This is a genomic window from Cupriavidus sp. TMH.W2 (genome assembly GCF_050847365.1).
Classification (GTDB): Bacteria; Pseudomonadota; Gammaproteobacteria; order Burkholderiales; family Burkholderiaceae; genus Cupriavidus.
Genome location: NZ_CP193792.1, coordinates 2,093,978 through 2,150,778, shown reverse-complemented (window position 1 = coordinate 2,150,778; position 56,801 = coordinate 2,093,978). Strand labels below are relative to the sequence as shown.

The following is a 56,801-nucleotide window of genomic DNA, read 5'->3' as shown; positions in this document are numbered from 1 at the left end:
GCCGACATGGTGCCGCTGTGGCGCGCCCCCGGCGGGCGCACCGCGCCGCAGACGGTGCAGTGGGCCGAGCAGTGCGGCTTCCGCCATGTCGGCTGGGCGCCGGCGGGGTTCCTTGGCGATGAGCTGTCGTCCGACCGCTACCCCAACGCGGCGCTGCTGGAGCGCGCGCTGGCCAGCCTGCGCGATGGCGATATCACCATGGCGCACCTGGGCATCTGGTCGCGCAAGGACCCGTGGGCGCCTGGCGTGCTGGAGCCCTTGCTCGCCGGCCTGGAACGCAAGGGATTCTGCTTTGCGACGCTGCGCGAGCACCCGGCCTACCGCGACTGGATCGCCAGGCCGCAGCCGGCCGCGCACAAGGAGGGCAGGCGGTAATGTGGGAGACGCTGAACGGCTGGATCGGCCAGGTCGAAGGCACGCTGTTCCAGGACGTGGTGCTGCCCGTGGTCTACCACCTCGGGTTTGGCGGCTATGCCGAAGACGCCTTCACCGGCACCGAGTGGCTGCTGGTGGGGCTGGTGCAGATCGCCGTGATGGTGCTGATCCTGGGGCCGCTGGAGAAGTGGCGCCCGGTCGAGCCGGTGGCCGACCGCGCCGCGGTCCGCACCGACATCCTCTACACCGTGATCCACCGGCTCGGGCTGTTCCGGCTGGCCATGTTCTTCCTGCTGGCGCCGCTGACCGACGCGCTGGAAGGCCACCTGCGGCTGTTGGGCTGGCACCGTGTCAATGTCGAGGACTGGTGGCCGGGCGTGACCTCCGTGCCGCTGGTCAGCTTCTTTGTCTACCTGCTGCTGTTCGACCTGCTCGACTACTGGTATCACCGCCTGTCGCACACCTTCCGCTGGTGGTGGCAGCTGCACGCGGTGCACCACAGCCAGCGCCAGATGACGCTGTGGAGCGACAACCGCAACCACCTGCTGGACGACATGCTGCGCGACCTGGTGTTTGCGCTGGTGGCGCTGGGGGTGGGCGTGGAGCCGTCGCAGTACGTGCTGCTGGTGGCGCTGTCGCAGCTGCTGCAGAGCCTGCAGCACGCCAACGTGCGGCTGCACTTCGGCGCCCTCGGCGAGCGGCTGCTGATCTCGCCGCGTTTTCACCGCACCCATCACGCCGTGGGCATCGGCCATGAGGCCAACGGCGCGCCGGCCAAACTGGGCGGCTGCAACTACGGCGTGATCTTCCCGTGGTGGGACATGCTGTTCGGCACCGCGGTCTTCACCGCGACTTACCACCCGACCGGCATCCGCGACCAGTTGCCGCCTCCGCTGGGCAAGGGCCGCGACTACGGCACGGGCTTCCTGTCCCACCAGTGGTACGGCATCAAGCGGCTGCTTCGGCTGCGCTGAACCCGGCATTCGAGGCAGTCCTCCACCCGCGGCGAGCGAGGGCGCGCCACGGCGGCAAGTGGCGTATGCTAGTGTTTCGGGTTGCCGCCGGCCCGTCCCATGGCTGACCTGGCCGGCTCCCCGCGACTTTCCTGTTTGCCTTCGACTGCATGAACGATATCTTCCGCTCGTTTGGCCGCGCGCTGGTCAGCCAGCTGCATCCCCGCATGCTGATGCTGACCGTGCTGCCTTTCGTCCTGGCCACGCTGCTATGGGGCGGCCTGCTCTGGTGGGGCTGGGACCCCATCATGGGCGCCATGCGCAGCTTCCTGGAAACCTCCGTCCTGACCAGCTGGATCTACAGCGCGCTGGACTGGTTCGGCCTGCAATCGATGCGTACCATCGTGGCGCCGCTGTTCGTGGCGGCGCTGGTGATCCCGCTGGTGATCGCCTCCATGCTGCTGTTCATCGGCTTGTTCTCGGTGCCGGCAGTGGTGCGCCACCTGGAGCGCAGCTACCCGGACCTGGCCAAGGCCCATGGGGGCAGCATCATGGGCAGCGTGTTCCAGTCGCTGGGCAGCACGCTGGTGTTCCTGGTGCTGGTGCTGGTGACGCTGCCGCTGTGGCTGATCCCGCCGTTCTTCGCGCTGATCCCGCCGGTGCTGTGGGGCTGGCTGACCTACCGCGTGATGACCTACGACGCCCTCGCCGACCACGCCAGCGCCGAGGAGCGCAAGACGCTGGTGCGGCGCCACCGCACGCCGTTGCTGGTGATCGGGGTGGCGGTGGGGCTGCTGGGCTCGGCACCGACGCTGCTGTGGGTGTCGTCGGCGGCGGTGATCTTCCTGTTCCCGTTCGTGCTGGCCGGCACGCTGTGGCTTTATGTGCTGATCTTTATCTTCTCGGCGCTGTGGTTCGGCCATTTCTGCCTGCGCGCGCTGGCGCAGCTGCGGGCTGAGCGCGCGGCGGCGCCGGCCCAGCCGCCTGCAGCCCCGTCGTCCGGTGGCGAAGTCATCGACCTGGCGCCGGCCGACGTGCGCCGCATCGAAAATTCCTGAAGCGAGGGCACTATGGGTTTTGGCCTGATCGTGATTGGCGACGAGATCCTGTCGGGACGGCGTGAGGACAAGCATCTGCGCCGCACCATCGAACTGCTGGGCGCGCGCGGCCTGGCGCTGGACTGGGCCGAGTACGTCGGCGACGACCGCGCCCGCATCACCGCCACGCTGCGCCGCACGCTGGCTGGCCCCGACGTGGTGTTCTGCACCGGCGGCATCGGCGCCACGCCGGATGACCATACCCGCCAGTGCGCGGCCGCGGCGCTGGGCGTGGCGCTGGTGCTGCATCCCGAGGCGCGCGAACTGATTGCGCTGCGCATTGCCGAGACCGCCGGCGGCGACCCGGTCAAGGGCGACCTGAACCTGCCGGAGAACCAGCACCGCTTCAAGATGGGCGAGTTCCCCGAAGGCGCGCGCATCATTCCCAACAGCTACAACCGCATCCCGGGCTTCTCGGTCGCCCACCATCACTTCATGCCGGGCTTCCCGGTGATGGCGTGGCCGATGATGGAGTGGGTGCTGGACCACGACTATGCGCACCTGTTCCACCAGGTGCAGCAGCAGGAGCGGGCCTTCTACGTGTTCGAGGCGCCGGAGTCCACGCTGACGCCGCTGATGGAGGAGGTCGAGGCGGCGCACCCCGGCGTCCGCGTGTTCAGCCTGCCGTCGGTCGGCGACGTGCAGCGCGGCGACCGCTTCGCGCGCCGCCATATCGACCTGGGCGTCAAGGGGCCGGCCGACCTGCTGGCGCCGGCCTATGCGATGCTGCTCGAAGGCGTGCAGGCGATGGGGTTCGAGACTGTGGAGCAGCCACCGCGCGCAGCGGCGCAAGCGTAAGCACCAGGGGTCGCAGGAAAGAAGAAGGGGCAGCCATGGCTGCCCCTTCCTTTATTCAGGCCCGACCGGGATCAGGCGCCGTGCCACGGCAGGCCGCGCACGCACCAGCCTTCCACGGTCTTGCGGTGGTGGTGGTCGTCGCGGTTGCCTTCGAAACCTTCCAGCACGTCCATGGCGAAGTGGTAGCCAGCTTCGGTAGCGATGCGCGCGGCATGCTTGGAGCGCGCCGCGCTGCGGCACAGGAACAGCACCGGCACGTCGGCCGGCACGCGTGCCTTCAGTTCTTCGACAAAGCGGGCGTTCTGCGCGCCACCCGGGTAGGACATCCATTCGACGTGGGCGAACTGCGCGTCGGGCACGTCGACGCCGCCCACCCAGTCCAGCTCGGCCTGCGTGCGTACGTCGACCAGCACGGCCGAAGGGTCGTTCTGCAGCAGCGCATAGGCTTCCTGCGGCGACAGCGCGCCGAAATACGGGAGCTGGTTCTGTTGCTGGCGCTGGCGGGCGGCCTGGAGGAGATCGTCTCGGGTGGTCATCTGCGTGACAAAATTGAGGAATGGAATGAGGGCAGCGAAGCCATAACCCAGTATTCTATAGCGCCGGTGTGGTTCGAAGCCGGATTGCCAGGCGCCGGCGCAAAGCGCTTGCCGTGGCTGCAAGCCGAATGGCTCGTTTTGGTGCGTATGCACTACTTGTGTGCTGATGCTTGCTAGATGCACCATTGTGGTGTTTTATAGGGGGCGATGCACCGGAATGTGTGTTATCGGCGCGCCACTCGGCCACGAAGCAGCCTGCGTGAAACCTGAGCGGGTTGCCGCCGCGGTGCGCGGTTCGACGGCGTTGCACATTTTTCGAGCCACTGGCAGCAGAGGGGCGTTTGCTTGGCACGCTTTCTGCTAACATTCCTCGTCCTTTCGTGGCTGGTCGGGACGGCGCGGCAAAGCATGCATTCATGCCGAGGCGCCGGTGACGACAGGCCCAAGAATTGGCTTTCTCAGACTTCCGCCGAATATCCAGGAGATTGGCATGGCCCACAGCGTTGCAGACGTGATGAAGCTGGTGAAGGAAAACGACGTCAAGTTCGTCGATTTCCGTTTCACCGATACCAAAGGCAAGGAGCAACACGTGTCCGTGCCCGTGTCGCACTTCGATGAAGACAAGTTCGAAAGCGGCCACGCCTTCGACGGTTCGTCGATCGCCGGCTGGAAGGGTATCGAAGCTTCGGACATGCTGCTGATGCCGGATCCGAATACCGCCAACGTCGATCCGTTCTACGAAGAACCCACGCTGGTGCTGACTTGCGACGTAGTCGAGCCGTCGGACGGCAAGGGCTATGACCGCGACCCGCGCTCGATCGCCAAGCGCGCCGAAGCCTACCTGAAGAGCACCGGCCTGGGCGACACCGCCTTCTTCGGCCCGGAACCCGAGTTCTTCATCTTCGACGGCGTGACCTGGAATGTCGACATGCAGGGCTGCTTCGTGAAGATCCATTCCGAAGAAGCCCCGTGGTCGTCGGGCAAGGAATTCGAGCACGGCAACAGCGGCCACCGCCCGGGCAAGAAGGGCGGCTACTTCCCGGTTGCCCCGATCGACACCTTCCAGGACATGCGTTCGGAAATGTGCCTGATCCTGGAATCGCTGGGCATCCCCGTTGAAGTCCACCACCACGAAGTGGCTGGCCAGGGCCAGAACGAAATCGGCACCAAGTTCAGCACGCTGGTGCAGCGCGCCGACTGGACCCAGCTGCAGAAGTACGTGATCCAGAACGTCGCCCACACCTATGGCAAGACCGCCACGTTCATGCCGAAGCCGGTCGTTGGCGACAACGGTTCGGGCATGCACGTGCACCAGTCCGTGTGGAAGGACGGCCAGAACCTGTTCGCAGGCAACGGCTACGCCGGCCTGTCGGAATTCGCGCTGTACTACATCGGCGGCATCATCAAGCACGCCCGCGCCCTGAACGCCATCACCAACCCGGGCACGAACTCGTACAAGCGCCTGGTGCCGGGCTTCGAGGCTCCGGTGAAGCTGGCTTACTCGGCCCGCAACCGTTCGGCTTCGATCCGTATCCCGTACGTGGCCAACCCGAAGGGCCGCCGCATCGAGACCCGCTTCCCGGATCCGCTGATGAACCCGTACCTGGGCTTCTCGGCACTGCTGATGGCCGGCCTGGACGGCGTGATGAACAAGATCCACCCGGGCGAAGCCGCCGACAAGAACCTGTATGACCTGCCGCCGGAAGAGGATGCAAAGATCCCGACCGTCTGCTCGAGCCTGGACCAGTCGCTGGAGTACCTGGACAACGACCGCGAGTTCCTGACCCGTGGCGGCGTGTTCTCGAATTCGATGATCGATGCCTATATCGAACTGAAGATGGAAGAAGTCACGCGTTTCCGCATGACCACGCACCCGGTCGAGTTCGAAATGTACTACTCGCTGTAAGCGGCCTTTGCCCGGCCATGACGCAGGTTGTGACCGGGCAACAGTTGCACCAGAAAGGGGCGGCTTCGGCTGCCCCTTTCTGCTTTGCTCGCTAGAATGGGGAATCGTGGTCCAACCCTGTTCAAACCTTACGCCATGTCCATGGACGCTTCTTCACGCACGGCTCGCCGGATCCTGCCCTTGTTCCTTTCTCTGCACCAAATTCGATTCGGATTCCCTGTTCTGGTGAGTGCCGTGGCGCTGACGCTGGGCACATGGGCCGGGCAGTCGCGCGCGCAGTCCTCGGATGTCTATCTCTGCGCCGGGCCCAATGGCGTGCCGGAGTACCGCAACGGCAACGCCGGCAAGGGCTGCAAGAAGCTGAACCTGCCTGAGGTGGTGACGGTGCCGGGCGGGCGCATCGCCGCGCCTGCCAAGAGTGCCGGGGGCGCCGCGGGCACTGCGGGCAGCACCAGCTTTCCGCGCGTGGACAGCGCGACCCAGCGCAGCCGGGACGGCGAGCGCCGCACCGTGCTGACGCAGGAGCTGGAGGCCGAAGAAGCCAAGCTGCAGGCGCTTCGTGCCGAGTACAACAACGGCCAGCCGGAGCGCCAGGGCAATGAGCGCAACTATCAGAAATACCTCGATCGCACCGCGGCGCTGCGCGACGATATCGCCCGCAGCGAGGCCAACGCGGCCTCATTGCGGCGCGAGCTTGGCAATTTGAAGGACTAGCCTTATGCGTCGGCTGATTCGCGGAGTGTCGCGCAAGGTCAGCGGTGCCGATGGCGCCCGCGGCGAATCGCCCGCGGCCGAAGGCAGCGCCCAGGTGCTGACCATGGGCGCGGTAGCGTTTCATGCCGGCCTGGACGTGGTGGCCAACCCGGTGCTGCTGGTGTGCCAGCCGGGACAGCGCGTGGTCTATGCGAATCCGGCCGCCGAGGCCACCTTCGGCGTGTCGCGCAAGGGCATGGTGGAACTGACGCTGCCGGACCTGTTCGGGCGTTCCGATGAGTTGCACGGCATGCTCGACACCGTGGTCACGCGGCAGTTCGACGTGCGCCGGCAGGACCTGATCCTGCACCCGCCGCTGCAGGAGCCGCTCCATGTGCACGTAGTGATCGCCGTGCTGGAGGCGGTGCCCGACACGGTGGTGGTCGAGATTCTGCCCAATGAGCAGAAGGTGCGCAGCGAGCGCGAAGAGCGCATCCTGGACCTGACCTCGGCCAACAAGGAGCTGATCCGCAACCTCGCCCACGAGATCAAGAACCCGCTGGGCGGCATCCGCGGCGCGGCGCAACTGCTTGAGTTCGAGCTGCCGGAGCGTTCGCTGCGCGAATACACGCAGGTCATCATCAAGGAGTCGGACCGGCTGCAGACGCTGGTGGACCGGCTGCTGGAGCCGCACCGGCATCCGCATATCGTGTCGAGCCTGAATATCCACGAAGTGCTGGAGCGCGTGCGCTCGGTGGTGCTGGCCGAGTTTCCCAACGGGCTGGAGATCGTGCGCGACTACGACGCCAGCCTGCCCGAGCTGCAGGGCGACATGGAGCAGCTGATCCAGGCGGTGCTGAACATCGTGCACAATGCCGCGCAGGCGCTGGCCGACCGCATGGCGCGCGGCGATGCGCAGATCGTGCTGCGCACGCGCGTCGCGCGGCAGGTCACGATTGCCAAGCGCTTGTTCAAGCTGGCATTGGACTTGCATGTGATCGACAACGGCCCGGGAATCCCCGAAGACATCCGCGAACGCATCTTCTATCCGCTGGTATCGGGCAGGGATGGCGGCAGCGGACTCGGTCTCACACTCGCTCAAACCTTCGTGCAGCAGCACGAGGGCTTGATCGAATGCGAGAGCAGGCCGGGCTGTACCGACTTCCGCATCCTGCTGCCGCTGCACTAGGTTTTGCCGGCGTCCGCGAGCGCGTGCATTGCCGTGGCCGGGGCATGCGGAAGACCAAATGACACCGAGCAGACAAGCGACGCACATGAAGCCGATCTGGATAGTCGACGACGATCAATCAATCCGCTGGGTCCTGGAAAAGGCCCTGGCCCGTGAAAGCCTGCTCTCGCGCAGTTTCACCAATGTGCGGGACGCGCTGGCCGCGCTGGAAGACGACCAGCCGCAGGTGCTGATATCGGATATCCGCATGCCGGGCGGATCGGGCCTGGACCTGCTCCAGGCCATCAAGACACGGCACCCGGGCCTGCCCGTCATCGTGATGACGGCATACTCGGACCTGGACAGCGCCGTGGCCGCGTTCCAGGGCGGTGCCTTCGAATACCTGGCCAAGCCCTTCGATGTCGACAAGGCGGTCGAGCTGATCCGCCGCGCGCTGGAAGAAAGCCTGCGCGAAGAAGAGCTGGAGGACCGCCTGGTCGACGCGCCCGAGATCCTCGGCCAGGCGCCGGCGATGCAGGATGTGTTCCGCGCCATCGGCCGGCTCTCGCAGTCCAACGTGACGGTGATGATCACCGGCGAGTCCGGCACCGGCAAGGAGCTGGTCGCGCGTGCGCTGCACAAGCACAGCCCGCGCGCCAACGGTCCCTTTATCGCGCTCAATACCGCGGCCATTCCCAAGGACCTGCTCGAATCCGAACTGTTCGGCCATGAGCGCGGCGCTTTCACCGGCGCGCAGACCATGCGGCGCGGGCGCTTCGAGCAGGCCGAGGGCGGCACGCTGTTCCTCGACGAAATCGGCGACATGCCGTTCGACCTGCAGACGCGCCTGCTGCGCGTGCTGTCGGATGGCAACTTCTATCGCGTCGGCGGCCATAACCCCTTGCGCGCCAATGTGCGCGTGATTGCCGCCACGCACCAGAACCTTGAGCTGCGCGTCAAGGAAGGGCTGTTCCGCGAGGACTTGTTCCATCGCCTGAACGTGATCCGGCTGCGCCTGCCGCCGCTGCGCGAGCGCCCGGAGGACATCACGCTGCTGGCGCGTCATTTCCTGCAGAAGAGCGCCAAGGAGCTGGGCGTCGAGCCCAAGCGCATGTCCGACGAGGCGCTGGCCTATGTCAGCACGCTGCCGTTCCCAGGCAACGTGCGCCAGCTGGAAAACCTGTGCAACTGGCTGACCGTGATGGCGCCGGCGCAGACCATCGAGGTCAAGGACCTGCCGCGCGAGATGCTGGAGGCGGGCACCAGCGAACCGGTCAATGCGCCGCGGCCCGAGCGGGTTGCCGACGTGCGCGCCCCTGAGTATGAAAGCGCGCCTGACCTTGCCGACTACGGCGGGTATGCAGTCCAGGTGGCGGAAGGCGACACGGCCACCGCAGTGCGGCCGGTGTCCGTGGCCACAGTGGCGCCGGCATCGGCCGGCTGGGAAAGCCTGCTTGCCGGCGAGGCACGGGCCATGCTCGAATCCGGCCAGCCGGAAGTCATGGACGCGCTCACGCGCCGCTTCGAGAAGGCGGTGCTGGAAGCCGCGCTCGGGGTCACGCGCGGCCGCCGCGTCGAGGCTGCGACCCGGCTCGGAATCGGGCGCAACACCATCACCCGCAAGCTGCAGGAGCTAGGGTTCGACTGAGCCAGGGCAGGGCGGGCAAGCCTTTTTCTGAACTGATTGTTTGCTCCCTCTCCCGCGTGCGGGAGAGGGTTGGGGTGAGGGAGGGAGTCTCAACGAAGTACAGCCGGTGGTATGCCAGTGCCTGCCCTTACCCCCTGCCCCTCTCCCGCAAGCGGGAGAGCAAACCATCCCTCCGCGAACGCCGCAGCCCTAGCTGCGCGCTTCAATCAACCGCAGCGCCATCTCCGCAAAACCCTCACCGCCCGCAGCAGCCGTAATGTAGGCCGGCGGCACCGGCAGCCGGGGCAGGATGTCGCGCACATTGGCCACCCCCACCGACAGCGGAAAGTGGGCGAACATGCTGGCATCGTTGGCCGAATCGCCGATAAACAACCATTCATCGCGGCGCGCGTCCAGGTCTTCGCCCAGCAGTTCGGCCACGCACAGCTTGCTCATCGACAGCTTGTCATGCAGGCCGAACCAGCCGTTGACGTGGATCGAGCTGACCGTGGCGGTCATGCCGGCCTCGCGCATGATGGCCGCGATGCGGGCGACGGCGTCTTCGGGCAGGGGGGCAACGTCTTCGGCATGGTCGATGGCCAGGTCGGCGGCATGCCAGGCCTGGTCCGAAGCCAGCGCGCAGCCGGGCACCTCGCTCAGGATGCGTTGGCCGAGTGCATGGATGCGTTCCAGGTTGCGCGCGCGCGTCGGCGCATCGTCCAGGAAGCGTGTCTGCAGGCGGCCGTTGTGCAGGTGCGAGTAAAACGCACCGTTCTCGCCGATGATGGCGTCGACCGGCCACAGCCGGGTCAGGATCTCGGCCCAGGCGATGCAGCGGCCGGTGACCGGGATCACGTGCAGGCCGGCACGGCGCAGGCCGTCGAGCGCCAGGTAGGTCGAGGCCGGCAGCCGCCCGTCGGTGGTCAGGGTGCCGTCGATATCGGTCAGCACGCCGCGAACACGGCGCAGGGCGGGCGCGGGAAGACTGGTGATGGCTTGCATGGCAAGCATTGTAGCGGCTCGATCGTCGCGGTTGCACCGCAAGATGTGGCGTTCTGGAGGGTTTGCCCGGTTTGCTTGTGTGCATGAGAGGGGTAACATGCCGCTGTCACAAAAAGTGCATAGAGTCCGTTGCTTTTGTCCGATACACCGAAGCGTATAACCGGAGAATTTCTCATGATCACCAAACGCACTGCATTGTCGTTGATGGCTTTTGCCCTGCTGGCCGGTGCCGCCCCGGCATATGCCGCGGTCGAGATCCAGTGGTGGCACTCGATGGAAGGGGCGCTTAACGACAAGGTGAATGCCATCGCCGGCCAGTTCAACGCCAGCCAGTCCGACTACAAGATCGTGCCGGTCTACAAGGGGCAGTACGACGAATCCCTGGCTGCCGGGATTGCGGCATTCCGCTCGGGCAATGCGCCGGCGATCCTGCAGGTCTTCGAGGTGGGTACGGCCACCATGATGAACGCCAAGGGCGCCATCAAGCCGGTGGCTACGGTCATGAAGGAGGCTGGCGAGAAGTTCGACGCCAAGGCCTATATTCCTGCCGTGGCGGGTTACTACACGTCGAGCAAGGGCGAGATGATGTCGTTCCCGTTCAACAGCTCGACCACGGTGATGTACTACAACAAGGACGCCTTCAAGAAGGCGGGCCTGGATCCGAACAAGCCTCCGGTGACCTGGCAGGAAGTGGCAACCGACTCCGCCAAGCTGAAGGCAGCCGGCGTGTCGTGCGGCTACACCACGGACTGGCAGTCGTGGGTGCAGCTCGAGAGCTTCTCTGCCTGGCATAACGTGCTCTTCGCCACCGAGAACAACGGCTTCGGCGGACCGGGTGCGCGCCTCGCGTTCAATTCGCCGCTGCACGTCAAGCACATTGCCAACCTGCTCGACATGTCGCAGAAGGGCTACTTTGTCTATGGCGGCCGCAAGGACGAGCCCAAGGCCAAGTTCATCGCGGGCCAGTGCGCCATGCTGACGGGCTCGTCCGCGGCCCTTGCCAACATTCGCAAGAACGCGAAATTCGATTTCACCGTGGCCCAGCTCCCGTACGAGCAGGGCGTGCCGGGTGCGCCGCAGAATACGATCATCGGCGGTGCCTCGCTGTGGGTGATGGGCGGGCGCAAGCCTGAGGAATACAAGGGCGTAGCCAAGTTCTTCAGCTTCCTGTCGCGCCCGGACGTCCAGGCCGACTGGCACCAGTCAACTGGCTATCTGCCGGTGACGCTGGCAGCTTACGAGCTGACCAAGAAGTCAGGTTTCTACGAGAAGAATCCGGGGGCCGACGTGGCGGTCAAGCAGATGATCGTCAAGACCACCGATAAATCGCGCGGCATTCGCCTGGGCAACTTCCCGCAGATCCGCAGCGTGATTGACGAGGAACTCGAGGCGGTCTGGTCGGGCAAGAAGCAGCCCAAGGAGGCACTGGACGCCGCCGTGGCGCGAGGCAATGAACTGCTGGAGCGATTCCAGAAGACCGTGCGCGAGTAATCTCTGTCAGGCGGGCGCATGGCTGAGAACCTGCTCGGCCTGCGCCCAAATTTTTGCGCGCGGCAGTGCTTTCGCTGTCGCGGCACTGGATGCCCTATGGAAAAACGGGTCGTATTCCGCTCCTCGTGGCTGCCATACCTGCTGGTCTTGCCGCAGATGGCCGTGACGTTGGTTTTCTTCTTCCTGCCGGCGGCGCAGGCGCTGTATCAATCCATGTTTCAGCAGGATGCGTTCGGCATTGAACTGCAGTTTGTCGGGCTGGACAACTTCCGCACGCTGCTCGGCGACACCGAATACCTGAATTCGTTTCGGGTGACGGCGGTATTCGCGGTCGGCGTGACGTTGCTGGGCTTGTCGGTTTCGCTGCTGCTGGCTTACTTCGCCGATCGCGTGGTGCGCGGCGCAGCCGGCTACAAGCTTCTGCTCATCTGGCCCTATGCGGTGGCCCCGGCTGTGGCTGGCGTGCTCTGGATGTTTCTGTTCAATCCGACGCTGGGCGTGGTGTCCTATGCACTGCACGCGCTTGGCGTGAACTGGAACTTCCTGCTCGACAGTACGCAGGCGATGACGCTGGTGGTGATCATCGCTGCATGGAAGCAGGTCAGCTACAACTTCCTGTTCTTCCTGGCCGGCCTGCAGAGCATTCCGAAATCGCTGATCGAAGCGGCGGCGATCGACGGTGCCGGACCCTGGCGGCGGTTCTGGTCGATCGTGTTTCCGCTGCTGTCGCCGACCACCTTCTTCCTGATGGTGATCAACGTTGTCTATGCCTTCTTTGACACCTTTGCGATTATCGATGCGGTGACGCATGGCGGCCCCGTCAATGCGACCAATACTCTGGTCTACAAGGTCTACCACGACGGCTTCCGCGGGCTCGATATCGGCGGCTCGGCTGCGCAGTCAGTGGTGTTGATGGCGATCGTGATGGTGTTGACCGTGGTGCAGTTCCGGTATGTGGAACGCAAGGTCCAATATTGAAGGCGGGCAAGATGGTAGAGCGACGACCTTTCCTTGATGTGCTTTCCCACCTGGTGCTCCTGCTGGGCGTGGGGCTGGTGGCGTTTCCGGTCTATGTCACGTTCGTGGCGTCCACGCTGAGCGCGGATGAGGTGCTGCAGGCCCCCATGACGCTGCTGCCCGGAAGCCACCTGCTTGAGAACTACCGGACCGTGCTGATCGATGGCGTTGGCAATGCCGCGTCGCCGGTCTCGACCATGATGAAGAACAGCCTGATCATGGCGCTGGGCATCGCGCTCGGGAAGATCGCCATTTCGATCATCTCGGCCTTTGCCATCGTCTATTTCAAGTTCCCGCTGCGCAAGACCTTCTTCTGGCTGATCTTTATCACGCTGATGCTGCCGGTGGAGGTGCGCATCCTGCCGACCTACAAGGTGGTGTCGGACCTGGGGCTGCTGGACAGCTACTTCGGCCTGACCGTTCCGATCATCGCGTCGGCGACGGCAACGTTCCTGTTCCGCCAGTTTTTCCTGACGATTCCGGATGAGCTGGCCGAGGCCGCGCGCATCGACGGCGCCGGGCCGCTGCGCTTCTTCTGGGACGTGGTGCTGCCGCTGTCGCGCACCAGCATCGCCGCGCTGTTCGTGATCCAGTTCATCTACGGCTGGAACCAGTACCTGTGGCCGCTGCTGATCACCACGCAGAAGTCGATGACGCCGGTGGTGGTGGGGGTCACGCAGATGATTTCGCGCTCGGGCGATGCCGCCACCGACTGGAACCTGGTGATGGCTACGGTGATGCTGGCGATGGTCCCGCCCGCGGTGGTGGTGCTGCTGATGCAGAAGTGGTTCGTCAAGGGCCTGGTCGAAACGGAAAAATAAGGCGTGGCGCGCCACCCGCGCGCACGCAGGACTACAGCAATGGCAAAACTGTCGCTACGCAACGTTCAGAAAACCTACGCCGGCAACGTCAAGGTCGTGCACGGCATCGACATGGAGATCGCCGACGGCGAGTTCATTGTCATCGTCGGCCCCTCGGGCTGCGGCAAGTCCACGCTGCTGCGCATGGTGGCGGGGCTGGAAACCATCACCGGCGGCGAGGTCCATATTGGCGACAAGATCGTCAACGGGCTGGAGCCGGCCGAGCGGGACATCGCCATGGTGTTCCAGAACTACGCGCTCTATCCGCACATGAGCGTGTACGACAACATGGCTTACGGCCTGAAGATCCGCGGCATGGCCAAGGCCGAGATCGCGCAGCGGGTGAACCATGCCGCCGGCATCCTTGAGCTGGCGCCGCTGCTGGACCGCAAGCCGCGCCAGCTCTCCGGCGGGCAGCGCCAGCGCGTGGCCATGGGCCGCGCCATCGTGCGCGAGCCCGCGGTGTTCCTGTTCGACGAGCCGCTGTCCAACCTGGACGCCAAGCTGCGCGTGCAGATGCGGCTGGAGCTGAAGGAGCTGCACCGGCGCCTGGGCACCACCAGCCTGTATGTGACCCATGACCAGGTCGAGGCGATGACGCTGGCCGACCGCATGATGGTGCTCAACGCCGGGCAGGTGGAGCAGATCGGCACGCCGCTGGAGGTCTATTCGCGGCCGGCCAGTACGTTCGTGGCCGGCTTTATCGGCTCGCCGCCGATGAACCTGATCCCGGTGGCACGCAATGCCGGCGGCGACACCAGCGCACAGATGCGCGTGGTGGCGAAAGAGGGCGAGGCCGCCAACGCCACGCTGGGCCACCTGCCGATGGGACTGCACCTGCCCGAGCAGGCGCTGCTGGGGCTGCGCCCGGAGCATATCGAGCCGTGCGCCGCGCATGAGGCCATCGCCGAAGTCGATGTGCGCGTGGTCGAGGCGCTGGGCGCGGATTCCTTCGCCTATGGCTCGCTCGGCGGGCAGGCGGTGGTGGTGCGGCTGGACAGTCATGCCCGCGTGCGCGCCGGCGACCGGCTGCCGGTGACGTCGTCGGCGGAGCACCTGCATTTCTTTGCGCCCGATACGGGCAAGCGCATCGAGGCCTGATCATGGCAGACGAACAGACAAGCTGGGCAGGTGCGGTGACCGCCGACAACTGGCCGTATCCGCGCCATATCGCGCACCGTGGCGCGGGCAAGCTGGCGCCGGAGAATACGCTGGCGGCGTTCCGCCATGGCGCGTCTTTCGGCTACCGGATGTTCGAGTTCGACGTGAAGCTGACGGCTGACGGCAAGCCCGTGCTGATGCATGACGCCACGCTGGACCGCACCACCTCCGGCAACGGGCGCGTGGACAGCCTGACCCTGGGCGAAGTGGCGCTGCTGGATGCCGGCAGCTGGCACAGTGCAGCCTTTGCCGGCGAGCCTGTGCCAACGCTGAAGGCGATCGCGCGCTACACCTGCGCCAACGGGTATTGCATCAACATTGAGATCAAGCCTGTCCCCGGCCGCGAGACGCTGACCGGCGCGGCCGTGGCGCTGGACGCGCAGAGCCTGTGGCGCGGCGCGCCCGTGCCCCCGTTACTGTCGTCGTTCTCCGAAGAGGCGCTGGCGGCGGCGCGCCGGGTAGCGCCGGACCTGCCGCGGGCGCTGCTGCTCGACAAGCTCCCCGCGGACTGGCTGGAGCGGCTGCGCCAACTCGGCTGCGTGGCGCTGGACGCCAACCACCGCGTGCTCAATGCCAAGGTCATTGCCGACGCGCACGCCGCCGGCTTTCGGGTCCTCAGCTACACCGTCAACGACCCCGAGCGTGCCGCGCAGTTGCTGGCCTGGGGCCTGGACGGCCTGATCACCGATGCGGTCGACCAGATCGCGCCGTGATTCAAATTGTTGTGCGGGTGTTGTTAATTCGCTGAATACGCAAGGAATTGCCGCGCCAGTGTGTTTCGCATCGCGAAAAGCCCACATTGATCCAAAGCAATTCATGCTATTCTTACCGCCGTGAAGACTTTAGGTCCTTCCCCGCACAACTTGCCCTTTCGGGCCTTGTGAGGAGGCCATCACATGCGGCACCCAAGCGGTGCCGTTTGCGTAGGCGCCTCAGTTGGGCTCCCAAGAGTTGTTTGCGATCCGCTAACCGGTCAAGCCGTGTCGCGGAAGGTTGAATAACCCGCTGAACTCCGGCATTCCCGGAGAATAGTGAGCGTCCCATGATGCAGCAGTACCAGAGCAACTCGTACCTCTTCGGCGGTAACGCCCCGTATGTCGAAGAACTGTACGAAGCCTACCTCCAGAATCCCGCCTCGGTTCCCGATAATTGGCGCGCGTATTTCGACGCCATGCAGAACGTTCCTGCGGTCGACGGCACCAGCGCCCGGGATATCGCCCACGCCCCCATCGTTGCCTCGTTCGCCGAGCGCGCCAAGCAAGGCCCCATCAGGACCATCGTTGCGTCGGCCGATTCCGACATGGGCCGCAAGCGCGTCGCTGCCACCCAGCTGATCGCCGCCTACCGCAACATCGGTTCGCACTGGGCCGACCTGGACCCGCTCAAGCGCCAGGAGCGTCCGCCCCTGCCGGATCTGGACCCGGCGTTCTACGGCTTCTCCGAAGCAGACCTCGACATCGTCTTCAATGCCAGCAACACCTACTTTGGCAAGGAGTCGATGAGCCTGCGCGAGCTGCTCAACAACCTGCGCGAAACCTACTGCGGCACCATCGGTTTCGAATTCATGTACGTGAGCGACCAGGCGCAGAAGCGCTGGTGGCAGGAGCGCCTGGAAACCACGCGTTCCAAGCCGGTGTTCACGCTGGACAAGAAGAAGCACATCCTGGACCGCCTGACCGCGGCTGAAGGCCTGGAGCGCTTCCTGCACACCAAGTACGTCGGCCAAAAGCGCTTCTCGCTCGAAGGTGGCGAAAGCTTCATCGCCGCCATGGACGAACTGATCCAGCACGCCGGCAGCAAGGGCGTGCAGGAAATCGTGATCGGCATGGCCCACCGCGGCCGCCTGAACGTGCTGGTCAACACCCTGGGCAAGATGCCCGCCGACCTGTTCGCCGAATTCGAAGGCAAGCACGTCGACGACCTGCCGGCCGGTGACGTCAAGTACCACAAGGGCTTCTCGAGCGATGTCTCGACCGAAGGCGGCCCGGTCCACCTGTCGCTGGCATTCAACCCGTCGCACCTGGAAATCGTCAACCCGGTGGTCGAAGGCTCGGCCAAGGCCCGCCAGGAACGCCGCGGCGAAGTCGGCCACAAGGAAGTGCTGCCGGTGCAGGTGCACGGCGACGCGGCCTTTGCCGGCCAGGGCGTGGTGATGGAGACGCTGAACCTGGCGCAGACCCGCGGCTACGGCACGGGCGGCTCGATGCACATCGTCATCAACAACCAGATCGGCTTCACCACCTCCGACCCGCGCGACGCGCGTTCGACGCTGTACTGCACGGACGTGGTCAAGATGATCGAGGCCCCGGTGCTGCACGTGAACGGCGACGATCCTGAAGCCGTGGTGTACGCCATGCAGCTGGCCGTTGACTTCCGCATGGAGTTCAACAAGGACGTCGTGGTCGACATCATCTGCTTCCGCAAGCTGGGCCACAACGAGCAGGACACCCCGGCGGTCACGCAGCCGCTGATGTACAAGAAGATCGCCCAGCACCCCGGCACGCGCAAGCTGTACGCCGACAAGCTGGCCGCGCAGAACCTGGTCCCGGCCGGGTTCGGCGACGAGAAGGTCAAGGAATACCGCGCCGCGATGGACGCCGGCAAGCACACTGCCGACCCCGTCCTGTCGAACTTCAAGAACAAGTTCGCCGTGGACTGGATGCCGTTCCTGAACCGCAAGTGGACCGACGCCGCCGACACCGCCGTGCCGGTGACCGAGCTCAAGCGCCTGGCCGAACGCATCACCACCACGCCTGAGACGCTGAAGCTGCACCCGCTGGTGGAAAAGGTCGTCAAGGACCGCGCCAACATGGGCCGCGGCGACCAGCCGCTGGACTGGGGCATGGGTGAGCACCTGGCCTTCGCCTCGCTGGTGTCCTCGGGCTACCCGGTGCGCATCACCGGCCAGGACGCCGGCCGCGGCACCTTCACCCACCGCCATGCCGTGCTGCACGACCAGGCCCGCGAGCGCTGGGATGCCGGCAGCTACGTGCCGCTGCAGAACGTGTCGGAAAACCAGGCGCCGTTCACGGTGATCGACTCGGTGCTGTCCGAAGAGGCCGTGCTCGGCTTCGAATACGGCTACTCGGCCGCCGAACCGAATGCGCTGGTGATCTGGGAGGCCCAGTTCGGCGACTTCGTCAACGGCGCCCAGGTGGTGATCGACCAGTTCATCTCGTCGGGTGAAGTGAAGTGGGGCCGTGCCTCCGGCCTGACGCTGATGCTGCCGCACGGCTACGAAGGCCAGGGCCCGGAACACAGCTCGGCCCGCATCGAGCGCTTTCTGCAGCTGTGCGCGGACCACAACATGCAGGTCTGCCAGCCGACCACGCCGGCCCAGATCTTCCACCTGCTGCGCCGCCAGATGATCCGTCTGTTCCGCAAGCCGCTGGTGATCATGACGCCGAAGTCGCTGCTGCGTAACAAGGACGCCGTGTCGCCGCTGTCGGACCTGGCCAAGGGCCACTTCGAGACGGTCATCGCCGACCACGAAGAACTCAACGCCAGCAAGGTCAAGCGCGTCATCATGTGCTCGGGCAAGGTCTACTACGACCTGGTCAACACGCGCAAGGAACGCGAGGCCAACGACACCGCGATCATCCGCCTGGAACAGCTGTATCCGTTCCCGCACAAGGCCGTGGCCGCGGAGCTGAAGAAGTACCCGAACGCCACCGAAATCGTGTGGTGCCAGGATGAGCCGCAGAACCAGGGCGCCTGGTTCTTCGTGCAGCACTACATCATGGAAAACATGACGGATGGCCAGAAGCTCGGTTATGCCGGTCGTCCCGCGTCGGCTTCGCCGGCGGTGGGCTACTACGCAAAGCACAACGAGCAACAGAAGGCACTGCTGGATGCTGCCTTCGCCAAGCTCAAGGGCTTTGTTCTGACCAAGTAATCCCGCGGCAGCCACGGCGGCGCGCGCAGGCGAGCGCCGTGGCATTGCCAGCATAAAGACAACACGCATAACACGAGGAATTCACAACCATGGCTATCGTTGACGTCAAGGTTCCGCAGCTCTCCGAATCGGTCGCCGAAGCGACCATGCTCAACTGGAAGAAGAAGCCAGGCGAAGCTGTTGCCCAGGACGAAATCCTGATCGAGATCGAAACCGACAAGGTCGTGCTGGAAGTGCCGGCCCCGTCGGCCGGTGTCCTGTCGATTATCGTCAAGAACGACGGCGACACCGTCGTGGCCGAAGAGATCATCGCCAAGATCGACACCGAAGCCACCGCTGGCGCCGCCGCGCCGGCCGCTGCTCCCGCCCCGGCCGCTGCCGCCCCGGCACCGGCTGCTGCCGCTCCGGCCGCCGCCGGCGCCGTGGCAATGCCGTCGGCTGCCAAGCTGATGGCCGAAGCCGGCCTGTCGGCTGGCCAGGTTGCCGGCACCGGCAAGGACGGCCGTATCACCAAGGGCGACGCGCTGGCCGCCGCCGCCGCTCCGGCTCCCGCCGCCAAGGCTGCCCCGGCTCCGGCCGCCAAGCCGGCGCTGCAGCAGGTTTCGGCTCCGGTCGACTTCGCCGCGCTGGGCGACCGCCCGGAAGAGCGCGTGCCGATGAGCCGCCTGCGCGCCCGTATCGCCGAGCGCCTGCTGCAATCGCAAGCCACCAACGCCATCCTCACCACCTTCAATGAAGTGAACATGAAGCCGGTGATGGACCTGCGCAACAAGTACAAGGACCGCTTCGAGAAGGAACACGGCGTGAAGCTGGGCTTCATGTCGTTTTTCGTCAAGGCGGCTGTGCACGCGCTGAAGAAGTTCCCGCTGATCAACGCCTCGATCGACGGCAACGACATCGTTTACCACGGCTACTTCGATATCGGTATCGCCGTGGGCTCGCCGCGCGGCCTGGTGGTGCCCATCCTGCGCAATGCCGACCAGATGAGCCTGGCCGACATCGAGAAGAAGATCGCCGAGTTCGGCGTCAAGGCCCGTGACGGCAAGCTGTCGCTGGAAGAGCTGACCGGCGGTACGTTCTCGATCTCCAACGGCGGCGTGTTCGGCTCGATGCTGTCGACCCCGATCATCAACCCGCCGCAATCGGCCATCCTGGGCGTGCACGCGACCAAGGACCGCCCGGTGGTGGAAGACGGCCAGATCGTGATCCGCCCGATGAACTACCTGGCGATGTCCTACGACCACCGCATCATCGACGGCCGCGAAGCCGTGCTGGGCCTGGTCGCCATGAAGGACGCGCTGGAAGATCCGGCCCGCCTGTTGCTGGACCTGTAATCAACCGGTCCCCCCCGCGCACGGTGTGCCGTGCGCGGGGCGTGCTGCCCCGTGATGACGGCGCGCCGGCACAAGCTGCCGCCGGCGCCCAACAAGGAATTCCCATGAGCAAACAATTCGACGTGCTGGTGATCGGCGCCGGCCCCGGCGGCTACATCGCCGCCATCCGTGCCGGCCAGCTGGGCCTGAACGTGGCCTGCTGCGAAGGCAATCCGTATGACGATCCCAAGGGCGAAGCCCGCCTGGGCGGCACCTGCCTGAACGTGGGCTGCATCCCCTCCAAGGCGCTGCTGGCTTCCTCGGAAGAGTTCGAGAACGTCCAGCACCACCTGGGCGACCACGGCATCACCGTGGGCGACGTCAAGGTCGACGTGGCCAAGATGCTCAAGCGCAAGGACGATATCGTCGGCAAGATGACCAAGGGCATCGAGTTCCTGTTCCGCAAGAACAAGGTGACGCTGCTCAAGGGCTACGGCAAGTTCGTCGGCAAGACCGCCGAAGGTTTCCAGGTCGACGTCGCCGGTGAAGTCGTGACCGCGAAGCAGGTCATCATCGCCACCGGCTCGAAGGCCCGCCACCTGCCCGGCATCAAGGTCGACAACGACCTCGTCAGCGATAACGAGGGCGCGCTCAAGTTCCCGGCGGTGCCGAAGAAGCTGGGCGTGATCGGCGCCGGCGTGATCGGCCTGGAGCTGGGCTCGGTGTGGCGCCGCCTGGGTGCCGACGTGACCGTGCTGGAAGCGCTGCCCGCGTTCCTGGGCGCCGCCGATGAAGGCGTGGCCAAGGAAGCGCAGAAGCAGCTGACCAAGCAGGGCCTGAAGTTCAGCCTCGGCGTGAACGTGAATGAAGTGACGACCGGCAAGAACGGCGTCACCGTCAAGTACACCGACAAGGACGGCGCCGCGCAGACGCTGGAAGTCGATCGCCTGATCGTGTCGGTCGGCCGCGTGCCGAATACCGACAACCTGGGCCTGGACGCCGTCGGCCTGGCCGCGGACCAGCGCGGTTTCATCGAGGTGGACGACCACTGCGCCACCAAGGTGCCGGGCCTGTGGGCCATCGGCGACGTGGTGCGCGGCCCAATGCTGGCGCACAAGGCCGAGGACGAAGGCGTGGCCGTGGCCGAGCGCATCGCCGGCCAGAAGCCGCACATCGACTACAACTGCGTGCCGTGGGTGATCTACACCTTCCCGGAAATCGCATGGGTAGGCAAGACTGAAGCCCAGCTCAAGGCCGAAGGCCGCGAGTACAAGGCCGGTCAGTTCCCGTTCATGGCCAACGGCCGTGCACTGGGCATGGGCCATGCCGACGGCTTCGTCAAGATGCTGGCCGACGCCAAGACTGATGAGATCCTGGGCGTGCACATCGTTGCCGCCAACGCCTCGGACCTGATCGCCGAAGCCGTGGTGGCGATGGAGTTCAAGGCCGCCAGCGAGGATATCGGCCGCGTCTGCCATCCGCACCCGTCGATGTCGGAAGTCATGCGCGAAGCCGCGCTGGCCGTCGACAAGCGCCAGCTCAACATGTAAGGCGCATGCCTTCCATTGCCTGAGTATCGGCGCGCCGCTTGCGGCGCGCCGTTTTCACTTGCGGCGCGTGCCGCGTGAGCCCCCGAGCATGAACGTCACCGAGTACTACCAGAAGGAACTGAAAGAGCGTGGCTACCAGTCCGACGAGGCGCAATTGCGCGCCGTGGCCCGGCTGCAGCAGTGCTACGACGAATGGGTCGCCTACAAGAGCCGCCGCAACAACGCGCTGAAGAAGCTGCTGGTCCGTCCCGACGTGCCCCAGGGCGTCTACATGTGGGGCGGGGTAGGGCGCGGCAAGTCCTTCCTGATGGACAGCTTCTATAGCTGCGTGCCGGTGGTGCGCAAGACGCGGCTGCACTTCCATGAGTTCATGCGCGAGGTGCACCGCCAGCTGGAAGAGCTGCGCGGCCGCCCGGATCCGCTGGACGAACTCGCGAAACGCATTGCGCGCCGCTTCCGGCTCATCTGCTTCGATGAATTTCACGTCAGCGACGTCGCCGACGCGATGATCCTGCATCGCCTGCTGCAGCAGCTGTTCGACAACGGCGTGCAATTCGTGATGACCTCCAACTACCGCCCGGACCTGCTCTACACCGACGGCCTGCACCGCGATCGCGTGCTGCCCGCCATCGCACTGATCCAGCAGAAGATGGACGTGCTCAACGTCGACGCCGGCATCGACTACCGCAAGCGTGCGCTGGAACAGGTGCAGGCCTACCACACGCCGCTGGATGCCAAGGCCAACTCGGCGCTGCGCGACGCTTTCACCTCGATCGCCGGCGTGGCCGACGAATCGCCGCTGCTCCATATCGAGCACCGCGAACTGCGCGCGCTGCGCAAGGCCAACGGGGTGGTGTGGTTCGACTTTGCCACGCTGTGCGGCGGCCCGCGCTCGCAGAACGACTACCTGGAACTGGCGTCCCAGTTCCATACCGTGATCCTGTCCGACGTGCCGCACATGACGCCGCGCATGTCGTCCGAGGCACGCCGCTTCACCTGGCTGATCGACGTGTTCTACGACCACAAGGTCAAGCTGCTGATGTCGGCCGAAGTGCCCGCGGACGAGCTCTATACCGAAGGCCAGATGGCCAATGAGTTCCATCGGACGGTATCGCGCATCATCGAGATGCAATCGCGCGAATACCTGGAATCCGAGCGCCGCACCATGGACACCTCGCTCACCTGAGCGTTGTTTTCCGGCCCGGCGCGACGATAGCCGGACCGCCTTGACCTATATCAAGGCCGATGCAGGGACCCGCATATACCCTCGATCGGGTAGAAAAAGGTCCCCATGTCGTCGCCCCCAGTCACCAGTCCTTCGGCCAGTTTGCTGGCGCCATTCCCGCCGTCCATCGATTGCGATGTCGTGGGCACGGCCGCAGCCGGCGCGCGGCTGGCCTGCTTTCATTGCGGCCTGCCCGTCACCGGCGCCGAGCCGCTTGCGGCCGACCTGGACGGCAGCCGCCGGGTGTTCTGCTGCGGCGGCTGCCAGACACTGGCGCAGACCCTCCATGCCGCCGGCTTTGCCCACCTCTACGGGGATGAAGCCCGCTTCGCCCGTCCCATCGACGATCACGCCCGGCGCGAGGCCGAGCCGGTCTGGGCCGCTTACGACACCCCGGAACTGCGCACCCAGTTTGTCCGCCCGCTCGACGGCGGCCGCGCCGAGATCACGCTGGCGCCCGAGAACATCCGCTGCGCCGCTTGCGCCTGGCTGATCGAACAACACCTGAGCCGCCAGCCGGGCGTGGAGTCCGCGGTCGCCAACGTGGCCACGCGCCGCGTGGTGGTGCGCTGGCGCGACGGTGCCCAGACGGTGGCGGGGCTGCTGGCCGCGCTGGCCGGCATTGGCTACATGGCCTGGCCGTTCGAAGTCTCGCGCACCGACCAGCAGGACCGGCGCGCGCGCCGCGGGCTGCTGATGCGCATGGCCGTGGCCATGCTCGGCATGATGCAGGTCATGATGTATGCGTGGCCGATCTACACCCACGAAGCCACCATCGACCCCGGGCAACTCCAGCTGATGCGCTGGGCCAGTTTCGCGCTGACACTGCCGGTGGTGCTCTATGCCGCCTCGCCGATCTTTGCCGGCGCCTGGCGCAGCCTGTGCCAGCGCCATATGGGCATGGACGTGCCGGTGGCGATCGGCATCGGCGCGGGCTTTGCCGCCAGCGCGCTGGCCACGGTGCGCGGTGTGGGCGAGGTCTATTTCGATTCGGTGACGATGTTCGTCGCCTTCCTGCTGTTGGCCCGCTACCTGGAACTGCGCGTACGCCAGGCCTCGCGCAGCGGCGCCGAGATGCTGGCGCGCCAGTTGCCGGCCACCTGCGAACGGCTGGCCGCGACGGGTGCCGCCGGCGAGCGCGTCCCGGTCGCGCGCCTGCGCACGGGCGATCTCATCCGCGTCAAGGCCGGCGAGATCGTCCCGGCCGATGGGGCCGTGGTGGCAGGCGCGAGCGAACTCGATGAATCCATGCTGACCGGCGAGAGCCGCCCGGTACGCCGCGCGGCAGGCGATACCGTGCTGGCCGGCAGCTTCAACACGGCCAGTCCGCTCGAATTGCGCGTGACCCGCGTCGGCGCCGGCACCCGCCTGGCCGAGATCGTCGCGGTGCTGGACCGCGCGCTGGCGGAGAAGCCGCGCCTGGCGGCACTGGCCGACCGCGTCGCGGGCTGGTTCGTGGCGACGCTGCTGGTGCTGGCGGCGCTGACGGGCGTGGTGTGGGGCCTCTGGATCGATCCGTCGCGCGCCTTGCTGGTGACGATCGCGGTGCTGGTCGTCAGTTGCCCTTGCGCATTGTCGCTGGCCACGCCGGCAGCACTGGCCGCGGCCGGCGCGGCGCTGTCGCGGCGCGGCGTGCTGCTGACGCGCGGCCATGCGCTGGAAACCCTGGCGCGCGTCACCGACGTGGTGCTCGACAAGACCGGCACGCTGACCGAAGGCCGTTTTGCGGTGGCTGCGGTCGAGCCGCTGGCCGACGCCGATCAGGTCCGATGCGTGTCGCTGGCCGCGGCGATGGAGCGTGGCGGCGAGCATCCGATCGCGCGTGCACTGGTGGCCGCGGCGGCAGGCCAGACGGGATCGTCTTTGCAGGTAGCTGCCATGCGCAACGTGCCCGGACAGGGCCTCGAGGCGATGGTGGATGGTCGCCGGCTAAGGCTCGGCCGTGCCGATTTCGTGGCCGCCCTGGCGGTGTGCTCCCCTCTCCCGCTTGCGGGAGAGGGGCTGGGGGAGAGGGCAGGCCTTGGCATACCGCAACGCATGACTTCGTCGATGCGCCCGGCCCTCACCCCAACCCTCTCCCGCAAGCGGGAGAGGGAGCAAACAACGCTCAATCCGTCAAATGCGGCGGCCGGCGATACGGCACATCCCGGCGCTACCGTGGTATGGCTCGGTGCCGAATCCGGCCCGCTCGCTCGCTTCGTGCTCGCCGATGTCAAACGCCAGCAGACGCCGCAGTTGCTCGCCCGCCTGCACGAACTGGGCGTGCGCTGCCATCTGGTCTCGGGCGACAACGTCGCGGCGGTGCACTGGTGGGCATCGCAATTCGGCATCAGCCGCGTGGCCGCGGAGGTCACGCCCGAAGGCAAGCGCGACTACGTGGCGCGGCTGCAGCAGGGCGGGGCGGTGGTGCTGGCCGTGGGCGACGGCATCAACGATGCGCCGGTGCTGGCGCAAGCGCAGGTGTCGATTGCCATCGGCAGCGGCGCGCCGCTGGCCCAGGCCGGCGCGGATGCGGTGCTGACGCATGGCGGTGTGGCCGAGATCGCCACCGCGCTCGCAATGTCGCGCCAGACGCGCCGCGTGGTGCGCCAGAACCTGGGCTGGGCCTTCTTCTACAACGTGGTCGCCATTCCGCTGGCGGCGACAGGGTTGGTCACGGCATGGATGGCCGGCGTCGGCATGTCGCTGTCGTCGTTGCTGGTGGTCGCCAATGCCTGGCGCCTGCTGCGCGCAGGCAAGCCGCGCCACAAGGGAGTCTGACAATGGAAACGCTTTACCTGCTGGTGCCGATGAGCCTGGTGCTCGTTGTGGTCATCGCAGGCGCGCTGTGGTGGGCCCTTCATGCCGGGCAGTACGACGACCTGGACCGGCCCGCCGAATCGATCCTGCTGGACAACGACAAGCCCTGAATCCGCGGCAAAAGCGGGCCTCCGACCGGTAATGCCGTTCAGTTGGCGACTGTCGTTCCCGCGCAGGCGGGAACCCAGTGACTTCATCCCCGAAGGGGACGTGAAAGACGCTGGATTCCCGCCTGCGCGGGAATGACGGTAGGGCTTGAGGCCTTAACTGAACGGCATTTGCCTCCGACCGGGGGCCTTGCGCCCAGGTTCAACGCGTGCCCGGAGCGACTTGATAAAGATCAACGCGCCCGCGGCACAGTTTTCCTAAAGTCACGCTGTCAGTAGGTTTTTTCTCTTCTCTAAGCTTTGGGGGTCTGAATGGATGTCACTGCCGCGTCTTCACGCGTCGACACCTTCAATTACGGCGTCGTAAGACAGTTTGCTGTCATGACGGTAGTCTGGGGGATCGTCGGCATGGCCGTCGGCGTGCTGCTGGCAGCACAGCTGATCTGGCCCGAACTCAACTTCAACACGCCCTGGCTGTCGTTCGGCCGGCTGCGCCCGCTGCATACCAATGCGGTGATCTTCGCCTTCGGCGGCAGCGCGCTGTTCGCGACCTCCTACTACGTGGTCCAGCGCACCTGCCAGGCCCGCCTGTTCTGCGGCCCGCTCGCCGCGTTCACGTTCTGGGGCTGGCAACTGGTCATCGTCGCGGCCGCCATCACGCTGCCGCTGGGCATTACCAGCTCCAAGGAGTATGCCGAGCTTGAATGGCCCATCGACCTGCTGATCACCGCGGTCTGGGTGGCCTACGCGATCGTGTTCTTCGGCACCATCGTCAAGCGCAAGACCCGGCATATCTATGTCGCCAACTGGTTCTTCGGCGCCTACATCCTGACCATCGCGCTGCTGCACATCGTCAACAACATCGAGATGCCGGTGTCGATGTGGAAGTCCTATTCGGCCTATGCCGGCGTGCAGGACGCGATGATCCAGTGGTGGTACGGCCATAACGCCGTGGGCTTCTTCCTGACCACCAGCTTCCTGGGGATGATGTACTACTTCATCCCCAAGCAGGCCGAGCGCCCGATCTACTCCTACCGCCTGTCCATCGTCCACTTCTGGGCGCTGAACTTCACCTATATGTGGGCCGGCCCGCACCACCTGCAGTACACCGCGCTGCCCGACTGGGCGCAGTCGCTCGGCATGGTGTTCTCGCTGATCCTGCTGGCGCCGTCCTGGGGCGGCATGATCAACGGCATCATGACGCTCTCGGGTGCCTGGCACAAGCTGCGCACCGACCCGATCCTGAAGTTCCTGGTGGTGGCGCTGTCGTTCTACGGCATGGCCACGTTCGAGGGCTCGATGATGTCGATCAAGACCGTCAACGCGCTCTCGCACTACACCGACTGGACCATTGGCCACGTGCACTCGGGCGCGCTGGGCTGGGTCGCGATGATCTCGATCGGCTCGCTCTACTACCTGATCCCGCGGCTATTTGGCGAGAAGCAGATGTACAGCGTCCGCCTGATCGAGTGGCATTTCTGGATCGCGACCATCGGCGTGGTGCTGTATATCGCGTCGATGTGGATTGCCGGGGTGATGGAAGGCCTGATGTGGCGCGCCACGCAGCCTGACGGCACGCTGACCTATGCCTTCGTCGAAGCGGTCAAGGCCAAGTACCCGTTCTACCTGATTCGCCTGCTGGGTGGCATGTGCTTCCTGTCCGGCATGCTGCTGATGGCCTACAACATGGTCAAGACCATTGTCGGCAAGCCGGCCTTGGATGCGCCGATCCCGGCCAGCATCCCTGCCGCTGCCCACTGATCAATCCAGGATAGAAAGATGTCCGACAAACAACGCTTCTTTTCCCATGAAACGCTGGAGAAGAACATCGGCTGGCTGATCATCTGCACGATCCTCGTGGTCAGCATTGCGGGTCTGGTCCAGATCGTGCCGCTGTTCTTCCAGCACTCCACCACCGAGCCGGATCCGGGCATCACGCCGTATTCGCCGCTGCGGCTGATGGGGCGCGATATCTATATCCGCGAAGGCTGCGTCGGCTGCCACTCGCAGCAGGTTCGCACGCTGCAGGCCGAGACCGAGCGCTATGGCCATTTCTCCACGGCGGGCGAGTCAGTCTACGACCACCCGTTCCTGTGGGGCTCCAAGCGTACCGGTCCCGACCTGGCCCGCGTGGGCGGGCGCTACTCGGATGACTGGCAGCGCATTCACCTGCGCAATCCGCGCGACGTGGTGCCGGAATCGGTGATGCCGTCGTACCCGTGGCTGGAGAAGGCCGAGCTGCCCGCCAACGATATCCAGGCCCGCATGCGCGCGCTGGTCCGGCTGGGCGTGCCGTACACCGACGCCGAGATCGCCAAGGCACCGGAAGCGCTCAAGGGCAAGACCGAAGAGGACGCGCTGGTTGCCTACCTGCAAGGCCTGGGCACCAACCGCCGCAACGTCCGCGTGGATGCCGCAGCGGCCGCGGCACCCAAGGAGTAAGCCATGGCCATGATCACTGCCATGGCGACCGTCGTGTCGATGGTCGTCTTCCTGGGGATCTGCTGGTGGGCCTGGTCCGCCGGCCGGCAGGCCGCCAACCGGGAATCCGCCATGCTGCCGTTCGCGCTGCCTGACGAAACCACGACAACATCGAGCCGGAACACCTAGCCATGAGCGATTTCATTTCCGAATTCTGGAGTTACTACATTGCCGCCATCGCGCTCATCGGCATCGTCTGGTGCGTGTGGCTGCTGTTCTCGCAACGCAAGGTCGCCAAGACTGCCGGTGGCACCGAAGATACCGGGCACGTCTGGGACGGCGACCTGCGCGAGCTGAACAACCCGCTGCCGCGCTGGTGGATGTGGATGTTCCTGCTGGCCTGCATCTTCAGCCTGGTCTACCTGGTGCTGTATCCGGGCCTCGGTTCATATGCCGGCGTGCTGAAGTTCTCCACGCAGGGCGAACTGGCCGCGCACCGCGCGACGCAGGAGCAGATGCAGAACGAGATCTACGCCAAGTACCTGAAGATGGACGTCAATCAGGTTGCGGCGGACCCGCAGGCGCGCGAGATCGGCCAGCGCCTGTTCCTGAACTACTGCGCGCAGTGCCATGGCTCGGACGCGCGCGGCAGCCGCGGCTTCCCGAACCTGACCGACAATGACTGGCTGTATGGCGGCGAGCCGGAAACGATCCAGCAGACCATCACCAAGGGCCGCAACGGCGTGATGCCGTCGTTCGCCGCGACCATCGATGGCAAGCAGGCGGGCGACGTGGCGCAGTACGTGCGCTCGCTGTCCGGGCTGTCGTCGGATCCGATCCGCGCGTCGCGCGGCGAGGGCACCTTCAAGACGACCTGCGTGGCCTGCCACGGCTCCGGCGGCAAGGGCAATCAGGCGATCGGGGCACCGAACCTGTCGGACAACGTCTGGCTCTATGGCAGCTCGGAAGCCAGCATCGTCGATGCCATCCTGAAGGGCCATAACAACCATATGCCGGCGCATGAGGAAATCCTGACGCCCGAACGCATCCGCATGCTGACCGCCTATGTCTGGGGTTTGTCCAATACCGGGGGCGGAGCCGGGCAATGACCGACGACTCATGTGAGCGGGCGCTGGCGGCTCGCGGGAGAGCATGCCCATGAATGCCACCGGGACCGAAGAAATGGCCCGGGCGGCCGATCTGCAACGGTCGGCCGCTGCGCCGGGCGAGACCTCTGACGAAACCCTTTACGAGGTCCGCCGCAAGATCTATCCGCGCTCGGTGAAGGGTGCCTTCTCCAGCTGGCGGGTCTGGATGGTGATCCTGACCCAGCTGATCTACTACGGCACGCCCTGGCTCCAATGGAATGGCCGCCAGGCCGTGCTGTTCGACCTTGGCGAGCGCAAGTTCTATATCTTCGGGCTGGTGCTGTGGCCGCAGGACGTCATCTACCTGGCGGTGCTGCTGGTCATCTCCGCGCTGGCGCTGTTCCTGTTCACGGCGATAGCGGGGCGGCTGTTCTGCGGCTACGCGTGTCCGCAGACGGTCTACACCGAGATCTTCATGTGGATCGAGCGTCGGGTCGAAGGTGACCGCATCGCGCGCATCCGGCTCGACGGCGATCCGTGGAGCCTGCGCAAATTCCGTATCAAGGCGACCAAGCACTTGCTGTGGGTGCTGATCGCGCTCTGGACCGGCTTTACCTTCATCGGCTACTTCGCCCCGATCCGCGAACTGGGCGGCGAGGTGCTGGCCCTGTCGCTGGGGCCGTGGCAGGCGTTCTGGATGCTGTTCTATGCGTTCGCCACCTGGGGCAACGCGGGCTTCATGCGCGAGCAGGTATGCAAGTACATGTGCCCGTATGCGCGTTTCCAGAGCGTGATGGTGGACCGCGATACCTATGTGGTGACCTACGACGTCGGCCGCGGCGAGCCGCGCGGCAGCCGCTCGCGCAAGACCGACCACCGCAAGGCGGGCCTGGGCGATTGCGTCAACTGCAGCATCTGCGTGCAGGTGTGCCCGACGGGCATCGATATCCGCGATGGCCTGCAGTATGAATGCATTGGCTGCGGCGCGTGTATTGACGCCTGCAACCAGGTGATGGACAAGCTGGACTACCCGCGCGGCCTGATCCGGTACACGTCGGAGAACGCGATGCGCAAGGGCCTGTCCGCCGTGGCGTCGCGCAAGCGGCTGCTGCGTCCGCGCGTGATCATCTATTCAGTGATCTGGGTCGCGCTGCTGGCCGGGTTCCTGGCGTCGATCGCGCTGCGCACACCGCTGAAGGTCGACATCATCCGCGACCGTGGTGCGCTTGGCCGGGAAGTGGAAGGGCGCTGGATCGAGAATGTCTATCGCCTGCAGCTGATCAACACGACCGAAGCGCCGATGCGGATCCGGGTGAGCGCCGACAGCGACGAACTGAAGAACCTGACGGTGGAGTACGACAAGCAAGCCGAATCGCTGGCGCCGACCTCCAACCGGTTGCTGCCGGTCCGCATCCGCGTGCCGATCGAGGCCGCGGCGCAGGGCACGCACAAGATCAGCGTGACAGTAACGAGCGAAGGCACGGAGCGGGGGCATGCCGAAATCCGGCAATCCACCAGTTTTATCGTGCCGCGCGATTTGTGAAGCCAGGGGACTCGGACGTAGTCGCCAAGACGAAGGGGGCAAGATGAGTCAGCAAGGCAATCCGTGGTGGAAGGAACCGTGGCCGTGGCTGCTGATGAGCGGTCCGCTGGCGGCCATGGTGGCGTGCGGCGTGACGATCTGGCTGGCGTCAACGCATCCCGACATGCCTGTGGGGGGCGCGACGCGCCATGGCCTGGTGGTGGAGAAGGCCGGGGCCACGCCGTCAAAGCCTGGCACAGCGAGGCAGCCATGAAGTTGCGCTGGCTGATGTGGGTACTTTGGCCGGGGTTCCTGATGGCCGGCTTTGCGACCGCGACGGTCTTTTCAGTCGTTGATCCCGGTGACCTGAAGTTCTTCGGCCATCCGATCGAATCGTCGCGCGAGTCGGTCTACACTGTCGGCTTCCTGCTGGCCTGGGTGTTCTGCGCGCTGTCGAGCGGGCTGACGCTCTACACCATGCCGACGCGGTTGGCCGATACCGATGAACTGGAATGAGGCCGGCGCGGCGGCGGCTCAGCAAGTGCGGCTGTAGAGTTGCTTGATGCCGTCGATGTCGACCAGCTTGACGTGGCGCTGGCGGATCTGGATCAGGCCCGCTTCGGCAAAGCGGGAGAACAGGCGGCTGACGGTTTCCAGCTTCAACCCGAGGTAGCTGCCGATTTCTTCGCGGCTCATGCGCATCACGAACTCGGACGCCGAATACCCGCGCGCCGACAGCCGCTCCGACAGGTTGATCAGGAAGGCGGCGAGGCGTTCCTCGGCGCGCATCGAACCCAGCGTGACCAGCATGAGCTGATCTTGCGTGATCTCCTTGCCCATCAGGCGCAGGAACTGCTGCTGCAGCGACGGCAGGTCTGATGACAGGGATTGCAGATCCTTCATGCGGACCACGCACACCTCGGTATCTTCCAGCGCGGCGGCATCGGAGGCATGCTGCATCTCGCCGAGTCCGTCGAGCCCGACGATTTCACCGGGCAGATGGAAACCGGTAATCTGCGAGCGGCCGTCTTCGGTGGTGACGTGGGTCTTGAGCGTGCCGAAGCGGATGGCATAGACGGCGGTGAGCGGATCGCCCATGCGGTACAGGGTTTCACCCTTGTGCACGCGAATGCGCTCTTGCACCAGCGTGTCCATCTTAGCGAGGTCTTGCTGCGACATGCCAACCGGAAGGCACAGCTGCCCCATCGCACAAGTGGAGCAACGGGGCGACATCTCGGTAATGGGAATGGAGGTGAGCAATTGGAACCTGCTAGAAATGGCAGCGAGGGCGCGATTGATACATTTTAACGTGCGATGTGATCCGGCAGGGAGACAGAATTGACATTTGGGGTGCTGATCAGCGTTTTCCTGCTGGCTTTGCTGGGCGGTGTCCACTGTGCCGCGATGTGCGGTGGCGTGGCCCTCGCCGTGGAACAGCGGCGCGGGATGCCTGCGACAGTCAGCCTGGTGCGCAGCCGCGCTGCCTGGCTGGGCGAGTTGCTGGTGATGCACATGGGCAGGATTTCGACCTATATGCTGCTGGGTGCGGCGCTGGGTGCCGCCGGCGCCTCGGCATGGAAGCAGGATTATCTGCCGGTGCAGCGCTGGCTGTTCGGCGCGGGCAGCCTGATGCTGCTGTGGTCGGGCTGGCGCCTGCTGCGCGGCAGTACCTTTACCGTGAACTGGCTGGAGCGGCTGGCAGCGCGCTGCAGTGCTGCCGCGGCGCGACGGCTCGGCCGCCTGGCCGGCGGCATGCCAGCCTCCGTGCGGGTGCGCGGCGGGCTGGCGCGGCGCTATGGCGTTGGGCTGGCCTGGGGCCTGGTCCCCTGCGGCATGGTCTATGGCGCGCTGACACTGGCGCTGCTGGCGGGCAACGCGGGTTCCGGGGCGCTGGTCATGGGGGTTTTCGGGCTCGGCACGCTGCCGAATCTGCTGGTCTTGTCGGGGCTGTCGGGCTATTTGCGGCTGCTGGCGAGGCGTCCCGCCGTGCGGCTTGGGGCGGGCCTCGCGGTGATGGCGTTTGGCGGCCTGGGTATTGCGCGAGCGGTGCTGCTGCCACATTCGCTGGCCGGGCAGGGGTTCTGTCTGGTGTTTTGATGCTGTCTGGGACTGTTCTGAGGCGTTGGCGCCGCGTGGACAACGGATGATGGTTGCAGGCAGAGGCGGGAATGCCATACAATCGCCAACATTGCGGTATCGCGCGAAGTCAGACAGGCCGCGGTAAGCAGCGGCGAGCAGCGCCAGGCGGCCTTCCTACCAGAAGGCGTGCCCAGGACAAGGGAAGCGGAAGGTTTTCGATGCCCGTCCCGCCCCCGCGGTCCATCCGGTTCAAAAGATCTGGTTCAAAAGTCCGGCTGGCACGGTGGTGTTGTAGATGCCGGCCTAGCTCCCGATACCCGTTTTTTCTTGCGTCCGAGGCGTTCAGTTCGCTGACAGCGACGTCCGTTGTGTGCGGATGCGCGACGCAAGAGGTTCGCTGGCCGGTCCATGACGGCATGCGGACGATCTCCTGCCGGAACGACCCGGCAACTCGATGCAAAGAAAGGGAAGTGCACGGCTTGGATACAGCAGGTATCCGGCTCGCTGCGCAATGAGATGGCGGTGGCTTTCGCACCGCTGTATCCAAAATCTCCGGTGCCCCGGATCCGTCCGGGAGCAGGTGCAAAGACAGGCTGCACACCATCAACATGAATACCCAAGAGGCGAAGGTCGTCCTCGAGACGGCGCTGATCTGCGCGCAGGAACCGTTGCGCGTCAATGATCTGCGGCGACTGTTTGACGATGACGTCGGCGCAGACACCATCCGCGTGCTGCTCGAGGAACTGCGCCAGGACTGGCGGCCGCGCGGCGTGGAACTGGTGGCGCTGGCCAGCGGCTGGCGCTTCCAGAGCCGGCCGGAAATGCGGGAATACCTCGACCGCCTGAATCCGGAAAAACCGCCAAAATATTCGCGCGCCGTCATGGAGACCCTGGCGATCATTGCTTACCGCCAGCCGGTGACCCGGGGCGATATCGAGGAAATCCGGGGCGTGACCGTCAGCACGGAAGTGATCAAGAAGCTGGAGGACCGCAGCTGGATCGAGGTAATCGGCCATCGCGACGTGCCCGGCCGGCCCGCGCTGTATGCCACCACCAAGGCGTTCCTGGACGACCTTGGCCTGCGCACGCTGGATGAACTGCCGCCGCTGGAAGACGCCCAGGCGCAGGCGCAGGCCGCCTTGTTGGAGCAGCAGGCGATCAATTTTGAAGACCTGGCGGCGAACAAGCCTGCCAGCGCCGACGAAGAGGCCTATGCCGAGCCGGCCACACCGGCCGACGAAGGCGCCAATGGCTTCGATGTGCAGCCGCTGCAACCGGCGGCTGCCGAGGCTGATTCGAACGATTTCACCGAACCAGCCGCACCCAATCCGGACGGGGCGCGGGGCGAACTGCCCGACGACGGCAACCCGCCGCACCCGAGCGAGCACGACGAGCGCGTGCCGAACTGAACAACATGCAACATCCGATAGTGAATATCTTGTCTGATTCCGTTGAGCAAGACACCCGCCATGCGGGCGCATCCGCCGACACCGGCGCCGCAGAACCCGGATCGGGCAGCGAAGCCGCGCCCCGCCGCAAGGGGCTGCGCCGCGGGCTGAGGAACCTGGTGGCATCGCGCCGTCAGGCGGCGCAGGACCGTGCCGAGGGCGCCGAAGGCGCCGGCATCGGCGGCCAGGGCGATGCCGGTGAGCCGGGCGCCGCACAGGCGGCTGGCGGCGGGCGCGGTGGCCAGCGTGGCCGCGGCAAGCGCAAGGCGGGTCAGGGCGAGGGCGGCCAGGGTAGCCAGGGCGGCCAGGGCAACAGCAAGGCAGACAAGGTGGACCGCGCGGCCAGGGCCGAAGGCACCGACAAGCCCGAGCAGCCCAGCCGCAAGCGCAAGCCGGGCCAGCGCGCCGGCAAGCCGGCAACGCCTGGCGAGGGCCAGGGCGCCGGCGCGCGCCAGCAGGGTCGCCGCAAGGAGGGCGGCAAGCCGCAGGCGCCGCGCAAGGGCCCCGGCCAGGGCGGCGGTGAAAAGACCGCGGCGAGCAGCGAAGACCTGTTCCGCTTCGTGATCTCAGAGCAGTACGACAGCGAAGACACCGTCATCCCGCGCACCAAGGCCAAGCCGGTGCGCGAGCTGTCGGCCGACGACGACGCGCCCAAGCTGCACAAGGTGCTGGCCGAGGGCGGGCTGGGCTCGCGCCGCGAGATGGAAGAGCTGATCCTGCAGGGCCGGGTCTCGGTCAACGGGCTGCCGGCGCACATCGGCCAGCGCATCCTGCCGGCCGACCAGGTCCGCGTGAACGGCAAGCTGATCCACCGCAAGGTGTCGACCAAGCCGCCGCGCGTGCTGCTGTACCACAAGCCCGCCGGCGAAATCGTCAGCCAGTCCGATCCGGAAGGCCGTCCGACCGTGTTCGACAGCCTGCCGCGCATCAAGACCGGCAAGTGGGTCGCGGTGGGGCGCCTGGACTTCAATACCGAAGGCCTGCTGATCTTCACCACGTCGGGTGACATTGCCAACCGCTTCATGCACCCGCGCTACGGCGTGGAGCGCGAGTACGCGGTGCGCACGCTGGGCGAGCTGGCCGAAGCCGACCGCCAGCGCCTGCTGCACGGCATCAAGCTCGATGACGGCGAGGCCAACTTCCTGCGCATTGCCGATGGCGGTGGCGAAGGTGTCAACCAGTGGTACCACGTGGCCCTGACCGAAGGCCGCAACCGTGAAGTGCGCCGCATGTTCGAGGCGGTCGGGCTGACCGTGTCGCGCCTGATCCGCACGCGCTACGGCCAGTTCCTGCTGCCGCGGGGCCTCAAGCGCGGCCGCTGGCAGGAAGTGGAGCCGAATGATGTCAAGGCGCTGATGGCCGGTGTCGGCCTGAAGGTGCCGGGCAAGGGCGAGCAAGCCCCCAAGGGCGCCACCAAGGTGGGCGGACGCAAGCAGCGTACCGAAGCTGCGATTGCCGGCATGCCGATGCACACCGGCATGGACGGCCTGCCGCGCTTCGACCAGGGCGGTGCCCGCGGCGGTGGCAGCGGGGGTGGCCGCAGCAGCCAGCCGGATCCGATGAAGACGTCGATGGGCTATATCAGCCATGGTCCGACGTTGCTGACCTCGCACGCGGCCAACCTGGGCGGCGGGCGCGGTACCGGCGCGCGCCAGGGCCGCGGTGGTGGCGCTGGCATGGGTGGCGTGGGTGGCATGGGTGGCATGGGTGGCATGGGTGGCATGCGCGGTCAGGGCGGCCAGGGCCAGGGCCAGGGCAAGCCGCGCCGCGGCGGTGGCGAAGCCAACGGCAATGTGATGCCGAAGGCGGCGAAGCCGGGCGGTAACCGTTCCCCGCGCAGCGGCGGAGGCGGTGGTGGCGGCAATCGCGGTGGCAACCGCGGTGGCAACCGATAAGCGCTGATTGCGGCGCACGGCGGGTAGAACGCCCGCCGGCGCCGCATGCAGTGTGCGGAAATGTCTGGCTTTTGCCTTTTCGACATAATCCGCGTATAATTCAAGTCTATTCAAAAAGCCATCCTCGTCGAGGATGGGCGAATGATGGGCATTGCGCCCATTTTTTTTTGGTTCGCCCGTTTTTCGGTTCTCTCCGCTGGGGCGGAGGGGTGGCGGACAGGCAGGGCTGCAGCAGGGTCGTCCCGGACGGCACCGGCGGGTTTGCCTGCCACGGTGTTGATGGCCATTACTCGGGATAACAGTGCATCTGGCAGATTTGATCGAAACCACCCTTGGCGGCATGGGATATGAGCTGGTCGAGCTCGAGCGTGCCCCGGCCGGATTGCTGCGTGTCTATATCGATCAGCCTGAAACCGGCATTGCCATCGAGGATTGTGAAAAGGTGAGCCGCCAGCTCACCCACGTGTTCACCGTCGAGAACGTCGACTACGAGCGCCTCGAGGTCTCGTCACCCGGACTGGACCGGCCGCTGAAGAAGCTGGCCGACTTCATCCGCTTTGCCGGCGAGGAGGCGCGCGTGACGCTGCGCCTGCCCGTCAACGGACAGAAGAACTTCACAGGCATCCTGCGCGAGCCCACCGGCGCGGCGGGCGAGGAGAAGATTGGCCTGGAGTTCGAGGGCAAAGATGGCCCGGCGCTGCTGGAATTTGCCGTATCCGATGTCGACAAGGCACGCCTGGTGCCGGTGATCGACTTCAAAGGAAATCAAAGAAAAGGGAACAAGCAATGAGCCGCGAAGTTCTGTTGCTCGTCGATGCGCTTGCGCGTGAGAAGAACGTCGACAAAGATGTGGTATTCGGTGCCCTGGAGGCGGCGCTCGCCTCGGCCACCAAGAAGCGTTTCGAGGAAGACGTGGATATCCGTGTCGCGATCGATCGCGAGTCGGGCGAGCATGAAACCTTCCGCCGCTGGCTGGTCGTTCCCGACGAGCTGGGCCTGCAGGAGCCGGACAAGCAGATCCTGCTGTTCGAGGCTCGCGATGAAAACCCCGGCATCGAGCTGGGCGACTTTATCGAGCAGCAGATCGAGTCGGTCGAGTTCGGCCGCATTGGTGCGCAGGCTGCCAAGCAGGTGATCCTGCAGCGCATCCGCGACGCCGAGCGCGAGCAGATCCTGAACGACTACCTGGATCGCGGCGAGAAGATCATGACCGGCACGGTCAAGCGCGCCGACAAGAAGGGCCTGATCGTCGAATCCGGCCGCGTGGAAGCGCTGCTGGCCCGCGACCAGATCATCCCCAAGGAAAACCTGCGCACGGGCGACCGTGTGCGTGCCTATATCCTGAATGTGGACCGCGCCGCGCGCGGCCCGCAGATCGAACTGTCGCGCACCGCGCCCGAGTTCCTGATCAAGCTCTTCGAGAACGAAGTGCCGGAAATGGAGCAGGGCCTGCTGGAGATCAAGGCGGCAGCCCGTGATCCGGGCGTGCGCGCCAAGATCGCCGTGGTCGCGCATGACAAGCGCATCGACCCGATCGGCACCTGCGTGGGCGTGCGTGGCACGCGCGTCACCGCGGTGCGCAACGAGATCGGCGGCGAGGCGGTGGACATCGTGCTGTGGTCGGAAGACCCGGCGCAATTTGTGATCGGCGCGCTGGCGCCGGCGCAAGTGCAGTCGATCGTGGTGGATGAAGAGAAGCACAGCATGGACGTGGTGGTCGACGAGGAAAACCTCGCCGTCTCGATCGGCCGCAGTGGTCAGAACGTGCGCCTGGCGTCCGAGCTGACCGGCTGGCAGATCAACATCATGACCCAGGAAGAATCGGCGCAGAAGCAGGCCGAAGAGAGCGATGTCGTGCGCAAGCTGTTCATGTCCAAGCTGGACGTGGATGAGGAAGTTGCCGACATCCTGATCGAGGAAGGCTTCTCCACGCTGGAAGAAGTGGCTTATGTCCCCATCAGTGAAATGATGGAGATCGAGGCCTTTGACGAAGACACCGTCAACGAGCTGCGCAATCGCGCGCGTGATGCGCTCCTGACGATGGAACTGGCCCGGGAAGAAAAGGTGGAAGAGGTGTCGCAGGACCTGCGCTCGCTCGACGGCCTCAACCCGGAACTGATCGGCAAGCTGGCCGAAGGCGATATCCATACGCGTGACGACCTGGCCGAACTGGCCGTGGACGAGCTGGTCGAGATGACCGGTGTCAGCGAGGAAGAAGCCAAGTCGCTGATCATGAAAGCACGGGAACATTGGTTCAACTGAGGGACACGGCCGGGCCGGCCTACACCTGGCCCGGGCGCGCTTTCCGCAACAATCTGTCCCGACGTAGAAACCAAGCATTGAAAGGGTTTGAATGGCAAGCACAACAGTTGCCCAACTGGCCGCAGAACTGAGTCGCAGCGCAGCTGCCCTGCTGGAACAATTGCAGGCGGCTGGGGTGGGCAAAGCGACGCCAGAAGACATCATCACGGAATCGGATAAGACCAGGCTGCTGGACTATCTGAAGCGCTCGCACGGCCAGGCCGACGACAGCGCCCGCAAGAAGATCACACTGACCAAGCGCGAAACCTCCGAGATCCGCCAGTCGGATGGCGCCGGCAAGACCCGCACGGTCCAGGTGGAAGTGCGCAAGAAGCGCGTGCTGATCAAGCGCGACGAAGCTGCGCATGATGCCCAGGCCGACGGTGCCGAGGCGCAAGCCCCGATCGTCGACGCAGCCGAGGAGGCGCGCCGCGAAGAGGAAGAAAGCCGCCAGGCCGAGCAGCTGGCGCGCCAGGAAGCCGAAGCCAAGGCCGCCCGCGAGGCAGCCGAGCGCGAGGAAGCCGAGCGCCGCGCCCGCCAGGAAGCACTGGAGGCTGAACAGCGCCGCCAGGCCGAACTCGCCGCCCGCAAGGCGGAGGAAGAGGCCGCCGCATCGCGCGCCGTGACCGAAGCCAACGAGGACTCCTCGCGCAAGAAGGCCGAGGACGAGAAGGCACGCGTCACCGCCGAACGCGCCGAGGCGCAGAAGGCTGCCGACGAGGCCAAGGCCGCCGCCGACAAGGCCCGCGCCGAGCAGGAAGTCGCCGCGCGCAAGCGCCGCGAGGCCGCCGAAGCCGAAGCCCGCGCGATCCAGCAGATGCTGAACGCGCCGGCACGCGTGCTGAAGGCGCCGTCCGAGCGCAAGGCCGAGGAAAAGAAGGCTGAGCAGACCGGAACGCTGCACAAGCCGGTCAAGCCGGCGGGTGCGACCGAAGCCAAGCCGGGCGAGAAGAAGCCGGTGACCGCTACCGCCACTACCGCCACCGCCGACAAGAAGGGCAAGGTCGTCAAGGCCGGCACGTCGTCGACGTGGCAGGACGAAGGCAGCCGCAAGAAGGGCAGCGGCCTGAAGACGCGCGGCGATTCGTCGGGCGGCGTGGGCGGCTGGCGCGGCGGCCCGCGTGGCCGCGGCGGCAGGCAGCAGCAGCACGACGACAGCCGCAGCAACTTCCAGGCGCCGACCGAGCCGGTGATCCGTGAAGTGCACGTGCCTGAAACCGTCTCCGTGGCCGACCTGGCTCACAAGATGGCGGTCAAGGCATCCGAGGTCATCAAGCAGATGATGAAGCTCGGCCAGATGGTGACGATCAACCAGGTGCTGGACCAGGAAACCGCCATGATCGTGGTGGAAGAAATGGGCCACAAGGCGTACGCCGCCAAGCTGGACGATCCGGAAGCCCTGCTGGTGGTGGACGGTGAGGAACACGAAGACGCCGAGCTGCTGCCGCGTCCGCCGGTGGTGACCGTGATGGGTCACGTCGACCACGGCAAGACCTCGCTGCTGGATTACATCCGCCGCACCAAGGTGGCCGCGGGCGAAGCCGGCGGCATTACGCAGCATATCGGTGCCTACCATGTGGAAACCGACCGCGGCGTGATCACCTTCCTGGACACCCCGGGTCACGAGGCCTTCACGGCCATGCGTGCCCGCGGTGCCAAGGCAACCGATATCGTGATCCTGGTGGTCGCGGCCGACGACGGCGTAATGCCGCAGACCAAGGAAGCCATTGCGCATGCCAAGGCTGCCGGTGTGCCGATCGTCGTGGCGATCAACAAGATCGACAAGCCCGATGCCAACCCGGACCGCGTGAAGCAGGAACTGGTGGCGGAGCAGGTGGTGCCGGAAGAATACGGCGGCGATTCGCCGTTCGTGCCGGTTTCCGCGAAGATGGGTACCGGTGTGGAAGACCTGCTCGAGCAAGTGCTCCTGCAAGCCGAAGTGCTGGAACTGAAGGCACCGGTGGCTGCCCCGGCCAAGGGCCTGGTGGTGGAAGCCCAGCTGGACAAGGGCAAGGGCCCGATCGCAACCATCCTGGTCAGCAGCGGCACGCTCAAGCGTGGCGATGTGGTCCTGGCTGGCAGCGCCTACGGCCGAGTGCGCGCCATGCTGGACGAGAACGGCAAGGCGACCAAGGAAGCCGGTCCGTCGATCCCGGTGGAAATCCAGGGTCTGTCGGAAGTGCCTGCCGCCGGTGAAGAAGTGCTGGTGCTGCCGGACGAGCGCAAGGCACGTGAAATCGCGCTGTTCCGCCAGGGCAAGTTCCGCGACGTGAAGCTGGCCAAGCAACAGGCCGCCAAGCTCGAGAACATGCTCGAGCAGATGGCCGAAGGCGAAGTGCAGACGCTGCCGTTGATCGTCAAGGCCGACGTGCAGGGCTCGCAGGAGGCGCTGGTGCAGTCGCTGCAGAAGCTGTCGACCGCCGAAGTGCGCGTGCAGATCGTGCACGGCGGCGTGGGTGGCATCTCCGAATCCGACGTCAACCTGGCGACGGCTTCGAAGGCGGTCATCATCGGCTTCAACGTGCGTGCCGATGCGGGTGCGCGCAAGCTGGCCGAGCACAACGGCATCGATATCCGCTACTACAACATCATTTACGATGCGGTAGACGAGATCAAGGCGGCGATGTCGGGCATGCTGGCGCCGGAGAAGCGCGAAACCACCATCGGCCAGGTCGAGGTGCGCCAGGTGTTCCGCGTGCCGAAGATCGGTGCGGTGGCCGGCTGTATGGTTACCGACGGCCTGGTCAAGCGCAATTCGCTGGTGCGCGTGCTGCGCAACAACGTGGTCGTCCACGACGGCGAGCTGGATTCGCTCAAGCGCTTCAAGGACGACGTCAAGGAAGTCAAGCAAGGCTTCGAGTGCGGTCTGTCGATCAAGAACTTCAACGATGTTCAGGAAGGCGACCAGCTCGAGGTGTACGAAATCACAGAGGTGGCGCGTACGCTGTAAGGCGTCGCAAGCAACGGCAGGCTTCGGCCTGCCGTTGTCATCTCGACTAGACGTAACTGAATGGCCAAGAAAGGCAATATCTCCTCCCGCAATCTCCGCATCTCCGACCAGATCCAGAAGGACCTGGCCGAGATGATCCAGCGCGAACTGCGCGACCCGCGCCTCGGCCTGGTCACGCTGCAGTCGGTCACGCTGACGCCCGACTATGCGCACGCCAAGGTGTACTTCACCGTGCTGGGCGCCGAAGCCGCCGAAGCGGAAGCCATCCTGAACGAAAAGGCCGGCTACCTGCACTCGCTGCTGTACAAGCGCCTGCACATCCATACCGTGCCGACGCTGCGCTTCTTCCACGATACCTCGGTCGAACATGCGATCGAGATGTCCAAGCTGATCAACGAAGCGAACGCCACGCGTTCGAAAGACGACTGATGCCGGCGCCCGTGCCGGCTGGCATGGGCTACCGCTCGCTGCGGGCTCCATCCGCGCTGCATCGCCGCCTCCTGCTTTCTCCAGCTTTCTCCCGATGACCGATTCGAACGCCAACCGTCCGCCGCGCCTGCCGCGCCGCGAGGTCCATGGTGTGCTGCTGCTCGACAAGCCGCTGGGCCTGTCGTCCAACGACGCGCTGGTGCGCGCCAAGCGCCTGTTGCGCGCAGCCAAGGCCGGGCATACCGGCACGCTGGACCCGCTTGCCACCGGGCTGCTGCCACTGTGCTTCGGCGAGGCCACCAAGTTCTCGCAGGACCTGCTGGAAGCGGACAAGACCTATGACGCCGAGGTGCGGCTGGGCGCGCGCTCGAGCACGGGCGACGCCGAAGGCGAACTGCTCGACGTGCGCGAGGTCAGCTGCGACCGCGCCGCGGTGGAGCAGGCGCTGGCGAGCTTCCTGGGCGAGATCGAGCAGGTGCCGCCGATGCATTCGGCGCTGAAGAAGGATGGCCGCCCGCTGTACGAATACGCGCGCGCCGGCCAGACCGTGGAGCGCGCGGCGCGCCGCGTCACTATCCGTGCGATCGCGCTGCTGGACTGCGCCTTGCCCGAGGCCCCGTCGTTCACGATGCGGGTGACGTGCAGCAAGGGCACCTATATCCGCACGCTGGCCGAGGACATCGGCGAGGCGCTGGGCTGCGGCGGGCACCTGACCGGACTGCGCCGGATCGCCGTGGGCGACCTGACGCTGGACGGCGCGGTGACGCTGGCGCAGATCGAACAGCAGGAAGACGCGCAACGCCCGGCCATGCTGGCCCCGGTGGATGCCTTGCTGCAGAAATGCGTGCCGGTGCATCTGGACGATGCCGCGGCGGGGCGCTTCCTGCAGGGCCAGCGTATCGCCCAGCGCGATCTGCCGGCCGGCACCCAACTGGCCGAGGATGCGCTGGCGCGCGTCTATGCTGGCGAGCCGGCGCGCCTGCTGGGCGTGGCGCGCATGCGCGAAGGCGCGTTGCGGCCGGAGCGACTGGTCAAGCTGTAGCTTCTGCAAGGGGCGTGAGCGTCCCCCGTCGGCACTTACTCGAGCGTGATCTTGGCCGTCTTGATGACGTCGGCCCACATCGTCCGGTCCTGAGCGAGGACCCGGCGAAATGCTCCGGGGTATCACCCGCGGGCTCGGAGCCGAACTCAGCCATCTTCTTCCTGACTTCCGGATTCGCCAGCGCCTTGACCAGCGCCTGGTTGTAGCGGGTCACGATCGCCTTGGGCAGGTCCGGCCCAGGTCGGCAATCATCTGCGGGACCACGCCGGTCCTGGGCGACTGCCCGATGGTGACGAAGGCCACGCGCAGCTGGCGTGGAGCAGCGGCATTCATGCCTCGGTTCCCACGGTTTGCAGGTGCGCCAATGAACCATAGCAGCGCTGCAGCTCGGCCCACTCCACCACGTCGTAGAAGTCGCACTGGCCCTGCCCGAACTGCTTCGCGACCTCGATGCAGAAGCGTGTCGCCATGTCGATGTCGAAGGCGTTGGTGACGCCGGCCGCCGGCGGCCATGGCGGCCAGCTTCAGGGCGCTGGCGACGGCCACGATGGCGCCGTCGGCATCGGATACCAGGCCCGTCACGGCAGGGCGCGCGCCAACGCCGCCCAGCCTGCCCACCACGCCCAGCGCGGGTGCGTCCGGGTTCTGGCCGGGGACCGTGCAGGCGAGGAAGTCGGTGTAGCGGCCGTTCTCTTCCACGCGCGTCACGGTGACATCGTCCAGGCCGTGCGCACGCAGCAGCGAGGCGACGGCATCGCCGTCGCCATTCGCCGCGGACAGCAGCTCGATCGATTCAATAACTGCTTCATAGACATATCGCTTGACATCCTGGGGCCGGGAGGGATCCGGGCGCTGGGTTCGGGCAGGCAAAGGTTCGGGCAGGCAAATTCAGTGCGGCAGCGACAGCGCGCCGGGCCGGACGTCGGTAACGTCCGCGCCCTTGAACCATCGCGCCGCATGGGCACCACCCATCCCGATGCGATCGTTCGAGATGCGTAGCCAGTTGCCTTCAGGCAGGCCCAGCACTGGCACTTCTGTCGATGGCGTGCACGGCCTCAGCCGGCTCGGCCAGCCGGTGCAGCGATTGCACCGCGATGCCGGTCGGCGCGAAGGCGTCGCGGACCAGGGTTTCGTACGTGTCCCAGTCGCGGTCACTCTGCCGCGCTGGCGCCGGTCAGAGCACGGACACGACTCTGATCGGCGGCGAGCTCGCGCGCGTTTCCGGAATAGACGATGCCACCGTCGTCCAGGACGTAGGCGTGATCGGCAATTTCCAGGCTCATGCGCGCGTTCTGCTCCACCAGCAGGACAGTAATTCCCACATTGCGCATCCGGGACACCACGCGAAACACCTCCTGGACGACCAGCGGGGCCAGCCCTTGCGAGGGTTCATCGAGGATGAGCAGCCGCGGATTGAGCAGCAGCGCGCGGCCCAGCGACAGCATCTCCTGTTCGCCGCCGGAAAGCAGACGCCCCCGGCTAAGCTTGCGTTCGGCGAGGCGTGGAAATAGTTCGTAGACCCGTGCGATCGTCCACGGCCCGCTGCGTTCCAGCGGGACCTTCAGATTCTCCTCGACCGTGAGATTGGCAAAGATCCTCCGCCCCTCAGGGACATAGCCGACGCCGCTGGCAGCGATGCGGTAAGTCGGCCAGCGCGTGGTCTCGGCACCGAAAATTGTCACGCGCCCCTGGCGTGCAGGCGTCAAGCCCATCAGGGTGCGCAAAGTGGTCGTTTTGCCGGCCCCATTGCGGCCGAGCAAGACCGTGATTCGGCCTTCCGCAGCCTCAAGGCTGACACCTTGCAGGATATGGCTCTTGCCATAGTAGGTGTGAAGTCCTTCGGCGATTAGCGCAGCGCTCATGCGGCGTTCCCCAGATAGGCAGCCTGCACCGCCTCGTTGGAGGCGATCTGGTCGGGCGTGCCGTCCGCGAGCAAGCGCCCCTGGTCGAGCACTGTGACGCGATCGGCGAGATTGAACACCACGCGCATGTCATGCTCGATCAGCACGATCGTGAAGTTCTTGTCGCGATGCAGGCGCCGAATGAGCTTCATGGTCTCGTCAGTTTCCTGGTCGCCCATGCCGGCAGTGGGCTCGTCGAGCAACAGGATGCGCGGCCGCAGTGCCAGCGCGATCGCGATCTCGGCGGCGCGCTGGTCGCCATGGGACAGCTCGCCGACCAGCCGCTCGGACTTGCCGCGCAGCCCCGTGAGATCAAGCGCCTCTTCGACGCACCGGTGAACCCTCGCCTGTTCGACTCGGCTGATCCACGGACGCAAACGGAAGCCTTCCGTCACCTCCGCGCTGACACGCACGTTTTCGAACAGCGTCAGATCCGGAAATATCTCGGTAATCTGGAACGTCCGGGCAATGCCCGCTACCACCCGTTGGTGCGCGGGGAGCGACGTAACGTCGCGTCCTTCAAAGACGATGTTTCCGGAGGTCGGCCGGTGGAAGCCGCTAATGAGGTTGAAGAAGGTCGTTTTGCCGGCACCGTTGGGTCCGATGATGGCGCGCAGCTCGCCCGGCTCCACGGCCAGGGAAACATCCTGGACCGCCGCTAGGCTGCCGAAGTGTTTGCTGACATGCCTGACCTCGAGTACGCTCACGAATCCCTCCTTTGCCGAATGAAGCCAAGCAGCCCGCGAGGGAAAAAAAGCACGATCGCGACGAACATCATGCCGACGAACGACATCCAGTTGATGGTGATGCTCGACAGGTAATCCTGCAGCACGACGAACACCACGGCGCCGAGCAAGGGCCCCCAGAAGCTGCGCATGCCGCCCAGGACCGCCATCATCACGAAATCCCCGGACTGGCTATAGTGCAACCCGCGCGGATCGGCGAAATTGTTCAGAAGGGCGTACAGCCCGCCGGCGAACCCCATGAAGAAGCACGACAGCGTGAAGGCAATCCAGATATGGCGGTTGACCGGGATGCCAAGAAAGCGGGCGCGCCGTTCATTCTCGCGAATGGCAATCATCGTGCGCCCGAAGGGGGCGTGCAGGATCAAGGCCATGATGCCGGTCGCAAGCGCGAGACATGCTAGTACGAAGTAGTAGAACGCGTTGGCGTTCGACAGAATATCGATCGTGACGACGCCGAGATCGAGCGGCATGCGCGAAAACCCGCGCAGCCCGTCGTCGCCGCCGGTGAGCGAACTCCACTGAAAGGCGATGTAGTAAAAGACCTGGCCGAAGGCGATGGTGACCATGGCGAAATAGACCCCGCGCCGCCGTACGCTGAGGGCGCCGAGCAGCGCACCCGTGATACCGCCCAACAGCGTGCCGCACACCAGCGCCAGTGGCGTGCTCGGCGCCAGGAATTTCAGTGCAAGGCCTGTGCCGTAGGCGCCAAGTCCGAAATAGGCCGCGTGTCCGAAGGACAACACCCCGGTGAACCCGAGCAGGAAGTTCACCGACATGGCTGCCAGTCCGAGTACCAGGACACGCGTGCCGAGCGCGGTATATCCGCCGAACAGCGGCATCCAGTACGGAGCGAGCAGCAGTGCGGCCCAGATCGCCGCCGGCCCCGCCAGCCGGCCCGGCGGCATGTGTTCTCTCATGTCAGCATCCCTTCCTCGCCGAGCAGGCCGCGCGGCCGCAGCAGCAGCACTACCGCCATCAGGGCGTAGATGACAGCTTCGCTGGCCGCCGGAAGAACCACCGCGGTGATGCCCGACGCGACGCCGATCAGCAAGCCGCCGAGCAGCGTGCCGGGCAGGCTGCCGACGCCGCCGACAATGATGGCGATGAAGCTCGGCATTAGCAGCCCCGTTCCCATGGTGGGCTCCAGCCCGAGCTGGCCTGCAGCGAGCACGCCGCTCAGGCCCGCCAGGAAGATGCCAACGGCGAAATTCAGCGACCGCAGCCCGCCCACGTTGATGCCGAGTGCCGCGACGGTTTCGAGGTCCAGCGTGCCGGCGCGGATACGGATGCCGAGGCGGGTATAACGCAACAGCAGGAAGAGCAGCGCGACCGTGACGGCCACGGTGCCCACCATGAACAGCCGGTAACCGGTAATGAAGAAGAACGCATCGCTAAGCGGCTGCGCCAGCGCGGCCGGAATGGTGACCGGCTTGCCTTGGGCGCCCCATATGAAACGGGTGCCGTCCTCGAAGATGAAGGCCAGACCGAAAGTGAGTAGCAGGCTGTAGAGCGGATCACGCCCGTACACACGCCGGATGAGCGTGCGCTCGAGGGCCAGGCCGATGACGGCGGTGAGTGGCGGCGCGATCAGCAGCGCCCCCCAGAAGCCGACATAGGGCGTGATCGAGTAGGCAATGTAGCCGCCGATGACGAGAAAGCCGCCATGGGCGAAGTTGATCACGTTGCTCAGATTAAGAATGAGCGAAAGCCCTAGCGCCATCAGCACGTAAAATGCGCCGATGATCAGCCCGTTGGTGATATTGAAGAGAAGGAGTTGGGTCATCGCCACGACTCACGTCTTGACGCACGGCGGCCACAGGCCCGGTTCGCCAATTCAGGCCGGCCACTTCACCGCGCAGCCGGTCGCGCTTTCGGGGGGCGCAGTCTTGTCGCCCGCGACGACATGATCGACGCGGAACAGGTCTTCGGGATCGCCTGCCGGCTTCGACAGCGCCTCGCCCACGAAGGACGACGTCATGAGCTGGTGATCGCCCTTGCGGTAATAGCACTTGTTGGGCTGCAGCTTGATGTCGTCCGCTAGTTCGAACCCGCCGAGAGCCTCGGCGAGCCTTCTCGAGTCGAGACTCTTTTCCCGGTTGGCAACCGCGGCGAGGGTATGGACCGACGTGTAGCCGAACCAGTGGCGCGCCGTGGGAACCTTGCCGCCATTCACCTTGCGGATATCGGCGACGAACTTTTCGACGCCGGGCACACCGGGTTGCTTCCAGTACCACTCGAACATCCAGATGCCGACGCGCGCCTCGGGTGGCATCGCCTCGAGCGATTCGAGTTCTTGCTGCAGCCCGGCGATATGGATCTGCTTGCCGATGCCGAATTGTGCGATCTGCTTCAGGCAGTTGACCATGTCAGAGCCCTGCGGCAGCACCAGCAGCACGTCCGGATTGGCGGCACGCGCCTTGATCAGATAGGCGGAGAAATCGGTGGTGCCGAGCGGCGTCAGCTCATTGCCTGTCATGGTGCCGCCGAGCTTCTGCAAGTCGGCCGCCGCGGCCTTCTGCAGGGTGTGGCCGAAGGCATAGTCGGGCGTAATGAAGTGCCACCGCTTGCCGTACTTGCTGAACAGGAGGTTGGCTACCGCATTGGCTTCCATGCTCGTGGTGTTGCAGACGCGATAGACGTTCCACTTGCAATCGCTGCCCGTGATCGTGTCGGTGTGGCCGCCGGAGACGATGTGCAGCACCTTCTTCTCGTTACTGACCTGCGCGATAGCCTGCGCGATGCCAGAGTTCACGTCGCCGATGAGAAAGCTTACCTGGTCGCGTTCGATCAGCTTGCGCGCCTTTTGCACACCAGTGCCAACGTCGTTTGCAGAGTCCTCCACCAGCAACTCGATGGGACGCCCGAGGATGCCCCCCCTGGCATTGATCTGCTGGACGGCCAGCCTGGCGCCAGTGACCTCATTCTGTGCGACTGCAGCATAAACGCCGGTCAAGGGATCGACCATGCCGATTCGCAAGGGGGATTCGCCGCGCGCCTTGATGAGGAAGGGCGGCGCGAACTGTAAGGCCGCCGCCGCCGCGGCCCCCTTGAGTACGGTGCGACGATCGAAGTGAATGCCGTTCGGTTTCGTCATGGTAGCCCCTACCTGTCATGTCGAGTCGACGAATCGCCTGAAACTGGGCTTAAGCGGGAGTGTCTCCTAGATGACAACTTTAGGTGTGTTAACTGAGATGCACAAGTAGCCGCAATGTGCAAGTAACGGGTTCGGAAGCGCACGCATCGCGATGCGCTGCCGGAGGCGCAAAGCTGCCGTTGTCCTTCACCCCGCTTTCGGTCCCGCCCAGTTTCGGCCATCCGGCCATGTAAGCCGCAATGGCAGAAAGGCCGAAGTTCGGCCGATGGCGCAGGCCCGCACAGTTGGCCGCTTGTGGCCGCACTCAGCCGGCGGACCATCGTCCTTCCCCGGAAATCGGCGATGAACCAAGAAAATTGGCCCCAACGAGGGGCCAAATCTTGAAAACCGGAGAGGTCGGGTCAGTGTGCCGCCATCGCATCCGCCGACCCGCCGCCCCCCTTGGCCGGCCGCGTCAGCCAGACAAAGCCGATCAGCGCGAAGAACAGCACCCCCGAAATCCAGAAGATATCGTTGGCGCCGAGCATGGCTGCCTGCTGTGCGATATTGCGCTCGATCACGCCCATTGCCTGGGCCTGGCCCATGCCCATCTGCATCAGGTGGTTGAGCTGGTCATGGTAGGCCGGGTTGTACGGGTTGACCTGTTCCACCAGCTGCGCGTGGTGCAGGGCCGAGCGGTTTTCCCAGATGGTGGTCGAGATCGACGCGCCGATGCCGCCGAAGGTGATCCGCACGAAGTTCGACAGGCCCGTGGCCGCCGGGATCTTCTCTGGCGGCTGGCCAGAAAGAATGATCGACGTCAGCGGGATGAAGAACATCGCCATGGCCGCGCCCTGGATCAGCGTGGGCACCATCAGCGTCCAGGTATCCACCTGCGTGGTGAAGCCCGAGCGCATCAGGCTGACGATGCCGAAGGTGATAAAGGCCGCGGTGGCGACCCAGCGCGCGTCCATCTTCGGCAGGTTGCGCCCGATCACCGGCGACAGCAGGATGGCGAAGATCCCGACCGGCGCCATCACGATGCCCGCATCCGTCGCGGTATAGCCGACGATGGTCTGCAGCCACAGCGGCAGGATCACCAGGTTGCCGAAGAACAGCCCGTAGGCCACCGAGATTGCCACCACGCCGGAGCTGAAGTTGCGGCCCTTGAACAGGCTGATGTCGACAATGGGATGCTTCTCATAGGTTTCCCATGCCAGGAAGAACAGGAAGCCCACGATCGCCACCAGCGTCAACACCACGATCTCGGTCGAGTGGAACCAGTCCAGTTCCTTGCCCTTGTCGAGCATCAGCTGCATCGAGCCCACCCAGATCACCAGCAGCGCCAGGCCGATGCGGTCGATCGGCAGGATCTTGGTTGGCGTCTCGCGGTCCTTGTAGATGGCCCACGTGACATAGGCGGTGATGATGCCCACCGGCACGTTGATGTAGAAGATCCACGGCCAGGTCATGTTGTCGGAGATCCAGCCGCCCAGCAGCGGGCCCATGATCGGCGCCACCAGCGTGGTCATGCCCCACAGCGCCAGCGCCATGGTGCTCTTCTGCGGCGGATAGCTCGACAGCAGCAGCGACTGCGACAGCGGGATCATCGGCCCGGCCACCGCGCCCTGCAGGACTCGCGCGGCGAGCAGCGTTTCCAGGTTGGGCGCGACGCCGCACAGCCACGATGCCAGCACGAACAGCAGGATCGAGGTGATGAACAGGCGCACCGCGCCGAAGCGCGTGGTCAGCCAGCCGGTCAGCGGCACCGAGATCGCATTGGCCACCGCGAACGAGGTGATGACCCAGGTGCCCTGGTTGGGCGCCACGCCCAGGTCGCCTGAAATCGCCGGGATCGACACGTTGGCGATCGACGAGTCCAGCACGTTCATGAACGTGGCCAGCGACAGGGCGATGGTGCCGATCACCAGCTTGCCGCCGGTCAGCGGCCGCGGATGCTGTGGCTGGGGCCGTGCCGGCGCCGGGCTGGCGCCAGGCTGCGCGCCGTGCGCGGCGGTAGGGGAGTTCGCCATGGTCAGGTGTTGGCAGGCTTGGCGTTGGCGGCGCTGGCCGAGGACAGGCCGGTGCTGCGGCCGCCGTTGTTGGCAGCGATGATGCGAGCGATCAACTGGTCAGCGTCCTGCGCGACCTTGTCATAGACATCGGTCTGCATCGGCCTGGCCGGCGCGGCCGCGGCCATGGCGGCGCCTTCCTCGCGGCGCACGTCGACCTTGACGGTCATCGACAGGCCCACGCGCAGGGGGTGGTCCTTGAGCTGCTGCGCATCAAGCGCGATGCGCACCGGCAGGCGCTGCACCACCTTGATCCAGTTGCCGGTGGCGTTCTGCGCCGGCAGCAGCGAGAACGCCGAGCCGGTACCCGCCGAGAAGCCGGCGACCTTGCCGTGGTATTCGACCTTTGAGCCATACACGTCGGCTTCCAGCGTGACGGGCTGGCCGATGCGCATATGCGTGATCTGCACTTCCTTGAAGTTGGCGTCGACCCAGACCTGGTCCAGCGGCACCACGGCCATCAGCGGCGCGCCGGCGGCCACGCGCTGGCCAACCTGCACCGAACGCTTGGCGACATAGCCGGTCACCGGCGCAGGCATCGACGAACGCGCGAACGCCAGGTAGGCCGAGCGCAGGTTGGCGGCGGCGCGCTGCACGTTGGGGTGCTTTTCCACCGTGGTCTGGTCGGTCAGCACCTTGTTCGAGGCCAGTTGCTCGCGCGCGGCAAGCAGCGCCGACTCGGCACCCTTGAGCGCGGCCTGCGCGTGCGAGATCTCTTCATTGGAGACCGCGCCCGAGCCGGCGATGGCCTGGCGGCGGCGCAGGTCGTCGCGGGCCTTGGCCACGTCGGCTTCACGCAGCGCCACGTTGGCGGCGAGCGAGCCGTTGTTGACGTATAGCGTGCGCACTTCGCGCACGGCCTGGGCGAGCTGGGCCTCGGCCTGTTCCAGCGTCACTTGCGAATCGGCACGGTCGAGCTGGATCAGCGGCTGGCCGGCGGTGACAAGTTGCGTGTCGTCGGCGGCGATCGACACCACGGTGCCGCCCACCAGCGGCGTGACCTGGACCACATTGCCGGCGACATAGGCGTCGTCGGTGCTTTCGAAATGGCGGGCGTACAGGCCCCAGTACACGCCGTAGCCGACGCCGGCGACGACGAGCGCCGCGGTCAGCGACAGCAGCATGCGCTTGCGCTTGCCGTTGTTGCTGCTGGTGGCCGGAGTGGGTTGGGCGGGATGCTGGGGATTGCTGGTGCCGGCCGCTTGCTGGTTGTTGCTCATAATGTTTTCTGAAGAATCTTGTGTGCGATCACTGGGTGCGCGGATCAGCCGCGGGCGCCCGCCTGGGTGTTGTCCTGTTGCTGCGCCTGGCCGTGGGCGGCACTGTCGTGGCCTTCGGCGGGCTCCTGGTAGCCACCGCCGAGCGCCTTCATCAGGCCCATCTGCAGGTCCAGCCGCCGTGCCTGCAGGTCGGTCGCCAGGCGACGCTGCTGCAGCACGTTGCTTTCGGTGTTGAGCACGGTCAGCTGCGTGCCCAGCCCGGCCTTGTAGCGCATGGTGGCCAGCGCGTAGGCGTGCTCGGCCAGGTCCAGGGCTTCGCGCTGGGTCTGGATCTGCTTGTCGACACTGCGGATGCTGGTCATGGTGTCGGCGGTCTCGCGCAGCGCATCGACCAGGGCCTGGTTGTAGTTGGCCACGGCGATGTCATAGCCGGCGTACTTGCCCTTCAGGTTGGCGCGCAGCTTGCCGCCTTCGAAGATCGGCAGGCGGATGGTCGGGCCGATGCCGAAGGTGCGGCTGATGCCCATCAGCAGCTTGGACGGGTCCAGCGCGGCCAGGCCCGCGAATGCGGTCAGGCTGACGTCGGGCAGGAACTCCTTCTTGGCGACATTGATGTCCTTCGATGCCGCTTCCACGCGCCAGCGCGCCGCCACCAGGTCCGGGCGGCGGCCCAGCAGGCCGATGGTCAGGTTGTCGGGCAGCGTGGGCGTTGCCTGCGCCAGCAGCACCGGGCGCTGGATCTGCAGGCCGCGGTCGGGGCCCTTGCCCAGCAACGCCGCCAGCTGGTTGCGTGCCAGTGCGATGTCTTCGTCCACGCGCTGCAGGTCGGTCTGCGATGCGGCGACAGTGCCGCGTGCCTGCGTGGTCTCGACCTGCGTATCCAGGCCGGCGGCCAGGCGCTGGCGCGACAGCTCGGTCAGGTCGCGGCGCTGGGCGATGGCGCGCTCGGCCACGTCGCGCTGGGCATAGAGTGCGGCCAGGCGCGCGTAGTTGCGCGAGATCGACGTGGCCAGGATCAGGCGCGAGGCCTGGCTCTCGGCTTCGGCGGCGCGGTCGTCGGACAGGGCGGCTTCAAGCGCGTCGCGGTTCTTGCCCCAGAAGTCGAAGTCATAGGACAGGCCTGCCTGCAGGCGCGACTGGTTCTGCCACGAACCGGCCAGCGGCGTGCCTTCGAACAGGTCGTTGTTGGAGAAGCGCTGGCGCAGCAGGCTACCTTCGAACTCCAGGTGCGGATAGAGCGCGCTGCGGGTGGCATCGGCCATGGCGCGCGAGGCTTCCACGCGGGCGAACGCGGCCTGCAGGTTGGGGTTGTCCTTGACCGCCTCATCGACCAGGGCGCTCAGCTGCGGGTCATTGAACTGGGCGACCCAGTCCTGGGAGGGCCACTGGCCGTGCTCGCCGGGCAGGGTTTGCGACGTTGCCATCGCGGCCGGATCGGCCACGGTCTGGGTGCTGTGCGAATTGCCGAGCGCCGCGCATCCGGCCAGCACTGCCGCGGCCACGGCGGTCAGCACTAGCGAACCGGCACGGCGCACCAGCTCGCGCGAGCGTGCGGGCTGGAGAGATTGGGAGGAGAGGGCTTGTTTCATGTTGTTGCTCCATGACTGGAGCCATACGGTTTCTACGGGCTGATACGGTGTCCGGCTAACCGGAAAAGCTGGCGTGCCGGAGGCCGGCGCGCATGCCCGCTATCCGCTGTTGTTATCGATGATCCGTCGCAGCATGCTGCGCAGCAGTTGGACTTCGTCCTCGGAAAACCCGCGAAAGTGGTGGCTGAGTACCTTGCAGAAGACGGCCGGCAGCCGTTCCACCAGTTCCTGGCCTTGCGGCGTGACCGACAGGTCGACCACGCGGCGGTCGGCGTCGCGGCGGCGGCGCTCGATCAGGCCGCGCTTTTCCATGCGGCTGAGCAGGCGCGTGACCGAACCCATGTCGGTATTCAGCTCGCGGCCCAGGTCGGTGACGGTTGCGGCGCGGCCGGTGGCCAGCATCATCAGGCAACTGGCTTGCGCCTGCGTGATGTCCAGGCTGCCGACCTCCTGCTCGACCCCGTGCGCCAGCATATTCCTGGCGCGCTGCATCAGGTAGCCGACGCTGTCGCACATCTGGTACTGGGCGGGATCGAACGGGCCGGCGGTTATTTCGGCTGCCCGATCGGAGAGTGGGAACTGTGACATCTTTGCCTTTGCAATCTTTGCTGTGGCAAATATATGTTCACGTTTAACGATGTGCAAGAACGGAAATTGGTTATTCCATTTTTCGCAATAATTTTCACTGAGGAAGTGACGGTTCCGGTCAACGCGTCTTGCGCTGCAACATGCTAGAATGTCGGGTTACCTCAGATTCTCCAAAGCGAGACGCAGCAATGACCCGCGCCATCCGAAATATCGCCATCATCGCCCACGTCGATCATGGCAAGACCACCCTGGTCGACCAGCTCCTGCGCCAGGCAGGCACCTTCCGCGACAACCAGCAAGTCGCCGAACGGGTGATGGACTCGAACGACCTGGAAAAGGAACGCGGGATCACGATTCTCGCGAAGAACTGTGCCGTCGAATACAACGGCACCCATATCAATATCGTCGACACCCCGGGCCACGCCGACTTCGGCGGTGAAGTGGAGCGCGTGCTGTCGATGGTCGACGGCGTGCTGCTGCTGGTCGACGCGGTCGAGGGCCCGATGCCCCAGACCCGCTTCGTCACGCGCAAGGCGCTGGCGCTGGGCCTGAAGCCGATCGTGGTGGTCAACAAGATCGACCGCCCGGGCGCGCGCCCGGACTGGGTGATCAACCAGACCTTCGACCTGTTCGACAAGCTGGGCGCCACCGACGAGCAGCTGGACTTCCCGGTGATCTACGCCTCGGGCCTGAACGGCTTTGCCGGCCTGACCGAAGACGTGCGCGACGGCGACATGAAGCCGCTGTTCGAAACCGTGCTGGACAAGGTGCCGGTGCGTGACGACGATCGCGACGGTCCCCTGCAGCTGCAGATCATCTCGCTGGACTACTCCAGCTACGTCGGCAAGATCGGCGTGGGCCGCATCTCGCGCGGCCGCGCCCGTCCGCTGCAGGACGTGGTGGTCAAGTTCGGCCCGGAAGGCAACCCGATCAAGGGCCGCATCAACCAGGTGCTGAAGTTCCAGGGCCTGGAGCGCGAGATCGTGCCCGAGGCCGAAGCCGGCGACATCGTGCTGATCAACGGCATCGAAGAACTGGGTATCGGCTGCACCGTGTGCGCACCGGACGCCCAGGACGCGCTGCCGATGCTGAAGGTGGATGAGCCGACGCTGACCATGAACTTCTGCGTCAACACCTCGCCGCTGGCCGGCCGCGAAGGCAAGTTCGTGACCAGCCGCCAGCTGCGCGAGCGCCTGGACCGCGAACTGAAGTCGAACGTGGCACTGCGCGTGGCCGATACCGGCGACGACACCATCTTCGAAGTGTCGGGCCGCGGCGAACTGCACCTGACCATCCTGCTGGAAAACATGCGCCGCGAAGGCTACGAGCTGGCCGTGTCGCGTCCGCGCGTGGTGTTCAAGGAAATCGACGGCGTCAAGAACGAGCCGTACGAACTGCTGACCGTGGACGTCGAAGACAGCCACCAGGGCGGCGTGATGGAAGAGCTGGGCCGCCGCAAGGGCGAGCTGCTCGACATGGCGTCGGACGGCAAGGGCCGTACCCGCCTGGAATACCGCATCCCGGCCCGCGGCCTGATCGGCTTCCAGGGTGAATTCCTGACGCTGACGCGCGGCACCGGCCTGATCAGCCATATCTTCGACGACTACGCGCCGGTGCGCGAAGGCGGCCTGGGCGAGCGCCACAACGGCGTGCTGATCTCGCAGGACGACGGCGATGCCGTGGCCTACGCGCTGTGGAAGCTGCAGGACCGCGGCCGCATGTTCGTCAAGCCCGGCGATGCGCTGTATGAAGGCATGATCATCGGCATCCACAGCCGCGACAACGACCTGGTGGTCAACCCGATCAAGGGCAAGCAGCTGACCAACGTGCGGGCTTCGGGTACCGACGAAGCGGTGCGCCTGGTGCCGCCGATCCAGATGTCGCTCGAGTATGCGGTGGAATTCATCGCCGACGACGAGCTGGTCGAGCTCACGCCCAAGAGCATCCGCCTGCGCAAGCGCCACCTGAAGGAACACGAGCGCAAGCGCGCTTCCCGCGAAGGCGTATAAGCGCATACGTGCTGTTGCCGGCCACAAAAAACCGCGCCTTTCGGGCGCGGTTTTTTTATCGCGTGCCGGGCACCGGCTCCAGTGCCGGCGCGCGCGGGCTGCGCCACTCGGGCGGCTTCCACAGATAGCGCGGGTCACGGTCGCGCCAGGCATCGGCGAACAACTCTCGCCATTCATGGAAGGTCAGCGTCAATGGGTTATGGGTACGCACCTGGCGCGTGATGCCGTAGACCGGCGCCTCGCGTTCGGGGACGAAGGTGCCGAACAGCCGGTCCCAGATCGTCAGCACGCCTGCGTAGTTGCGGTCGATGTACTGCGGATTCTTCGCGTGGTGCACGCGGTGGACCGACGGCGTGTTCAGCAGCGACTCGACCAGCGGCCAGCGCTGCCCCAGCCGCGTATGCACGAAGAACTGGAACGCCAGGTTCAGGCCCACCGCCAGGATCACCCAGTCCGGCGTGAAGCCGATCCACGCCAGCGGAATCCAGAACAGCCACATGCCCGAGAGCGGATACGTCAGGCTCTGCCGGAACGCCGTGGAGAAGTTCATGCCCTCGGACGAATGGTGGGTCACGTGCGATGCCCACAGCCAGCGCACGCGGTGGCTGGCGCGATGGAACCAGTAGTAGAGGAAGTCCTGCAGCAGCAACAACAGTGCAAATGACCACAGGGTCTGCGGCATGGCGCGCAGGCCATGCTGGTAGCACCACGTATAGACCGTGCGGATCATCAGCCAGAGGAAGAACGCATCCGAGGCCTGGTGCATCAGCGCCAGCGCCGCGTTGGATACGGTATCGCGCAGGCTGTAGACGCGTGCGTCGCGGCGCGCCCAGTACCAGGCTTCGGCGCCGATGG

50 protein-coding genes and 1 pseudogene (2 of these 51 running past the window's edge) are annotated in these 56,801 nt (G+C 65.6%); 35 read left to right on the top strand and 16 right to left on the bottom strand.

Going from position 1 to position 56,801, the window contains the following annotated elements; all coding sequences use genetic code 11:
* The 4 genes from ACREYQ_RS09870 to ACREYQ_RS09855 all read left to right on the top strand — a co-directional run.
* Nucleotides 1-375, top strand: the 3' end of a protein-coding gene (locus ACREYQ_RS09870; RefSeq protein WP_432257461.1) for a polysaccharide deacetylase family protein. Its footprint begins 486 nt before the window's first position; only the last 375 of its 861 coding nucleotides appear in the window; its start codon lies off the left edge, out of view; the stop codon is at nt 373-375.
* A complete protein-coding gene (locus ACREYQ_RS09865; RefSeq protein ID WP_432257460.1) occupies nt 375-1,349 on the top strand; it encodes a sterol desaturase family protein in 975 nt (324 codons plus the stop codon). The genes ACREYQ_RS09870 and ACREYQ_RS09865 overlap by 1 nt, the downstream gene beginning before the upstream one ends.
* Nucleotides 1,350-1,498: 149 nt before the next feature.
* Nucleotides 1,499-2,386 carry an EI24 domain-containing protein gene (locus ACREYQ_RS09860; RefSeq protein WP_432257459.1) on the top strand — a complete coding sequence of 296 codons (888 nt, stop codon included), beginning with the start codon at nt 1,499-1,501 and terminating at the stop codon, nt 2,384-2,386.
* Nucleotides 2,387-2,398: 12 nt separating this feature from the next.
* Nucleotides 2,399-3,223, top strand: coding sequence for a competence/damage-inducible protein A (locus tag ACREYQ_RS09855; RefSeq protein ID WP_432257458.1), 825 nt, complete (start codon nt 2,399-2,401; stop codon nt 3,221-3,223).
* Between the two features lie 71 nt (nt 3,224-3,294).
* Here ACREYQ_RS09855 and ACREYQ_RS09850 read toward each other — a convergent pair whose 3' ends face one another.
* The gene (locus ACREYQ_RS09850) at nt 3,295-3,759 is read right to left on the bottom strand and encodes a rhodanese-like domain-containing protein (protein WP_432257457.1); all 465 of its coding nucleotides are present in this window, start codon (nt 3,757-3,759) and stop codon (nt 3,295-3,297) included.
* Nucleotides 3,760-4,249: 490 nt separating this feature from the next.
* On the opposite strand from ACREYQ_RS09850, the gene ACREYQ_RS09845 reads away from it, so the two are divergent.
* The 4 genes from ACREYQ_RS09845 to ntrC all read left to right on the top strand — a co-directional run bounded on the left by ACREYQ_RS09845 (nt 4,250) and on the right by ntrC (nt 9,174).
* Nucleotides 4,250-5,665, top strand: a complete 1,416-nt coding sequence (locus ACREYQ_RS09845; protein ID WP_432257456.1) for a 3-hydroxylaminophenol mutase — start codon at nt 4,250-4,252, stop codon at nt 5,663-5,665.
* 141 nt (nt 5,666-5,806) lie between these two features.
* A complete protein-coding gene (locus ACREYQ_RS09840; protein ID WP_432257455.1) occupies nt 5,807-6,379 on the top strand; it encodes a DUF4124 domain-containing protein in 573 nt (190 codons plus the stop codon).
* Between the two features lie 4 nt (nt 6,380-6,383).
* Nucleotides 6,384-7,547 carry a nitrogen regulation protein NR(II) gene (gene glnL / locus ACREYQ_RS09835; protein ID WP_432257454.1) on the top strand — a complete coding sequence of 388 codons (1,164 nt, stop codon included), beginning with the start codon at nt 6,384-6,386 and terminating at the stop codon, nt 7,545-7,547.
* 85 nt (nt 7,548-7,632) lie between these two features.
* Nucleotides 7,633-9,174: a nitrogen regulation protein NR(I) gene (ntrC, locus tag ACREYQ_RS09830; RefSeq protein ID WP_432257453.1), complete on the top strand. Its 1,542-nt coding sequence runs from the start codon at nt 7,633-7,635 to the stop codon at nt 9,172-9,174.
* A gap of 189 nt (nt 9,175-9,363) precedes the next feature.
* On the opposite strand, the gene ACREYQ_RS09825 is transcribed toward ntrC, so the two are convergent.
* Nucleotides 9,364-10,155 carry an HAD-IIB family hydrolase gene (locus tag ACREYQ_RS09825; protein WP_432260393.1) on the bottom strand — a complete coding sequence of 264 codons (792 nt, stop codon included), beginning with the start codon at nt 10,153-10,155 and terminating at the stop codon, nt 9,364-9,366.
* Between the two features lie 204 nt (nt 10,156-10,359).
* Here ACREYQ_RS09825 and ugpB point away from each other — a divergent pair, with 204 nt between their 5' ends.
* From ugpB to ACREYQ_RS09735, 18 genes are all read left to right on the top strand, one after another.
* Nucleotides 10,360-11,646, top strand: coding sequence for a sn-glycerol-3-phosphate ABC transporter substrate-binding protein UgpB (gene ugpB / locus ACREYQ_RS09820; RefSeq protein WP_432260392.1), 1,287 nt, complete (start codon nt 10,360-10,362; stop codon nt 11,644-11,646).
* 96 nt (nt 11,647-11,742) lie between these two features.
* Nucleotides 11,743-12,624 carry a sn-glycerol-3-phosphate ABC transporter permease UgpA gene (gene ugpA / locus ACREYQ_RS09815; protein WP_432257452.1) on the top strand — a complete coding sequence of 294 codons (882 nt, stop codon included), beginning with the start codon at nt 11,743-11,745 and terminating at the stop codon, nt 12,622-12,624.
* An 11-nt stretch (nt 12,625-12,635) separates the two neighbouring features.
* Nucleotides 12,636-13,484: a sn-glycerol-3-phosphate ABC transporter permease UgpE gene (ugpE, locus tag ACREYQ_RS09810; protein ID WP_432257451.1), complete on the top strand. Its 849-nt coding sequence runs from the start codon at nt 12,636-12,638 to the stop codon at nt 13,482-13,484.
* Between the two features lie 39 nt (nt 13,485-13,523).
* Nucleotides 13,524-14,624, top strand: a complete 1,101-nt coding sequence (locus ACREYQ_RS09805; protein WP_432257450.1) for a sn-glycerol-3-phosphate import ATP-binding protein UgpC — start codon at nt 13,524-13,526, stop codon at nt 14,622-14,624.
* Nucleotides 14,625-14,626: 2 nt separating this feature from the next.
* Complete coding sequence (ugpQ, locus tag ACREYQ_RS09800) at nt 14,627-15,397, top strand: glycerophosphodiester phosphodiesterase (RefSeq protein WP_432257449.1); 771 nt, start codon at nt 14,627-14,629, stop codon at nt 15,395-15,397.
* Nucleotides 15,398-15,726: 329 nt separating this feature from the next.
* A complete protein-coding gene (locus ACREYQ_RS09795; protein WP_432257448.1) occupies nt 15,727-18,579 on the top strand; it encodes a 2-oxoglutarate dehydrogenase E1 component in 2,853 nt (950 codons plus the stop codon).
* An 89-nt stretch (nt 18,580-18,668) separates the two neighbouring features.
* Complete coding sequence (gene odhB, locus ACREYQ_RS09790) at nt 18,669-19,913, top strand: 2-oxoglutarate dehydrogenase complex dihydrolipoyllysine-residue succinyltransferase (RefSeq protein WP_432257447.1); 1,245 nt, start codon at nt 18,669-18,671, stop codon at nt 19,911-19,913.
* Between the two features lie 104 nt (nt 19,914-20,017).
* Nucleotides 20,018-21,442: a dihydrolipoyl dehydrogenase gene (gene lpdA, locus ACREYQ_RS09785; protein ID WP_432257446.1), complete on the top strand. Its 1,425-nt coding sequence runs from the start codon at nt 20,018-20,020 to the stop codon at nt 21,440-21,442.
* 88 nt (nt 21,443-21,530) lie between these two features.
* Complete coding sequence (zapE, locus tag ACREYQ_RS09780; RefSeq protein WP_432257445.1) at nt 21,531-22,628, top strand: cell division protein ZapE; 1,098 nt, start codon at nt 21,531-21,533, stop codon at nt 22,626-22,628.
* A 105-nt stretch (nt 22,629-22,733) separates the two neighbouring features.
* Nucleotides 22,734-25,427, top strand: coding sequence for a heavy metal translocating P-type ATPase (locus ACREYQ_RS09775; protein ID WP_432257444.1), 2,694 nt, complete (start codon nt 22,734-22,736; stop codon nt 25,425-25,427).
* A gap of 2 nt (nt 25,428-25,429) precedes the next feature.
* Entirely contained in the window at nt 25,430-25,576 is a 147-nt protein-coding gene (ccoS, locus tag ACREYQ_RS09770) for a cbb3-type cytochrome oxidase assembly protein CcoS (protein WP_010809469.1), read from the top strand.
* A 309-nt stretch (nt 25,577-25,885) separates the two neighbouring features.
* The gene (gene ccoN, locus ACREYQ_RS09765) at nt 25,886-27,334 is read left to right on the top strand and encodes a cytochrome-c oxidase, cbb3-type subunit I (protein WP_432257443.1); all 1,449 of its coding nucleotides are present in this window, start codon (nt 25,886-25,888) and stop codon (nt 27,332-27,334) included.
* A gap of 18 nt (nt 27,335-27,352) precedes the next feature.
* On the top strand, nt 27,353-28,015 hold the full coding sequence (ccoO, locus tag ACREYQ_RS09760) for a cytochrome-c oxidase, cbb3-type subunit II (RefSeq protein WP_432257442.1): 663 nt from the start codon (nt 27,353-27,355) through the stop codon (nt 28,013-28,015).
* A gap of 3 nt (nt 28,016-28,018) precedes the next feature.
* Nucleotides 28,019-28,183: a cbb3-type cytochrome oxidase subunit 3 gene (locus tag ACREYQ_RS09755; protein ID WP_432257441.1), complete on the top strand. Its 165-nt coding sequence runs from the start codon at nt 28,019-28,021 to the stop codon at nt 28,181-28,183.
* 2 nt (nt 28,184-28,185) lie between these two features.
* Complete coding sequence (gene ccoP, locus ACREYQ_RS09750) at nt 28,186-29,103, top strand: cytochrome-c oxidase, cbb3-type subunit III (protein ID WP_432257440.1); 918 nt, start codon at nt 28,186-28,188, stop codon at nt 29,101-29,103.
* Nucleotides 29,104-29,152: 49 nt separating this feature from the next.
* Nucleotides 29,153-30,625: a cytochrome c oxidase accessory protein CcoG gene (ccoG, locus tag ACREYQ_RS09745; RefSeq protein WP_432257439.1), complete on the top strand. Its 1,473-nt coding sequence runs from the start codon at nt 29,153-29,155 to the stop codon at nt 30,623-30,625.
* A 43-nt stretch (nt 30,626-30,668) separates the two neighbouring features.
* Nucleotides 30,669-30,878, top strand: a complete 210-nt coding sequence (locus ACREYQ_RS09740) for a hypothetical protein (protein WP_432257438.1) — start codon at nt 30,669-30,671, stop codon at nt 30,876-30,878.
* Entirely contained in the window at nt 30,875-31,120 is a 246-nt protein-coding gene (locus tag ACREYQ_RS09735; RefSeq protein ID WP_432257437.1) for a hypothetical protein, read from the top strand. The genes ACREYQ_RS09740 and ACREYQ_RS09735 overlap by 4 nt, the downstream gene beginning before the upstream one ends.
* 18 nt (nt 31,121-31,138) lie before the next feature.
* On the opposite strand, the gene fnr is transcribed toward ACREYQ_RS09735, so the two are convergent.
* Nucleotides 31,139-31,864 (bottom strand): fumarate/nitrate reduction transcriptional regulator Fnr, encoded by a 726-nt coding sequence (gene fnr / locus ACREYQ_RS09730; RefSeq protein WP_432257436.1) that lies wholly within the window; start codon nt 31,862-31,864, stop codon nt 31,139-31,141.
* Between the two features lie 78 nt (nt 31,865-31,942).
* Between fnr and ACREYQ_RS09725 the strand changes: the two genes are divergently transcribed.
* The 8 genes from ACREYQ_RS09725 to truB all read left to right on the top strand — a co-directional run bounded on the left by ACREYQ_RS09725 (nt 31,943) and on the right by truB (nt 42,748).
* The gene (locus tag ACREYQ_RS09725; RefSeq protein WP_432257435.1) at nt 31,943-32,701 is read left to right on the top strand and encodes a sulfite exporter TauE/SafE family protein; all 759 of its coding nucleotides are present in this window, start codon (nt 31,943-31,945) and stop codon (nt 32,699-32,701) included.
* A gap of 590 nt (nt 32,702-33,291) precedes the next feature.
* A complete protein-coding gene (gene scpB, locus ACREYQ_RS09720; RefSeq protein ID WP_432257434.1) occupies nt 33,292-34,092 on the top strand; it encodes an SMC-Scp complex subunit ScpB in 801 nt (266 codons plus the stop codon).
* Nucleotides 34,093-34,097: 5 nt separating this feature from the next.
* Complete coding sequence (gene rluB / locus ACREYQ_RS09715; protein WP_432257433.1) at nt 34,098-36,026, top strand: 23S rRNA pseudouridine(2605) synthase RluB; 1,929 nt, start codon at nt 34,098-34,100, stop codon at nt 36,024-36,026.
* Nucleotides 36,027-36,327: 301 nt separating this feature from the next.
* The gene (rimP, locus tag ACREYQ_RS09710) at nt 36,328-36,816 is read left to right on the top strand and encodes a ribosome maturation factor RimP (protein ID WP_432257432.1); all 489 of its coding nucleotides are present in this window, start codon (nt 36,328-36,330) and stop codon (nt 36,814-36,816) included.
* On the top strand, nt 36,813-38,288 hold the full coding sequence (gene nusA / locus ACREYQ_RS09705) for a transcription termination factor NusA (RefSeq protein WP_432257431.1): 1,476 nt from the start codon (nt 36,813-36,815) through the stop codon (nt 38,286-38,288). Before rimP ends, nusA begins: the two co-directional genes overlap by 4 nt.
* A 91-nt stretch (nt 38,289-38,379) precedes the next feature.
* Nucleotides 38,380-41,277 carry a translation initiation factor IF-2 gene (infB, locus tag ACREYQ_RS09700; RefSeq protein WP_432257430.1) on the top strand — a complete coding sequence of 966 codons (2,898 nt, stop codon included), beginning with the start codon at nt 38,380-38,382 and terminating at the stop codon, nt 41,275-41,277.
* A 60-nt stretch (nt 41,278-41,337) separates the two neighbouring features.
* Nucleotides 41,338-41,706 carry a 30S ribosome-binding factor RbfA gene (rbfA, locus tag ACREYQ_RS09695; protein ID WP_432257429.1) on the top strand — a complete coding sequence of 123 codons (369 nt, stop codon included), beginning with the start codon at nt 41,338-41,340 and terminating at the stop codon, nt 41,704-41,706.
* Between the two features lie 94 nt (nt 41,707-41,800).
* Nucleotides 41,801-42,748, top strand: a complete 948-nt coding sequence (gene truB, locus ACREYQ_RS09690; RefSeq protein WP_432257428.1) for a tRNA pseudouridine(55) synthase TruB — start codon at nt 41,801-41,803, stop codon at nt 42,746-42,748.
* Between the two features lie 210 nt (nt 42,749-42,958).
* Here truB and ACREYQ_RS09685 read toward each other — a convergent pair whose 3' ends face one another.
* From ACREYQ_RS09685 to ACREYQ_RS09630, 12 genes and pseudogenes are all read right to left on the bottom strand, one after another.
* Complete coding sequence (locus ACREYQ_RS09685; RefSeq protein WP_432260447.1) at nt 42,959-43,081, bottom strand: AroM family protein; 123 nt, start codon at nt 43,079-43,081, stop codon at nt 42,959-42,961.
* Entirely contained in the window at nt 43,078-43,218 is a 141-nt protein-coding gene (locus ACREYQ_RS09680) for a DUF1177 family protein (protein WP_432257427.1), read from the bottom strand. The genes ACREYQ_RS09685 and ACREYQ_RS09680 overlap by 4 nt, the downstream gene beginning before the upstream one ends.
* A gap of 93 nt (nt 43,219-43,311) precedes the next feature.
* Nucleotides 43,312-43,447, bottom strand: a pseudogene (locus tag ACREYQ_RS09675) (DUF1177 family protein); the annotation flags it as partial.
* A 452-nt stretch (nt 43,448-43,899) separates the two neighbouring features.
* Entirely contained in the window at nt 43,900-44,610 is a 711-nt protein-coding gene (locus tag ACREYQ_RS09670; RefSeq protein ID WP_432257426.1) for an ABC transporter ATP-binding protein, read from the bottom strand.
* On the bottom strand, nt 44,607-45,356 hold the full coding sequence (locus tag ACREYQ_RS09665) for an ABC transporter ATP-binding protein (RefSeq protein ID WP_432257425.1): 750 nt from the start codon (nt 45,354-45,356) through the stop codon (nt 44,607-44,609). Before ACREYQ_RS09665 ends, ACREYQ_RS09670 begins: the two co-directional genes overlap by 4 nt.
* A complete protein-coding gene (locus ACREYQ_RS09660) occupies nt 45,353-46,312 on the bottom strand; it encodes a branched-chain amino acid ABC transporter permease (RefSeq protein ID WP_432257424.1) in 960 nt (319 codons plus the stop codon). The genes ACREYQ_RS09665 and ACREYQ_RS09660 overlap by 4 nt, the downstream gene beginning before the upstream one ends.
* Complete coding sequence (locus ACREYQ_RS09655) at nt 46,309-47,178, bottom strand: branched-chain amino acid ABC transporter permease (protein WP_432257423.1); 870 nt, start codon at nt 47,176-47,178, stop codon at nt 46,309-46,311. Before ACREYQ_RS09655 ends, ACREYQ_RS09660 begins: the two co-directional genes overlap by 4 nt.
* A 51-nt stretch (nt 47,179-47,229) precedes the next feature.
* Nucleotides 47,230-48,489: an ABC transporter substrate-binding protein gene (locus ACREYQ_RS09650; protein ID WP_432257422.1), complete on the bottom strand. Its 1,260-nt coding sequence runs from the start codon at nt 48,487-48,489 to the stop codon at nt 47,230-47,232.
* A 401-nt stretch (nt 48,490-48,890) separates the two neighbouring features.
* A complete protein-coding gene (locus ACREYQ_RS09645; RefSeq protein ID WP_432257421.1) occupies nt 48,891-50,501 on the bottom strand; it encodes a DHA2 family efflux MFS transporter permease subunit in 1,611 nt (536 codons plus the stop codon).
* Nucleotides 50,502-50,503: 2 nt separating this feature from the next.
* Entirely contained in the window at nt 50,504-51,760 is a 1,257-nt protein-coding gene (locus ACREYQ_RS09640) for an HlyD family efflux transporter periplasmic adaptor subunit (protein WP_432257420.1), read from the bottom strand.
* Between the two features lie 44 nt (nt 51,761-51,804).
* The gene (locus tag ACREYQ_RS09635) at nt 51,805-53,349 is read right to left on the bottom strand and encodes an efflux transporter outer membrane subunit (protein ID WP_432257419.1); all 1,545 of its coding nucleotides are present in this window, start codon (nt 53,347-53,349) and stop codon (nt 51,805-51,807) included.
* Between the two features lie 99 nt (nt 53,350-53,448).
* The gene (locus ACREYQ_RS09630) at nt 53,449-53,937 is read right to left on the bottom strand and encodes a MarR family winged helix-turn-helix transcriptional regulator (RefSeq protein WP_432257418.1); all 489 of its coding nucleotides are present in this window, start codon (nt 53,935-53,937) and stop codon (nt 53,449-53,451) included.
* A 188-nt stretch (nt 53,938-54,125) separates the two neighbouring features.
* Here ACREYQ_RS09630 and typA point away from each other — a divergent pair, with 188 nt between their 5' ends.
* A complete protein-coding gene (gene typA, locus ACREYQ_RS09625) occupies nt 54,126-55,946 on the top strand; it encodes a translational GTPase TypA (protein WP_432257417.1) in 1,821 nt (606 codons plus the stop codon).
* Between the two features lie 55 nt (nt 55,947-56,001).
* On the opposite strand, the gene ACREYQ_RS09620 is transcribed toward typA, so the two are convergent.
* A protein-coding gene (locus tag ACREYQ_RS09620; RefSeq protein WP_432257416.1) for a sterol desaturase family protein crosses the window boundary here: on the bottom strand, nt 56,002-56,801 show its 3' portion. Its footprint extends 64 nt past the window's final position; 800 of the gene's 864 nt are visible here — the last part of the coding sequence; its start codon lies beyond the right edge, outside the window; its stop codon occupies nt 56,002-56,004.

Excerpts from the sequence above, each read along its gene's own strand:
- ACREYQ_RS09865 (WP_432257460.1), top strand. The coding sequence starts at position 375 with ATGTGGGAGACGCTGAACGGCTGGATCGGCCAGGTCGAAGGCACGCTG.
- ACREYQ_RS09860 (WP_432257459.1), top strand. The coding sequence starts at position 1,499 with ATGAACGATATCTTCCGCTCGTTTGGCCGCGCGCTGGTCAGCCAGCTG.
- ACREYQ_RS09855 (WP_432257458.1), top strand. The coding sequence starts at position 2,399 with ATGGGTTTTGGCCTGATCGTGATTGGCGACGAGATCCTGTCGGGACGG.
- ACREYQ_RS09850 (WP_432257457.1), bottom strand. The coding sequence starts at position 3,759 with ATGACCACCCGAGACGATCTCCTCCAGGCCGCCCGCCAGCGCCAGCAA.
- ACREYQ_RS09845 (WP_432257456.1), top strand. The coding sequence starts at position 4,250 with ATGGCCCACAGCGTTGCAGACGTGATGAAGCTGGTGAAGGAAAACGAC.
- ACREYQ_RS09840 (WP_432257455.1), top strand. The coding sequence starts at position 5,807 with ATGGACGCTTCTTCACGCACGGCTCGCCGGATCCTGCCCTTGTTCCTT.
- glnL (WP_432257454.1), top strand. The coding sequence starts at position 6,384 with ATGCGTCGGCTGATTCGCGGAGTGTCGCGCAAGGTCAGCGGTGCCGAT.
- ntrC (WP_432257453.1), top strand. The coding sequence starts at position 7,633 with ATGAAGCCGATCTGGATAGTCGACGACGATCAATCAATCCGCTGGGTC.
- ACREYQ_RS09825 (WP_432260393.1), bottom strand. The coding sequence starts at position 10,155 with ATGCAAGCCATCACCAGTCTTCCCGCGCCCGCCCTGCGCCGTGTTCGC.
- ugpB (WP_432260392.1), top strand. The coding sequence starts at position 10,360 with ATGGCTTTTGCCCTGCTGGCCGGTGCCGCCCCGGCATATGCCGCGGTC.
- ugpA (WP_432257452.1), top strand. The coding sequence starts at position 11,743 with ATGGAAAAACGGGTCGTATTCCGCTCCTCGTGGCTGCCATACCTGCTG.
- ugpE (WP_432257451.1), top strand. The coding sequence starts at position 12,636 with ATGGTAGAGCGACGACCTTTCCTTGATGTGCTTTCCCACCTGGTGCTC.
- ACREYQ_RS09805 (WP_432257450.1), top strand. The coding sequence starts at position 13,524 with ATGGCAAAACTGTCGCTACGCAACGTTCAGAAAACCTACGCCGGCAAC.
- ugpQ (WP_432257449.1), top strand. The coding sequence starts at position 14,627 with ATGGCAGACGAACAGACAAGCTGGGCAGGTGCGGTGACCGCCGACAAC.
- ACREYQ_RS09795 (WP_432257448.1), top strand. The coding sequence starts at position 15,727 with ATGATGCAGCAGTACCAGAGCAACTCGTACCTCTTCGGCGGTAACGCC.
- odhB (WP_432257447.1), top strand. The coding sequence starts at position 18,669 with ATGGCTATCGTTGACGTCAAGGTTCCGCAGCTCTCCGAATCGGTCGCC.
- lpdA (WP_432257446.1), top strand. The coding sequence starts at position 20,018 with ATGAGCAAACAATTCGACGTGCTGGTGATCGGCGCCGGCCCCGGCGGC.
- zapE (WP_432257445.1), top strand. The coding sequence starts at position 21,531 with ATGAACGTCACCGAGTACTACCAGAAGGAACTGAAAGAGCGTGGCTAC.
- ACREYQ_RS09775 (WP_432257444.1), top strand. The coding sequence starts at position 22,734 with ATGTCGTCGCCCCCAGTCACCAGTCCTTCGGCCAGTTTGCTGGCGCCA.
- ccoS (WP_010809469.1), top strand. The coding sequence starts at position 25,430 with ATGGAAACGCTTTACCTGCTGGTGCCGATGAGCCTGGTGCTCGTTGTG.
- ccoN (WP_432257443.1), top strand. The coding sequence starts at position 25,886 with ATGGATGTCACTGCCGCGTCTTCACGCGTCGACACCTTCAATTACGGC.
- ccoO (WP_432257442.1), top strand. The coding sequence starts at position 27,353 with ATGTCCGACAAACAACGCTTCTTTTCCCATGAAACGCTGGAGAAGAAC.
- ACREYQ_RS09755 (WP_432257441.1), top strand. The coding sequence starts at position 28,019 with ATGGCCATGATCACTGCCATGGCGACCGTCGTGTCGATGGTCGTCTTC.
- ccoP (WP_432257440.1), top strand. The coding sequence starts at position 28,186 with ATGAGCGATTTCATTTCCGAATTCTGGAGTTACTACATTGCCGCCATC.
- ccoG (WP_432257439.1), top strand. The coding sequence starts at position 29,153 with ATGAATGCCACCGGGACCGAAGAAATGGCCCGGGCGGCCGATCTGCAA.
- ACREYQ_RS09740 (WP_432257438.1), top strand. The coding sequence starts at position 30,669 with ATGAGTCAGCAAGGCAATCCGTGGTGGAAGGAACCGTGGCCGTGGCTG.
- ACREYQ_RS09735 (WP_432257437.1), top strand. The coding sequence starts at position 30,875 with ATGAAGTTGCGCTGGCTGATGTGGGTACTTTGGCCGGGGTTCCTGATG.
- scpB (WP_432257434.1), top strand. The coding sequence starts at position 33,292 with ATGAATACCCAAGAGGCGAAGGTCGTCCTCGAGACGGCGCTGATCTGC.
- rluB (WP_432257433.1), top strand. The coding sequence starts at position 34,098 with ATGCAACATCCGATAGTGAATATCTTGTCTGATTCCGTTGAGCAAGAC.
- nusA (WP_432257431.1), top strand. The coding sequence starts at position 36,813 with ATGAGCCGCGAAGTTCTGTTGCTCGTCGATGCGCTTGCGCGTGAGAAG.
- infB (WP_432257430.1), top strand. The coding sequence starts at position 38,380 with ATGGCAAGCACAACAGTTGCCCAACTGGCCGCAGAACTGAGTCGCAGC.
- rbfA (WP_432257429.1), top strand. The coding sequence starts at position 41,338 with ATGGCCAAGAAAGGCAATATCTCCTCCCGCAATCTCCGCATCTCCGAC.
- truB (WP_432257428.1), top strand. The coding sequence starts at position 41,801 with ATGACCGATTCGAACGCCAACCGTCCGCCGCGCCTGCCGCGCCGCGAG.
- ACREYQ_RS09685 (WP_432260447.1), bottom strand. The coding sequence starts at position 43,081 with ATGAATGCCGCTGCTCCACGCCAGCTGCGCGTGGCCTTCGTCACCATC.
- ACREYQ_RS09680 (WP_432257427.1), bottom strand. The coding sequence starts at position 43,218 with ATGGCGACACGCTTCTGCATCGAGGTCGCGAAGCAGTTCGGGCAGGGC.
- ACREYQ_RS09670 (WP_432257426.1), bottom strand. The coding sequence starts at position 44,610 with ATGAGCGCTGCGCTAATCGCCGAAGGACTTCACACCTACTATGGCAAG.
- ACREYQ_RS09660 (WP_432257424.1), bottom strand. The coding sequence starts at position 46,312 with ATGAGAGAACACATGCCGCCGGGCCGGCTGGCGGGGCCGGCGGCGATC.
- ACREYQ_RS09655 (WP_432257423.1), bottom strand. The coding sequence starts at position 47,178 with ATGACCCAACTCCTTCTCTTCAATATCACCAACGGGCTGATCATCGGC.
- ACREYQ_RS09650 (WP_432257422.1), bottom strand. The coding sequence starts at position 48,489 with ATGACGAAACCGAACGGCATTCACTTCGATCGTCGCACCGTACTCAAG.
- ACREYQ_RS09645 (WP_432257421.1), bottom strand. The coding sequence starts at position 50,501 with ATGGCGAACTCCCCTACCGCCGCGCACGGCGCGCAGCCTGGCGCCAGC.
- ACREYQ_RS09640 (WP_432257420.1), bottom strand. The coding sequence starts at position 51,760 with ATGAGCAACAACCAGCAAGCGGCCGGCACCAGCAATCCCCAGCATCCC.
- ACREYQ_RS09635 (WP_432257419.1), bottom strand. The coding sequence starts at position 53,349 with ATGAAACAAGCCCTCTCCTCCCAATCTCTCCAGCCCGCACGCTCGCGC.
- ACREYQ_RS09630 (WP_432257418.1), bottom strand. The coding sequence starts at position 53,937 with ATGTCACAGTTCCCACTCTCCGATCGGGCAGCCGAAATAACCGCCGGC.
- typA (WP_432257417.1), top strand. The coding sequence starts at position 54,126 with ATGACCCGCGCCATCCGAAATATCGCCATCATCGCCCACGTCGATCAT.